Origin of the sequence: Mesorhizobium sp. B2-4-13, assembly GCF_006658535.1 — a bacterium.
Lineage (GTDB): Bacteria > Pseudomonadota > Alphaproteobacteria > Rhizobiales > Rhizobiaceae > Mesorhizobium > Mesorhizobium australicum.
On the sequence record NZ_VFVB01000005.1, the window covers coordinates 55,282 to 110,402 of the forward strand.

58 protein-coding genes and 1 other RNA gene (2 of these 59 only partly in view) are annotated in these 55,121 nt (G+C 63.9%); 19 read left to right on the top strand and 40 right to left on the bottom strand.

From position 1 onward, the window contains the following. From FJ936_RS15415 to FJ936_RS15425, 3 genes are all read left to right on the top strand, one after another. On the top strand, positions 1-935 hold the 3' portion of the coding sequence (locus tag FJ936_RS15415; protein WP_041163650.1) for a MotA/TolQ/ExbB proton channel family protein. Its footprint begins 91 nt before the window's first position; 935 of the gene's 1,026 nt are visible here — the last part of the coding sequence; its start codon lies beyond the left edge, outside the window; it ends in the stop codon at positions 933-935. Between the two features lies 1 nt (position 936). Next, entirely contained in the window at positions 937-1,968 is a 1,032-nt protein-coding gene (locus FJ936_RS15420) for a peptidoglycan -binding protein (protein WP_109664719.1), read from the top strand. Between the two features lie 251 nt (positions 1,969-2,219). Further along, positions 2,220-2,645: a hypothetical protein gene (locus FJ936_RS15425; RefSeq protein WP_140793042.1), complete on the top strand. Its 426-nt coding sequence runs from the start codon at positions 2,220-2,222 to the stop codon at positions 2,643-2,645. 104 nt (positions 2,646-2,749) lie between these two features. On the opposite strand, the gene FJ936_RS15430 is transcribed toward FJ936_RS15425, so the two are convergent. Continuing rightward, positions 2,750-3,103 (bottom strand): DUF1304 domain-containing protein, encoded by a 354-nt coding sequence (locus tag FJ936_RS15430; RefSeq protein ID WP_140793044.1) that lies wholly within the window; start codon positions 3,101-3,103, stop codon positions 2,750-2,752. Between the two features lie 142 nt (positions 3,104-3,245). Here FJ936_RS15430 and FJ936_RS15435 point away from each other — a divergent pair, with 142 nt between their 5' ends. Beyond that, the gene (locus FJ936_RS15435) at positions 3,246-4,730 is read left to right on the top strand and encodes a carboxypeptidase M32 (protein WP_140793046.1); all 1,485 of its coding nucleotides are present in this window, start codon (positions 3,246-3,248) and stop codon (positions 4,728-4,730) included. A 50-nt stretch (positions 4,731-4,780) separates the two neighbouring features. Here the strand turns inward: FJ936_RS15435 and FJ936_RS15440 are convergent, their stop codons facing one another. Further along, on the bottom strand, positions 4,781-6,580 hold the full coding sequence (locus tag FJ936_RS15440) for an ABC transporter transmembrane domain-containing protein (protein WP_141906746.1): 1,800 nt from the start codon (positions 6,578-6,580) through the stop codon (positions 4,781-4,783). A 204-nt stretch (positions 6,581-6,784) separates the two neighbouring features. Between FJ936_RS15440 and rpmE the strand changes: the two genes are divergently transcribed. After that, entirely contained in the window at positions 6,785-7,006 is a 222-nt protein-coding gene (gene rpmE, locus FJ936_RS15445) for a 50S ribosomal protein L31 (RefSeq protein WP_010912060.1), read from the top strand. Positions 7,007-7,087: 81 nt separating this feature from the next. Here the strand turns inward: rpmE and FJ936_RS15450 are convergent, their stop codons facing one another. Then, positions 7,088-7,717: a TetR/AcrR family transcriptional regulator gene (locus FJ936_RS15450; protein ID WP_140616624.1), complete on the bottom strand. Its 630-nt coding sequence runs from the start codon at positions 7,715-7,717 to the stop codon at positions 7,088-7,090. Positions 7,718-7,861: 144 nt separating this feature from the next. On the opposite strand from FJ936_RS15450, the gene FJ936_RS15455 reads away from it, so the two are divergent. Next, complete coding sequence (locus FJ936_RS15455) at positions 7,862-8,338, top strand: DUF1772 domain-containing protein (RefSeq protein ID WP_015315239.1); 477 nt, start codon at positions 7,862-7,864, stop codon at positions 8,336-8,338. Between the two features lie 30 nt (positions 8,339-8,368). Here FJ936_RS15455 and FJ936_RS15460 read toward each other — a convergent pair whose 3' ends face one another. The 3 genes from FJ936_RS15460 to FJ936_RS15470 form a co-directional block, all read right to left on the bottom strand. Next, entirely contained in the window at positions 8,369-8,689 is a 321-nt protein-coding gene (locus tag FJ936_RS15460; protein ID WP_015315238.1) for a SelT/SelW/SelH family protein, read from the bottom strand. 16 nt (positions 8,690-8,705) lie between these two features. After that, positions 8,706-9,455 (bottom strand): YebC/PmpR family DNA-binding transcriptional regulator, encoded by a 750-nt coding sequence (locus FJ936_RS15465; RefSeq protein ID WP_023771706.1) that lies wholly within the window; start codon positions 9,453-9,455, stop codon positions 8,706-8,708. A gap of 232 nt (positions 9,456-9,687) precedes the next feature. Then, complete coding sequence (locus FJ936_RS15470; RefSeq protein ID WP_140616621.1) at positions 9,688-10,011, bottom strand: helix-turn-helix domain-containing protein; 324 nt, start codon at positions 10,009-10,011, stop codon at positions 9,688-9,690. Between the two features lie 51 nt (positions 10,012-10,062). Here FJ936_RS15470 and FJ936_RS15475 point away from each other — a divergent pair, with 51 nt between their 5' ends. The 3 genes from FJ936_RS15475 to FJ936_RS15485 are packed head-to-tail and all read left to right on the top strand — an operon-like array spanning position 10,063 to position 11,416. Continuing rightward, the gene (locus FJ936_RS15475) at positions 10,063-10,545 is read left to right on the top strand and encodes an SRPBCC domain-containing protein (RefSeq protein ID WP_140616620.1); all 483 of its coding nucleotides are present in this window, start codon (positions 10,063-10,065) and stop codon (positions 10,543-10,545) included. Positions 10,546-10,561: 16 nt separating this feature from the next. Further along, positions 10,562-10,924, top strand: coding sequence for a hypothetical protein (locus tag FJ936_RS15480; protein ID WP_140662616.1), 363 nt, complete (start codon positions 10,562-10,564; stop codon positions 10,922-10,924). A gap of 24 nt (positions 10,925-10,948) precedes the next feature. After that, positions 10,949-11,416 (top strand): SRPBCC family protein, encoded by a 468-nt coding sequence (locus tag FJ936_RS15485; protein WP_140793052.1) that lies wholly within the window; start codon positions 10,949-10,951, stop codon positions 11,414-11,416. 21 nt (positions 11,417-11,437) lie between these two features. On the opposite strand, the gene FJ936_RS15490 is transcribed toward FJ936_RS15485, so the two are convergent. From FJ936_RS15490 to ssrS, 4 genes are all read right to left on the bottom strand, one after another. After that, complete coding sequence (locus FJ936_RS15490) at positions 11,438-12,205, bottom strand: TerC family protein (protein ID WP_140712561.1); 768 nt, start codon at positions 12,203-12,205, stop codon at positions 11,438-11,440. 68 nt (positions 12,206-12,273) lie between these two features. Then, the gene (locus tag FJ936_RS15495) at positions 12,274-13,098 is read right to left on the bottom strand and encodes a YmdB family metallophosphoesterase (RefSeq protein WP_015315231.1); all 825 of its coding nucleotides are present in this window, start codon (positions 13,096-13,098) and stop codon (positions 12,274-12,276) included. 63 nt (positions 13,099-13,161) lie between these two features. Further along, a complete protein-coding gene (locus FJ936_RS15500; protein WP_041163649.1) occupies positions 13,162-13,749 on the bottom strand; it encodes a 5-formyltetrahydrofolate cyclo-ligase in 588 nt (195 codons plus the stop codon). Between the two features lie 96 nt (positions 13,750-13,845). After that, positions 13,846-14,001: non-coding RNA, 6S RNA (gene ssrS, locus FJ936_RS15505), on the bottom strand. Positions 14,002-14,137: 136 nt separating this feature from the next. On the opposite strand from ssrS, the gene FJ936_RS15510 reads away from it, so the two are divergent. From FJ936_RS15510 to msrB, 4 genes are all read left to right on the top strand, one after another. Continuing rightward, positions 14,138-14,977 (top strand): MoxR family ATPase, encoded by an 840-nt coding sequence (locus FJ936_RS15510; RefSeq protein WP_140719974.1) that lies wholly within the window; start codon positions 14,138-14,140, stop codon positions 14,975-14,977. Between the two features lie 84 nt (positions 14,978-15,061). Further along, complete coding sequence (locus FJ936_RS15515) at positions 15,062-15,508, top strand: GNAT family N-acetyltransferase (RefSeq protein WP_140793063.1); 447 nt, start codon at positions 15,062-15,064, stop codon at positions 15,506-15,508. Between the two features lie 6 nt (positions 15,509-15,514). Beyond that, positions 15,515-16,705 carry a VWA domain-containing protein gene (locus FJ936_RS15520; RefSeq protein WP_140793054.1) on the top strand — a complete coding sequence of 397 codons (1,191 nt, stop codon included), beginning with the start codon at positions 15,515-15,517 and terminating at the stop codon, positions 16,703-16,705. 103 nt (positions 16,706-16,808) lie between these two features. Further along, positions 16,809-17,213 (top strand): peptide-methionine (R)-S-oxide reductase MsrB, encoded by a 405-nt coding sequence (msrB, locus tag FJ936_RS15525; protein ID WP_140793055.1) that lies wholly within the window; start codon positions 16,809-16,811, stop codon positions 17,211-17,213. A gap of 60 nt (positions 17,214-17,273) precedes the next feature. Here the strand turns inward: msrB and FJ936_RS15530 are convergent, their stop codons facing one another. The 13 genes from FJ936_RS15530 to FJ936_RS15590 all read right to left on the bottom strand — a co-directional run bounded on the left by FJ936_RS15530 (position 17,274) and on the right by FJ936_RS15590 (position 32,165). Then, a complete protein-coding gene (locus tag FJ936_RS15530; RefSeq protein WP_140793057.1) occupies positions 17,274-17,573 on the bottom strand; it encodes a hypothetical protein in 300 nt (99 codons plus the stop codon). Continuing rightward, positions 17,574-18,014, bottom strand: a complete 441-nt coding sequence (locus FJ936_RS15535; RefSeq protein ID WP_140793059.1) for a hypothetical protein — start codon at positions 18,012-18,014, stop codon at positions 17,574-17,576. It abuts the gene before it with no gap. Between the two features lie 49 nt (positions 18,015-18,063). Then, positions 18,064-18,324: a DUF2312 domain-containing protein gene (locus FJ936_RS15540; RefSeq protein ID WP_015315223.1), complete on the bottom strand. Its 261-nt coding sequence runs from the start codon at positions 18,322-18,324 to the stop codon at positions 18,064-18,066. A 159-nt stretch (positions 18,325-18,483) separates the two neighbouring features. Continuing rightward, positions 18,484-21,942, bottom strand: a complete 3,459-nt coding sequence (gene pyc / locus FJ936_RS15545; RefSeq protein ID WP_015315222.1) for a pyruvate carboxylase — start codon at positions 21,940-21,942, stop codon at positions 18,484-18,486. Positions 21,943-22,231: 289 nt separating this feature from the next. Then, positions 22,232-23,350: a branched-chain amino acid ABC transporter substrate-binding protein gene (locus tag FJ936_RS15550; protein WP_015315221.1), complete on the bottom strand. Its 1,119-nt coding sequence runs from the start codon at positions 23,348-23,350 to the stop codon at positions 22,232-22,234. Between the two features lie 137 nt (positions 23,351-23,487). Beyond that, positions 23,488-23,835 (bottom strand): DUF6867 family protein, encoded by a 348-nt coding sequence (locus FJ936_RS15555; protein WP_013892487.1) that lies wholly within the window; start codon positions 23,833-23,835, stop codon positions 23,488-23,490. Positions 23,836-23,851: 16 nt separating this feature from the next. Further along, a complete protein-coding gene (locus tag FJ936_RS15560) occupies positions 23,852-24,580 on the bottom strand; it encodes an ABC transporter ATP-binding protein (protein ID WP_015315220.1) in 729 nt (242 codons plus the stop codon). Next, positions 24,580-26,061 carry an ABC transporter ATP-binding protein gene (locus FJ936_RS15565; RefSeq protein WP_140793061.1) on the bottom strand — a complete coding sequence of 494 codons (1,482 nt, stop codon included), beginning with the start codon at positions 26,059-26,061 and terminating at the stop codon, positions 24,580-24,582. Before FJ936_RS15565 ends, FJ936_RS15560 begins: the two co-directional genes overlap by 1 nt. After that, entirely contained in the window at positions 26,061-27,656 is a 1,596-nt protein-coding gene (gene livM, locus FJ936_RS15570; RefSeq protein WP_140712547.1) for a high-affinity branched-chain amino acid ABC transporter permease LivM, read from the bottom strand. The genes FJ936_RS15565 and livM overlap by 1 nt, the downstream gene beginning before the upstream one ends. Positions 27,657-27,660: 4 nt before the next feature. Continuing rightward, positions 27,661-28,563, bottom strand: a complete 903-nt coding sequence (locus FJ936_RS15575) for a branched-chain amino acid ABC transporter permease (protein ID WP_015315217.1) — start codon at positions 28,561-28,563, stop codon at positions 27,661-27,663. Positions 28,564-28,898: 335 nt separating this feature from the next. Further along, positions 28,899-29,900 carry a 4-hydroxyproline epimerase gene (locus tag FJ936_RS15580; RefSeq protein ID WP_015315216.1) on the bottom strand — a complete coding sequence of 334 codons (1,002 nt, stop codon included), beginning with the start codon at positions 29,898-29,900 and terminating at the stop codon, positions 28,899-28,901. 14 nt (positions 29,901-29,914) lie between these two features. Further along, positions 29,915-31,252, bottom strand: coding sequence for an FAD-dependent oxidoreductase (locus tag FJ936_RS15585; RefSeq protein ID WP_181763140.1), 1,338 nt, complete (start codon positions 31,250-31,252; stop codon positions 29,915-29,917). A gap of 19 nt (positions 31,253-31,271) precedes the next feature. Then, entirely contained in the window at positions 31,272-32,165 is an 894-nt protein-coding gene (locus tag FJ936_RS15590) for a dihydrodipicolinate synthase family protein (RefSeq protein WP_140616609.1), read from the bottom strand. Between the two features lie 111 nt (positions 32,166-32,276). On the opposite strand from FJ936_RS15590, the gene FJ936_RS15595 reads away from it, so the two are divergent. Next, positions 32,277-32,927: a GntR family transcriptional regulator gene (locus FJ936_RS15595; RefSeq protein WP_246680478.1), complete on the top strand. Its 651-nt coding sequence runs from the start codon at positions 32,277-32,279 to the stop codon at positions 32,925-32,927. Between the two features lie 25 nt (positions 32,928-32,952). Here FJ936_RS15595 and FJ936_RS15600 read toward each other — a convergent pair whose 3' ends face one another. Beyond that, entirely contained in the window at positions 32,953-33,258 is a 306-nt protein-coding gene (locus tag FJ936_RS15600; protein WP_015315212.1) for a hypothetical protein, read from the bottom strand. A 236-nt stretch (positions 33,259-33,494) separates the two neighbouring features. After that, on the bottom strand, positions 33,495-34,991 hold the full coding sequence (locus tag FJ936_RS15605) for a CoA-acylating methylmalonate-semialdehyde dehydrogenase (RefSeq protein WP_140790026.1): 1,497 nt from the start codon (positions 34,989-34,991) through the stop codon (positions 33,495-33,497). Between the two features lie 159 nt (positions 34,992-35,150). Between FJ936_RS15605 and FJ936_RS15610 the strand changes: the two genes are divergently transcribed. The 3 genes from FJ936_RS15610 to FJ936_RS15620 all read left to right on the top strand — a co-directional run bounded on the left by FJ936_RS15610 (position 35,151) and on the right by FJ936_RS15620 (position 38,805). Further along, on the top strand, positions 35,151-36,032 hold the full coding sequence (locus tag FJ936_RS15610) for a LysR family transcriptional regulator (protein WP_140790028.1): 882 nt from the start codon (positions 35,151-35,153) through the stop codon (positions 36,030-36,032). A gap of 188 nt (positions 36,033-36,220) precedes the next feature. After that, a complete protein-coding gene (locus FJ936_RS15615; protein WP_015315209.1) occupies positions 36,221-36,664 on the top strand; it encodes a hypothetical protein in 444 nt (147 codons plus the stop codon). Next, positions 36,661-38,805 carry a phosphatidylserine/phosphatidylglycerophosphate/cardiolipin synthase family protein gene (locus FJ936_RS15620; protein ID WP_140790030.1) on the top strand — a complete coding sequence of 715 codons (2,145 nt, stop codon included), beginning with the start codon at positions 36,661-36,663 and terminating at the stop codon, positions 38,803-38,805. The genes FJ936_RS15615 and FJ936_RS15620 overlap by 4 nt, the downstream gene beginning before the upstream one ends. 60 nt (positions 38,806-38,865) lie before the next feature. Here FJ936_RS15620 and FJ936_RS15625 read toward each other — a convergent pair whose 3' ends face one another. From FJ936_RS15625 to rsfS, 10 genes are all read right to left on the bottom strand, one after another. Beyond that, on the bottom strand, positions 38,866-40,122 hold the full coding sequence (locus FJ936_RS15625; RefSeq protein WP_140790111.1) for a D-amino acid dehydrogenase: 1,257 nt from the start codon (positions 40,120-40,122) through the stop codon (positions 38,866-38,868). Between the two features lie 123 nt (positions 40,123-40,245). Beyond that, a complete protein-coding gene (locus FJ936_RS15630) occupies positions 40,246-40,788 on the bottom strand; it encodes a nucleoside-diphosphate kinase (protein WP_140790032.1) in 543 nt (180 codons plus the stop codon). Positions 40,789-40,802: 14 nt separating this feature from the next. After that, positions 40,803-41,225 carry a nucleoside diphosphate kinase regulator gene (rnk, locus tag FJ936_RS15635; RefSeq protein ID WP_140790034.1) on the bottom strand — a complete coding sequence of 141 codons (423 nt, stop codon included), beginning with the start codon at positions 41,223-41,225 and terminating at the stop codon, positions 40,803-40,805. 275 nt (positions 41,226-41,500) lie between these two features. Further along, on the bottom strand, positions 41,501-42,640 hold the full coding sequence (gene alr, locus FJ936_RS15640) for an alanine racemase (RefSeq protein WP_140790036.1): 1,140 nt from the start codon (positions 42,638-42,640) through the stop codon (positions 41,501-41,503). Positions 42,641-42,738: 98 nt separating this feature from the next. Continuing rightward, the gene (locus FJ936_RS15645; RefSeq protein WP_140662582.1) at positions 42,739-43,260 is read right to left on the bottom strand and encodes an RNA pyrophosphohydrolase; all 522 of its coding nucleotides are present in this window, start codon (positions 43,258-43,260) and stop codon (positions 42,739-42,741) included. A gap of 36 nt (positions 43,261-43,296) precedes the next feature. Next, positions 43,297-44,478 carry a divergent polysaccharide deacetylase family protein gene (locus FJ936_RS15650; RefSeq protein WP_140790038.1) on the bottom strand — a complete coding sequence of 394 codons (1,182 nt, stop codon included), beginning with the start codon at positions 44,476-44,478 and terminating at the stop codon, positions 43,297-43,299. A 182-nt stretch (positions 44,479-44,660) separates the two neighbouring features. Continuing rightward, the gene (locus FJ936_RS15655) at positions 44,661-45,992 is read right to left on the bottom strand and encodes a S41 family peptidase (RefSeq protein WP_015315201.1); all 1,332 of its coding nucleotides are present in this window, start codon (positions 45,990-45,992) and stop codon (positions 44,661-44,663) included. A 1-nt stretch (position 45,993) separates the two neighbouring features. Beyond that, entirely contained in the window at positions 45,994-47,343 is a 1,350-nt protein-coding gene (locus FJ936_RS15660) for a murein hydrolase activator EnvC (RefSeq protein ID WP_140790040.1), read from the bottom strand. A gap of 157 nt (positions 47,344-47,500) precedes the next feature. Further along, a complete protein-coding gene (gene rlmH, locus FJ936_RS15665; RefSeq protein WP_140616598.1) occupies positions 47,501-47,983 on the bottom strand; it encodes a 23S rRNA (pseudouridine(1915)-N(3))-methyltransferase RlmH in 483 nt (160 codons plus the stop codon). 28 nt (positions 47,984-48,011) lie between these two features. Then, positions 48,012-48,389, bottom strand: a complete 378-nt coding sequence (gene rsfS / locus FJ936_RS15670) for a ribosome silencing factor (protein ID WP_015315198.1) — start codon at positions 48,387-48,389, stop codon at positions 48,012-48,014. 242 nt (positions 48,390-48,631) lie between these two features. On the opposite strand from rsfS, the gene FJ936_RS15675 reads away from it, so the two are divergent. Further along, positions 48,632-49,483, top strand: coding sequence for a mechanosensitive ion channel domain-containing protein (locus tag FJ936_RS15675; RefSeq protein WP_140790042.1), 852 nt, complete (start codon positions 48,632-48,634; stop codon positions 49,481-49,483). Here the strand turns inward: FJ936_RS15675 and FJ936_RS15680 are convergent, their stop codons facing one another. The 5 genes from FJ936_RS15680 to obgE form a co-directional block, all read right to left on the bottom strand. Beyond that, positions 49,484-50,782: an MFS transporter gene (locus FJ936_RS15680; protein ID WP_140616596.1), complete on the bottom strand. Its 1,299-nt coding sequence runs from the start codon at positions 50,780-50,782 to the stop codon at positions 49,484-49,486. It lies immediately after the preceding gene. A 71-nt stretch (positions 50,783-50,853) separates the two neighbouring features. Beyond that, positions 50,854-51,486 carry a nicotinate-nucleotide adenylyltransferase gene (locus FJ936_RS15685; protein ID WP_246680479.1) on the bottom strand — a complete coding sequence of 211 codons (633 nt, stop codon included), beginning with the start codon at positions 51,484-51,486 and terminating at the stop codon, positions 50,854-50,856. A gap of 27 nt (positions 51,487-51,513) precedes the next feature. Beyond that, the gene (locus FJ936_RS15690) at positions 51,514-52,800 is read right to left on the bottom strand and encodes a glutamate-5-semialdehyde dehydrogenase (RefSeq protein ID WP_140790044.1); all 1,287 of its coding nucleotides are present in this window, start codon (positions 52,798-52,800) and stop codon (positions 51,514-51,516) included. Between the two features lie 3 nt (positions 52,801-52,803). Continuing rightward, a complete protein-coding gene (gene proB / locus FJ936_RS15695) occupies positions 52,804-53,940 on the bottom strand; it encodes a glutamate 5-kinase (protein ID WP_140790046.1) in 1,137 nt (378 codons plus the stop codon). A 4-nt stretch (positions 53,941-53,944) separates the two neighbouring features. Continuing rightward, positions 53,945-54,976 carry a GTPase ObgE gene (gene obgE / locus FJ936_RS15700; RefSeq protein WP_140712517.1) on the bottom strand — a complete coding sequence of 344 codons (1,032 nt, stop codon included), beginning with the start codon at positions 54,974-54,976 and terminating at the stop codon, positions 53,945-53,947. Between the two features lie 132 nt (positions 54,977-55,108). Here obgE and FJ936_RS15705 point away from each other — a divergent pair, with 132 nt between their 5' ends. After that, on the top strand, positions 55,109-55,121 hold the 5' end (the start) of the coding sequence (locus FJ936_RS15705) for an endonuclease/exonuclease/phosphatase family protein (RefSeq protein ID WP_140790048.1). Its footprint extends 857 nt past the window's final position; only the first 13 of its 870 coding nucleotides appear in the window; the start codon lies at positions 55,109-55,111; the stop codon falls past the right edge of the window.

The following is a 55,121-nucleotide window of genomic DNA, read 5'->3' on the forward strand; positions in this document are numbered from 1 at the left end:
TGACCATGGTCATCTTCCTGGCCATCGTCGCTTTCATCGCCGCCATCCTGACCCGCCAGGTCACCACCGCTTTCGTCACCAACCCCGGCCTCAACGGCCTGATCGTCGGCGTGCTCGTCGTCGGTATCCTGCTGGCCTTCACGCAGGTCGGGCGGCTGTTTCGCGAGGTCCGCTGGGTCAACTCTTTCCGGGCCGGCTCCGAAACCACCGAACCGGTGCTGCTGGCGCCGATGAAGGCGATGATCGGCCGTTCCTCGTCCATGGCCTTTTCGACCTCATCGATGCGCACAATGCTCGATTCCATCGCCACCCGCCTCGACGAAAGCCGCGACACCTCGCGCTACCTTGTGGGCCTTTTGGTGTTCCTCGGCCTGCTTGGCACTTTCTGGGGTCTGCTGAATACGATCGGCTCGATCCGCGAGACCATCGAATCGCTGGATCCCGGCACGGGTGACGCCGCCGCGGTGCTCGATTCGCTGAAACAGGGCTTGTCGGCGCCGCTGGCCGGCATGGGCACCGCCTTCTCGTCCTCGCTGTTCGGCCTGTCCGGCTCGCTCGTGCTCGGCTTCCTCGACTTGCAGGCCGGCCGCGCCCAGACACGTTTCTACACCGAGCTCGAGAACTGGCTGTCCTCGGTCACGGATCTGTCGTCCGACATCGTCGTTTCCGACCCGGCCAAGGCCGACTCTTCCGACGAGATCCGCGTCCTCTCGGAGCGGCTGCGCAGCATGCAGGAAAATGGCGGCGGCTCCAACCCGCGCGTCGCCACCGCCATGGCCAATCTCGCCGATGGCATTTCCGGCTTGGTCAAGAACATGCGCTCCGAACAGCAGATCATGCGCGACTGGGTCGAAGCCCAGTCGGACGAACAAAAGGCGATGCGCAACACGCTGGAAAAGATCGCCGACGCGCTGAAGAAGCCCGGGGTGCACTAGCATGGCGCTTGCCAGGGGCCGGCGTACCGATCGCCGCATCGACTATTGGCCGGGCTTCGTCGACGCGCTTTCGACGCTGTTGCTCGCCATCATGTTCCTGCTCACCGTCTTCGTGTTGGCGCAGTTCCTGCTCGGGCGCGAAATCTCCGGCAAGGATACGGCGCTGTCGCGCCTCAATTCGCAGATCAACGAACTGACCCAGCTTCTGGCGCTGGAGCGCTCGACGGCACAGGACAAGGACGATTCGCTGGCCAACCTGCAAGCGTCGCTGTCGGCGGCGGAGGCGGAGAAGAGCCGGCTCGAACAGTTGCTGGCGCAAGGTGCGGGTGCCGGCGACGCCGCCAACCAGCGAGCCGCGGCGCTGGGCGGCGAACTGGACAGCCAGCGCCAGATCAGCCAGCAGGCGCTGAGCCAGGTCGAGATCCTCAACCAGCAGATCGCGGCATTGCGCAAGCAGATCGGCGCGCTCGAGGATGCCCTCAACGTCTCCGAAACGCGCGACCGCGATTCCAACACCAAGATCGCCGATCTCGGCCGTCGCCTGAACGTGGCGCTGGCGCAGCGTGTGCAGGAGCTGAACCGCTACCGCTCCGATTTCTTCGGACGTCTGCGCGAAATCCTGGCCGATCGCGAGAACATCCGCATCGTCGGCGACCGCTTCGTGTTCCAGTCGGAGGTTCTGTTCCCGACCGGATCCGAAGTGATCAACGATGCCGGCAAGGTCGAGATGAAGAAGCTCGCCGACGCCATCATCGAACTGCAGAAAGAGATCCCGCCGGAGATCAACTGGGTGCTGCGCGTGGACGGCCACACCGACAACAAGCCGCTGTCCGGCACCGGCCGTTATCGCGACAATTGGGAACTGTCGACGGCGCGCTCGACCTCGGTGGTCAAGTTCCTGATCGAAAATGGCGTGCCGGCCAACCGGCTCGTCGCCGCCGGCTTCGGGGAATTCCAGCCGCTCGATCCCGCCGACACCGAAGAGGCGCGCAACAAGAACCGCCGCATTGAACTGAAGCTCACCGAACGTTGATCCATCATCACGCGAACTCACGCGAAATTGTTCGCCGGCTCAACTCTAGGGCGCAGGCATCCGCCGGCAAGGCCTGAAAAGATTATCTTTTTTTAATTACACTTCGCGCCGAAGCGCTCCTAGCTTGCTGCGCAGGGCCGAGAACCGCCGGCGATGCCTCCCATCGCGACGCGACGGGACTGGACGACCCAAAATGGTCGGGAGGCGAGGCGGCGCGGCCGCTCTCCCTTCCCAGCAGGAGGAAGCGCACCATGCGCTCATCAGCATCTCTCAAGACTGCAACGCTTGCCGCAATTCTCATTGCCGTCCCGCTTGCCGGCGCCTATGCCGCGGGCCACCACAAGGGTGCTCTCGATGCGACCGCCCCCACCGACATGGCAGGCCCCCGTGTCGAGGCGCTCGTTCAGCAGGTCCAGGGTGTTCATCAGGGCATCGTCGACGCCAGGCAAGCCAACCACATCACCCCGGCCGTCGCGGAGCGCCTGGAAATGCGCACCGCCCGCATCAGTCAGGTCGCCGAGAGAATAGCCGCGTCGGATCACGGCAGGATCCCGGCCGCGCAATACCATGACCTGCTGCGCCGGCTCGACAATGTGGATCAACGTCTGATGGTCGACACCGGCAGCGGTTTCCTGATGGGTGATGGTGCCGACGGCGGGAACTATCCGAACGGCTGAGGGCTATTCCGGCCTGCAAACGTCCTGGAGGAAGGGACCCATTGACGCCTTCGGGACCCCAATCCCGCTGGCGTCCTTTTTCTTTCCTTACCAGCCCATCTTGCCTACCAACCGAGCCAGACCGCGACCAGGGCGACCACCGCCGGCACGGTCTGGATGTACAGGATCTTGCGGCCGACCGTCGCCGCGCCATAGAGACCGGCAATGGCCACGCACAACAGGAAGAAGACCTTGACCTGGAAACCGGCGGCGCCGAGGTAAAGCCCCCAGATCAGGCCGGCGGCGAGAAAGCCGTTATAGAGACCCTGATTGGCGGCGAGCACTTTGGAGGCGCCGGCGAATTCCGGCGTCAGGCGGAATGTCTTGTGCCCGCGCGGCGTGTCCCAAAGCACCATCTCGAGATAGACGATGTAGACATGGATCAAGGCCACCAGCCCGACCAGGATGTTGCCGATCATTCTGCTCCCCCTTCATCCGTCGCCGGCAGCATTTCATGCCCAACCTCGCTTGCGCAAGCTGCATCTGCCGGATGGCATCCGAGGGTTGCCAATGCTTTTGCGTTGGTGTCTTTTCGCCCCGTCCTCAACCACGGAAGCCGCCATGTCCTTTCACAAACTCGACGATCTCGGCCACAAGCTCGAAGCGCTTGAGCATGCGCTGGCCATCCTCGGCGCCGATGAGGCGACCCACATGGCCGTCGGTGGTGGCGAGAAGCGCGCCGAGGCGATGGCGGCCCTTGCCGGCATGTATCACACCAGGGCGACCGCGCCGGAAATATCGGACTGGATCGCCGCGGCCGAAGGCGAGGCATTGGACGATGAGCAGCGGGCGGCTCTCGCCGAGCTGCGGCGGCAATACACCAACCTGACCTGCCTGCCGGTCGAATTCGTCGAGCGCCAGACGACGGCGCGCATGCGCTGCGAGCAATTGTGGCGCGCCCTGCGCGCCAAGAACGATTGGGCGGGTTTTCAGCCGGCGCTTGAAGGCGTGGTGGCGCTGGTGCGCGACGAGGCCGCCCTGCGCTCCGACGTGCTCGGCCTTGCCCCCTATGACGCGCTGATGGAACAATACGATCCCGGCAATCGCACGGCCGACATCACGCCCGTCTTCGCCGACCTCAAGGCCTTCCTCAAGGGCTTCGTGCCGGAGGCGCTGGCGATCCAGGAAGCGCGGCTGCGCAAGCATCCGCTGAAGCCGCTTTCGGGTACCTATGCCATCGACCGGCAGCGCGAACTCGGCCTTGCCATGATGGCGGCGGTCGGCTTCGACCTGACGCACGGCTCACTGTCGGTGTCGCACCATCCGTTCTGCGGCGGCGTGCCCAGCGACGTGCGCATCACCACGCGCTACAAGACCTCGGATTTCCTGTCGGCGCTGATGGGCGTGCTGCACGAGACCGGTCATGCGCTCTACGAACAGAACCTGCCCAAGGCGTGGGCTCACTGGCCGCTCGGCAAGGCCCGCGGCATGGCAGTGCATGAAAGCCAGAGCCTGTTCGTCGAAAAGCAGATCGGCCGCAATCCTGCCTTCTGGCGCTGGGCGCTGCCGGTGGTGGAGAAGCATCTCGGCGAAGCCTGGTCGCTCGACGATATCCTGCCGCATGTGCATCGTGTCGAACGTGGCCTGATCCGCGTCGACGCCGACGAGGTGACCTATCCCTTGCACGTCATCCTTCGCTACGAACTGGAGCAGGAGCTTGTTTCGGCCAGCCTCGAAGTGGCTGATTTGCCCGAAGCCTGGGATGCCAGGATGCGCGACTATCTTGGTCTCTCGACCATCGACAACCCCGCCGACGGGCCGATGCAGGACGTCCATTGGCCGGGTGCCGCCTTCGGTTATTTCCCGTCCTATACGCTGGGCGCGATGATGGCGGCGCAGCAATGGGCCGCGCTGACGCGCGAGCATCCTTCAGCCGACGAAGATCTTGCAAAGGGGAATTTCGAGGCGATCAACGATTGGCGCCGCGAGAAAATCTGGTCGCAGGGGTCGCGCTGGTCGACGCCGGACCTGCTTGAGCGCGCCACCGGCGAGAAGCTCAACGCCACGTACTTCGTCAACCATTTGAGGCAGCGCTACGGCGGCTGAGATGCCGCCTGGGACGACAATTGTCCTTACGCCGAGGCGAACTGAACCTACTACTCCGCCGCGCCCCTGAAGGCGCTGGCGCCGGTCTCGAACTGCAGCTTGGCGAGCCTGGCATAGATGCCGCCCTTGGCGACCAGGCTCTGATGCGTGCCTTCCTCGACGATGCGGCCGCCATCCATCACCAGGATCCTGTTGGCCTTCAGCACCGTCGCCAGCCGGTGGGCGATGACGATGGTGGTGCGCCCCCGCATCAGCCGCTCGAGCGCGGTCTGCACCAGTGTCTCGCTTTCGGCGTCGAGGGCCGAGGTGGCCTCGTCGAGCAGCAGGATCGGCGCGTCGCGCAGGATGGCACGTGCAATCGCCACACGCTGGCGCTGGCCGCCGGACAGCGTCACGCCACGCTCGCCGACCTGGCTGTCATAGCCGTTCTCGAGCCTAAGGATAAACTCGTCGGCCAGTGCGTCCTTGGCCGCGGCCTCGATCTCGGCCTCGCTGGCGCCTGGCCGGCCGAAGCCGATATTGTCGCGCGCGCTCGCCGCGAAGATGGTGACGTCCTGCGGCACGATGGCGATGCGCTGCCTGACCGAAACGGGATCGGCCTCGCGCACATCGACGCCATCGATCAGGATCTTGCCGGTTTCCGGATCGTAGAAGCGCAGGATCAGCGAGAACACCGTGCTCTTGCCGGCACCCGAGGGGCCGACGATGGCGACCGTCTCGCCGGGCATGACTTGAAAACTCAGGCCGTGGACGGCGGCGCGATCGGGCCTCGCCGGATAGGAGAAGGACACATTCTCGAAGACGATCGCGCCCTTGGCAACCGCCGGCAGCGGCTTCGGATCGGCCGGCGCCTGGATCGCCGGCGTCTCGGCCAGAATCTCGGTCAGCCGTTCGGCGGCACCTGCGGCTTGCGCGAGTTCGCCCCAGACTTCCGACAGCGCGCCGAGCGCGCCGGCGGCGAACACCGAATAGAGGAGGAATTGGCCAAGCGTGCCAGGCGATATCGTGCCGTCGAGCACGTCGCGCGAGCCGAACCACAGCACCGCCACGACCGAGGAGAAAATGGTGAAGATGGCAAAGAAGGTGAGGAAGGAGCGCGCGAAGATCGAAGCGCGCGCTGCCTCGAAGGCCGCTTCCACCGCGCCCGAGAATCGTCCGGTGACCAGTCTCTCATTGGTGAAGGCCTGCAGCGTGCGCACCGCGCCGATCTGCTCGCTGGCATAGGCCGTCGCGTCGGCAAGCGTGTCCTGGGCCTGCCTTGACTTGCGCCGCACCGAGCGGCCGAAGGCGACCAGCGGCAGCACGATCACGGGGATCGCCCCGATGACCAGGCCGGAGAGTTTCGGGCTGGTGACGACCATCATGCCCACCGCGCCGAGGCCGAGGATGACATTGCGCAGCGCCACCGAAGCGGTGGCGCCTACCGCCGACTTGACCTGCGTGGTGTCGGCGGCGAGCCGTGACACGATTTCCCCCGACTGGGCGGTGTCGAAGAAGGCAGGCGACAGCGTCGTCACATGGGCAAAGACATCGCGCCTGATGTCGGCGACGACGCGCTCGCCGAGCGTGATGACGAAATAGTAACGGCCGGCCGACGCCGCGGCCAGCACGGCGGCCATCGCCACGAGGGCGCCGAAATATTCAGCGATGAAGGTGGTGCTGGCCGACGAGAAACCGTGGTCGATCATGCGCCGGACGGCCAGCGGCAGTGCCAATGTCGTTGCCGCGGCGATGGCCAGTGAAATAAGGGCGCCGATGACCAGCGTGCGATATCCGGCGATATACGGAAACAGGCGCCTGAGCGGCTTGAGCGAGCGTCGGCGCTCGTCTGCGCTGCTTGATTGCGCCATCTCGGTGTTCCTCTAGCCACTTCAGCCTATGCGCCTCAATATGCGCTTGCCGCGGCCTTGTGATTCAATTCCGGCTGATGTATAGGCACGCCGACCGTTTTAGAAGCCGTGGCTCCTCAATAGCTGCGGCTTCGAGTTTTAAAAAGAGGCGCATCGACGCAGGCTTATGCCCGTCCGCCGCGCCGGCAAGCCAGGAACAGAGCCATGAAGAGCGCAATCCATCCCGACTACCACACCATCAAGGTCGTCATGACCGACGGCACCGAATACACGACCCGTTCGACCTGGGGCAAGGAAGGCGATACGATGAACCTCGATATCGACCCGACCACCCACCCGGCCTGGACCGGCGGCCAGCAGACCCTGCTCGACCGCGGCGGCCGCCTGTCGAAGTTCAAGAAGCGTTTCGAAGGTTTCGGCCTCTAAGGCGAAGAGCTTTTTCGCGGATCAAGAGCCCGCCCTTGTGGCGGGTTTTTTGTTGCTTGGCCGAAGGCTGGGTCTTCGGCCCTATTCGGCCAGCAATTCCCTGAGTGCCATGCGCTTGTAGGCCGCGACCAGCCTGTCGCCCTCCTGCCTGTCGACCGAGATCGCCAGCCGCATGGCCGCCTCGCCCATCTGCCACACCAAGAATGCCGTCGTGTCGAGCGCCACCGGATCGGCATCGGGCCGCAGGCGCTTGAGTACCGCGATCAGAAATTCCGCGTTCGCGCGGCTGTCGGCGAGTTCGAGCTGGCGCAGCGCCTTGTCGGCCTGCGTGCCCGACCAGATGTCGCGCATCACCGGCTCGGCCAGGAACAGCTCGTAGTAAATATCGACCAGCTCCGAGAAAGCCTGCCGCAGGCCTTTGGCGTCGCTGACATCCCTGAGTGCCGCCGAGATACAAGCCTGGCTTTCCGCTGTGTAGCGTTCGGCCAGCGCCCAGACGATCGCCCTCTTGTCCGGAAAGAACTGGTAGAGCGAGCCGATCGACACCCCAGCCCGCTCCGCCACCTCGCCCATGCGCATTGCGTCGCTGCCTTGTTCGGCAATCAGCGCCGAGGCGGCGGCCAGCATGCGCTCGACCCGCTCGCGGCTGCGCTGCTGGCTTGGCGCCCGGCGCGGCGAACCGATCCGCTCATTGGTTTGCGTGCCTTCCATGACCGTCTCCAACAAACGCGCCCGGCAAAATCGCCGGGAACGACTTGACTTACAAAATACGAGGGTTTATCACGTTTTGCAAATGTGAGGTATGCTCACATTTTAGAGAGCAAACCGCCGCAACCGGCGTCTGGAGCAACTGAGATGATCAAGCTTCTTCCAACCCTCACCTTCATTGCCGCGATCGGCGCGGGCGTCGTCGGTGGCGTATTCTTCGCCTTTTCCAACTTCGTCATGGCGGCCCTTGCCCGGCTGCCCGTCCCAGCGGGCATCGCCGCGATGAATTCGATCAATGTCACGGTGATCACCCCGACCTTCATGACAGCGCTGTTTGGCACCGGCCTCATCTGCCTCGTTCTCATTGCCGCCGCTCTCTTGGGCTGGAGCCAGTCCGGCTCGTACTGGTTACTGGCCGGCGCGGTGATCTATCTGGTCGGCAACCCTATCGTGACCATGGTCTTCAACGTGCCGCTCAACGATGCTCTCGCCGCCGTCGACCCGGCCAGCAGCAACGGCGCTGCCGTGTGGGCGAACCATCTGAGCCAATGGGTGATGTGGAACCACGTCCGCACCGTCACCGCCATCGTGGCGATGGCGTGCTTTATCTTCGCATTGCTCTGAAGAGGTCTAACGAGACGCAAAAAACTCCGCTCAGGCGAGGTCTTTCTGCGTGTCACCCTTGTGGCCTTTGCGGTCGGCGTGACCGAGATCCCGATCCGGATCGATCACGTCGCGGACCAGCTGCTTGAGTTTGGCCGCGTCAGGGAAGCCGCCGTCGCGCTTGCGGTCCCAGACCAGCACATCGTTACAGGAGATGGTGAAGATGCCGCCGGTGCCCGGCACCAGCGTCACCTCGCCGAGATCGGTACCGAAGGTGGACAGCAGCTCCTGCGCCATCCAGCCGGCACGCAGCAGCCACTGGCATTGCGTGCAGTAGGTAATGCGGATGGCCGGCAACTGAGCTTTGCTCATATCGGACGACCTTCGCTCACGCCGCGCTGAGCTTCGCCATCGTCTCGTCGTCGACTTCGAAGTTGGCGTAGACGCTTTGCACGTCGTCATCATCCTCGAGCGTGGCAACCAGCTTCATCAGCGACTGCGCCCGCTCTTCGTCGACGGGGACATTGTTCTGCGGCTTCCAGATCGCCTTGACCGATTCGGCCTCGCCGAGCGAGGTTTCAAGCGCCTTGGACACCTCGCCGAGAGTCTCGAAGGCGCAATAGATCGTGTGGCCTTCCTCGTCCGATTCGACATCGTCGGCGCCGGCTTCGATCGCCGCATCCATGATCTTGTCGGCGCTGCCGGCCGAGGCCGGATAGTAGATTTCGCCGGCGCGGTCCCACATGAACGACACCGATCCGGTTTCGCCGAGCGCGCCGCCGGCCTTGGTGAAGGCGGCGCGCACATTGGACGCCGAACGGTTGCGGTTGTCGGTCAGCGCCTCGACGATCACGGCGACGCCACCAGGCCCATACCCTTCGTAGCGCACCGCTTCGTAGTTTTCGGCGTCGCCCATCGAGGCCTTGTTGATGGCGCGCTGGATGTTGTCCTTGGGCATCGACACCGCCTTGGCGTTCTGGATCGCCAGGCGCAGGCGCGGGTTCATCGATGGGTCCGGCGTTCCGCTCTTGGCGGCGACGGTGATTTCGCGCGCCAGCTTGGAAAACATTTTCGACCGCACCGCGTCCTGACGGCCCTTGCGGTGCATGATGTTCTTGAACTGTGAATGGCCAGCCATGGCACCCCTGTCGTGTTCGGCTAGAGCGTCTTGCCGCGAGATGCGTCATCTCGCCTTTGCAAAAGGCTCGAATTCAATTTCAGAGCGTCCCGATGCGTCCGGGTGAACGTACGGCGCCCTGTGTCGGAATGGCCGGCTTATAGATAAATCGGCTCAATTCGTCCAGCCGCGCCGCGTTGCCGGGCACTCGGCATGCGGCGGCCCGGCAAGCAGGCTTTGCCCGGCCTTTGTCCTACCCTTCCAGATCGGACTTCAGCCGGTCGATGATGCTGAGCGCATGGCCGGCATACTGGCTGATCCAGCGGTCGTGTATCTGCTTGATCGGCAACGCATTGAGATGGTTCCAGCGCTCGCGTCCGTCGCGGCGCGCGACGATCAGGTCCGCCTCCTCCAGCACCTTGAGATGCAGCATGACCGTGCAGCGGTCGATATCGGGAAAGGCTTCGCACAGCATGCCGGTGGTCTTTGGCTCGTCTTTCAACCGATCCAGCATTTCGCGCCGGCGCGGATGCGCCAGCGCCTTGAAAACATTGTCGTCCTGCGATCGGCTTGACATGTTATATTTTTATAACATAACGTTGGCTCGTTCAAGCAAGGAGCTGTGGATATGTCTCTTGGATTCAGCGTTTCAGGGCGCATCGGCAAACCGGTCGCCGAAGTCTTCGACGCGGTCGTCAACCCGAAGAAGCTGAGCGGCTATTTCACCACCATCGGCGGTGCCAGCGCGCCATTGGTGGCCGGTTCGGGTGTCGTTTGGTGGGGCAAGGTGCCGGTCGAGGTCGACGAAGTGGTCAAGGACAGCCGCATCGTGCTGCGCTGGGATGCCACCGACGCCGACGGCAAGCCCGCCTACAAAACCCGCATCGAGATGAATTTCGAGCCGCTCGACGATGGCGGCACCTTCGTCACCATCGCCGAGAGCGGCTGGCAGGAAGGCGCGGTCGGCCTGAAGAAGTCCTACCTGAATTGCGAGGGCTGGTCGCAGATGCTGGCCTGCATGAAGGCCTATGTCGAATACGGCATCAATCTGCGCGACGGCTATTACCGCAGCGAGATGAAGGGCGAACCCGCCAGCGAAAACAACATCTGAAAAACGGAGCCCAGTCATGACCGCGAAGATCACCGGCGGCATCAACATCGCCATGAAGGTGCCATCGCACCAGTACGAAGCGACGATCGCCTTCTACCGCGATGTCGTCGGCCTCAAGCCGTTCACAGCCAAGGCGCCGGCCATCGGTTTCGAGTTCGGTCCCAACAGGCTTTGGATCGACGAGGCGCCGACGATGAGCCAGGCCGAGATCTGGCTGGAGCTTTTCACGCGGGATTTTCCGGACGCCGCGGATCATCTGGCCAAGGCGGGAATTGTGCGTTGCGATGCCGTCGAGCCCTTGGACGCGGGTTTCCGAGGTGGTTGGATCACCAATCCGGCCAACATCATCCATATGGTGCGCGAACCCGACGCCTGGTGAGGGCGTGTTCGAAAGGAGATCGCCATGGAAATCCGTGAGACACCGACGGCCGAAGCCGCCATGCTGATCCGGCGGCCGGTCGCTGAGGTTTTCGAAGCCGTCGTCGATCCGGCGATCACGACCAAATTCTGGTTCACCCATGGCAGCGGCCGGCTTGATGGCGGCAAACCGGTTCAGTGGGAGTGGCGCATGTATGGGGTCTCGACGACCGTCGAGGTCAGCGAGATCGTCAGGCACAAGAAGATCGTCATGACGTGGAGCGATCCGCCGACCGCGGTGGTCTGGACCTTCACCGAAATGCCTGGCGAAGCGACATTCCTCGAGGTCCACAATTTCGGCTTTGCCGGCAATGGCGACGAGCAGGTGAAACAAGCGGTCGGCTCAACCGACGGCTTTGCGCTTGTGCTCGCCGGCGCCAAGGCCTGGCTGGAACAGGGCCTGACGCTCGGCTTGATGGGTGACCGCCATCCGAAGGGTGTTCCGGGGCACTAGGCTCGCCCCAGCCGACTAGTATCAGTGGCCGTCGCCGGTTTTCGCTTTCTTGCGCCGCCGCGCCAGCATGTTGAGCCCCTCGACCAGCGCCGAAAAACCCATCGCCGCATAGATGTAGCCCTTGGGCACATGATAGCCCATGCCGTCGGCGATCAGCGTCATGCCGATCATCAGCAGGAAGCCCAGCGCCAGCATGACGATGCTGGGGTTCTTGGCGATGAAGTCCGCCAGCGGTCCGGCCGCCAGCATCATCACGGTCACGGCCGCGATGACCGCGATATACATGATGGCGATCTCGTCGGTCATGCCGACGGCGGTGATGATGGAATCGATGGAGAAGACGAGGTCGAGCAGCAGGATCTGGAAGATCGCGCCGGCAAGCGAGATCTTGAGCGTTTCGCCCAGCATCGTGTCCTGATGGTCGTCGGGATCGACCGTGTGGTGGATCTCCTTGGTCGCCTTCCACACCAGGAACAGACCGCCGGCGATCAGGATCAGGTCGCGCCAGGAGAAGCCGTGGCCGAACGCCGTGAAGACCGGCGTCGTCAGTTGGACGATGACGGAAATGGTGGCGAGCAGCACTAGGCGCATGACCAGCGCCGCCGAGATGCCAAGACGCCGCGCGCGAGCTCTCTGCTCCACGGGCAGCTTGTTGGTGAGGATCGAGATGAAGATCAGGTTGTCGATGCCGAGCACGATCTCGAGCACCACCAGCGTCAGCAGCGCGACCCAGGCGGTCGGGTCGGAAACGAATTGAAAATGCGGCGCCAGGAATTCGATAAGCTGCATGGAGGTCGTCCCCTACGATCTAGAGCAGTGTCGCCGGCAATTAGGTACTGCGACCCCCTATATCAATGTCACGCCCAGAAGGACGGAGCCGTTTCTTCCAGCCTTGGCCCGCGACGAAACGGCGCGATCTTCTCGGTCAGCCCCGTGCGGTCGGAAATATCGACGCCGACGCCGCACAACGTCGCCGGTCCCGTCGCTGCCTCGAAACGCCCTTTCGGCACTTTCGACAGGAACCGGTTGAGCGGTTCTTCCTTGTCCATGCCGAGCGAGGAATCATAGTCACCGCACATGCCGGCATCCGACAGGTACCCGGTGCCGCCATTGAGGATCTGGTGGTCGGCGGTGGGCTGGTGCGTGTGGGTGCCGACGACGAGACTGGCGCGGCCATCGACAAAATGCGCGAAGCACATTTTTTCCGAGGTTGCCTCGGCATGGAAGTCGATCACCACCGCATCCGCCTGCTCGCCGAGCGGACAGGCGGCAAGCTCGCGTTCGCCGGCCTGGAAGGGATCATCGAGTTCCGGGTGCATGAACACCCGGCCCATAATGTTGGCGACCAGCACGCGCGCGCCGTTTTTGGCGATGTAGACACCGGAGCCGCGCCCGGGCGTGCCTTTGGGGAAATTGGAAGGCCGCAGGAACCGCTGCTCGCGCGGCGCGAAGGCCAGAGCGTCGCGCTGGTCCCAAACATGGTTGCCGGTGGTCACGACATCGCAGCCCGCCGCGATCGTCTCACGCAAGATCTCTTCGGTGATGCCGAAGCCGCCGGCCGCGTTCTCGCCGTTGACGATGACGAAATCGAGCTTGAAGTCGGAGATCAGGCCAGGCAGTTGTTCCCATACCGCGGTGCGGCCCGTCTTGCCGACCATGTCCCCGAGGAAAAGAAGTCGCATCTATGCCTGATCCCGAAAAGTTGCATGACTTTTCGGCAAAGATCATGCGTTTCAAAGAACTATCTACAATTTTGGCGCAAAGCGGCGCAACCCGCTCTCGGTGAGTATTTCCGGGATGACCACGTCATGGGGTTCGTCTGGAACTTGCGAAACTTCTTGGCAGTCGAAGGCTATGCCGATCAGCCGGGGCGCGAGCCCCTTGTCGACGAGCTTCGCGATCGCCCGGTCGTAATAGCCGGCGCCATATCCGATGCGGTGACCGCGCGCGTCGAAGGCGGCGAGCGGCACCAGCACGACCGAAGGATCGAGAACTTCGGCCTCGGCATGCGGCCCGACCGTGCCAAAGCCCATGTCGACCATCGGCGCGCCGCGAACCAGTTCGCGAAAGACGATGGTGGTCTTGTCGAGAATGGCAGGCAGGCAGAGCCGTGCGCCCTTCTCTCGCAAGGCGAACATCAGCGGCCTGACATCGACCTCCGAGCGCATCGGCCAGAAACCGGAGACGATCTGACCGGGCCCGATCTCCAGATGGTCGCGCGCCGTCTCCGCCATTTCGAGCGCAGCCTCCACCCGCCAGAATGCATCGAGACCGTCGCGGCGGGCGAGTGCCTCGAGACGCAGCTTTTTCTTCAAGTCTTTGGGAGAGGTCATGCGGCCAAGGTAGAAAAGGTCAGAGCTGTGCGGGGTCTCAAGTGCGACGTTTTCCACCGCATCATCCACCAAGATGCGTGGATACGTTGCGACAAGTGACGATCCACACAACCGGTGGAGAGAGCGATCCCGGGAACCTACAAAGTAGGTGGGCGCCGTGTGAGAAAACCCACGGGTCTTCCCAGGGACAGCTCCCTAAGGATCGTTAAGGCCCCGGGGAAAATGTTCTCCTGCCGGGAAGCACAGACCGTCCTGCCCAATATAGGCCGCTGGTGGCTCAAGCGCCAGTGACGCAGGCAGTCACGGCGGCTTTATTCGCCATCCGGCGCAACCCTTGCACAGCCGCGGCGGCGTCCTTACGGTCGCGACGACCAACCAAGGAGCAAAAATGCGTTTCGAAGGCACGGCGGCCTATGTCGCCGACAAGGATCTGATGGTGGCGGTCAACGCGGCGATCGCGCTGGAGCGGCCCTTGCTGGTCAAGGGCGAGCCCGGCACCGGCAAGACGGAACTCGCCCGCCAGGTGGCGGCGGCACTCGGCCTCGACCTGATCGAGTGGCACGTCAAATCGACGACGCGGGCGCAGCAAGGCCTCTACGAATACGATGCGGTGTCGCGGCTGCGCGACAGCCAGCTCGGCGATGTCAGGTTCAACGACATCAAGAACTACATCAAGCGAGGCAAGCTTTGGGAGGCATTCGCGGCCGACAAGAAGGTCGTGCTTCTGATCGATGAGATCGACAAGGCCGACATCGAATTCCCCAACGACCTGCTGCAGGAGCTCGATCGGATGGAGTTCTTCGTCTACGAGACCGGCGAGACCATCCGCGCCGCCGTTCGCCCGATCGTCATCATCACCTCCAACAACGAGAAGGAGTTGCCGGACGCTTTCCTGCGCCGCTGCTTCTTCCACTACATCCGCTTTCCCGACGTCGACACGCTGCACAGAATCGTCGACGTGCACTATCCCGGCATCAAGCAGAACCTGGTGCGCGCGGCTCTCACCCAGTTCTATGAAATCCGCGACGTGCCAGGCTTGAAGAAAAAGCCATCAACCTCCGAGGCGCTCGACTGGATCCGCCTGCTGGTCGCCGACGACATCGCGCCGGAGGATTTGCGCGCCGACCCCAAGAACGCATTGCCCAAACTGCATGGCGCCCTGTTGAAGAACGAGCAGGACGTGCATCTGTTCGAGCGGCTGGCCTTCATGGCGAGAAGACAGCAATAGGGCAGCGCTTTCCCCGGCTGTGGACCGTTGCCGCTGGCCGAAGAGAAGGTCAGCTTCGGCCAGAACCCTTCGGAGGAGAAAAGAATGTCTGAGATCGTTGTCCGCCCGCTCGCGCAATCCGACCACGTCGACTGGCACCGCCTGTGGACCGATTATCTGACCTTCTACGAAACCAAGCTGCCGGAAGAGGTCTATGCCATCACCTGGAAGCGGTTATTCACCGAAGGCGAGTTCGAGCCGAAGGGTTTTATCGCCACATCGGGCGGCAAGGCCGTCGGCCTCACCCATTATCTGTACCACCGCTCCGGCTGGTCGGAGAAAAACAACTGCTACCTGCAGGATCTGTTCGCCGACCCGGATGTGCGCGGAAAGGGCATCGGCGCGGCCCTCATTGAGGCGGTGAAGCACGAGGCCGGCAAAATCGGCGTGAAGAACGTCTACTGGATGACGCACGAAACCAATGCCACCGCCCGCAAGCTCTACGACCATGTCGCGCGCAGGACGGGCTTTATCGAGTATGATTTGTTGTAACCGGCCATGTTCATCCCCTTCTTCCTCGAGCTGAAGGCAGCGCGCGTTCCCGTCTCGCTCAGGGAATACCTCTCTCTGCTGGAGGGGCTGGACGCCGGGCTGGTCGATTACGACGTCGAGGGTTTTTATTATCTCGCCCGTGCCGCTTTGGTGAAGGACGAGCGCCATATCGACCGCTTCGACCAGGTCTTCGCGCATGTCTTCAAGGGCGTCGAGGCACTGGGCGGGCCGGATGCGGTCGACGTCGCCAATATTCCCGAGGAATGGCTGCGCCGGCTCGCCGAAAAGCACCTGACCGAGGAAGAGAAAAAACTGGTCGAGGCGCTGGGCGGTTTCGACAGGCTGATGGAGACGCTGAGGCAGCGGCTCGAGGAACAAAAGGGCCGCCACCAGGGCGGTTCGAAATGGATCGGCACCGGCGGCACCTCCCCCTTCGGCGCCTATGGCTACAACCCCGAAGGCGTGCGCATCGGCCAGAACGAAAGCCGCAACCGTCGCGCGGTGAAAGTCTGGGACAAGCGCGAGTTCCGGAATTTCGACGATGCCGTCGAACTCGGCACCCGCAACATCAAGATCGCGCTAAAGCGCCTGCGCCGCTGGGTGCGCGACGGCGCAGAGGAAGAATTCGACCTGCCCGGTACCATCCACGCCACCGCCGAGCACGGCTATCTCGACGTCCAGACACGGCCCGAGCGCCGCAACGCGGTAAAGCTCCTGATGTTCTTCGATGTCGGCGGCTCGATGGACGATCATATCAAAAGCGTCGAGGAGCTATTTTCGGCCGCCCGCGCCGAATTCCGACAGCTCGAATATTTCTATTTCCACAACTGCCTCTACGAAGGCGTGTGGAAGGACAATCGCCGCCGCCATGCCGAGACGATTTCGACCTTCGACCTCATCCACAAATATGGCCCCGACTATAAGGTCATCGTCGTCGGCGATGCCTCGATGAGCCCATACGAGATCGCCCACCCAGGCGGCTCGGTGGAACACTGGAACCCCGAGGCCGGAGCCGTCTGGCTCGGCCGGCTGCTGCGGCAATGGCCGAACGCGGTGTGGCTTAACCCCGAGAACGAGAAGAACTGGGGCTTTACCCATTCGATCGCGATAATCCGTGACATCTTCGACGGCCGCATGTTCCCGTTGACTCTGGCCGGACTGGAAGGCGCCACGAGGCAATTGTCGCGCAAACATTGAGATATCCGGAGCGGTCGGACTGGGCAGGTCTGTAACAAACCCCTATCTTGTTGCGAATATCCGGTTGCAACCAAGAACGAGCCGCCAAGGCTGAGGAGATCAAATGGACACCCACACTTACCCCGTCACCCGCACCGACGCCGAATGGCGCGCCCGGCTGACGCCGGAGCAATACGCCGTCATGCGCAACCATGGCACCGAGCGGCCGGGAAGCTGTGCCCTGCTCTACGAGAAGCGTGCCGGTACTTTTTCCTGCGTCGGCTGCGACCAGCCGCTGTTCCAATCCACGCTGAAATTCGAGAGCGGCACCGGCTGGCCGAGCTTCAACGATCCCGTGCCGGGCTCGGTCGAGAACACCGTCGACCGCAGCTACGGCATGGTCCGCACCGAATGCCATTGCGCCCGTTGCGGCAGCCACCTCGGCCATGTTTTCGAGGATGGCCCGCCGCCGACCGGCCTGCGCTACTGCATCAATGGCGTAGCGCTGAAATTCGAGCCGGCCGCCTGAACAAGGCGTCATGCTTGCCAAGGGCGGCTCCGGCCGCCCTTTTTCGTACGGGCAGCTTCGTCAGACGACGATCGTGGCGATCAGCCAGAGTGCTGATCCCAGCATGAAGAGCGAAGCCTTGGCACCACCGGCCTTGTCAGCCGTGCGCCAGACCGCCAAAGCCAGGAAGATGCTGTAGGGCACCGGTGCGAAATGCACCGCCAGGACGAGGCCGAGCGGCATCTTCAGCCCAAGCAGGATCAGCGCCGCGGCAGACGACCCAATATTGATCGCGGTTCCGACAAGCATCATGTCGCGCCAGAACAGCCGGTCGATCGGCACCTCGCCAAGCCAACGCGAGCGGAAGAAATCCGCGATCACTTACCCCTGCCTCAGCACTTCGGTCACGGCGCACTCGACCCGCGAGCATTCCGTCACCAGCCAGTCGGTCATGGCAGGCCAGTTGTCCTCGGCAAAGCAGTTGACGCGCCACATCGAATTGATGCCAAGGCCTTCGCAGCTTTGTTCCGGCCTGAGCTTCAGCCTGTCTTCGATCGCCGGCCGGAACGGCCCCAGCCGCGACCAGCTTTGCGTGGCGCCGAACTTCTCGTTGCGGCCGAAGAAGACGCCGACATGGTTCTGCGCCGGCGCGACATACATGGAAAGCACCAGAGCGAAATCGGGCAGTCCACGCTGCCAGAACCAGGGCCCGCGCCGCGCCAGCCGGGCTCTTTCTTCCGGATGCCGTTCGGCAAACAGCGACCAGAAGCCGCGATGGCGGAATTCCGAGGCGCGGCGGCCGCCGAAGTCGAATTCGCTCATGGTTCGAACCGTATCACCGGCAACCGCGTCGGGCACCGGCCGGTTAGCCTTACACCATGCCGAGGGCGGCCATGTACAGATCGAGGATGGCGTCCTCCTCCTGGCGCTCGGCCTGGTCCTTCTTGCGCAGACGGATGATGGTGCGGATTGCCTTGGTGTCGAAGCCGGTGCCCTTGGCTTCGGCGAAGACTTCCTTGATGTCGTCGGAGATCGTCTTCTTTTCTTCCTCGAGCCGCTCGATGCGCTCGATCAAGGCACGCAGCTGGCCGGCGGCAACAGTCTGGCTGGTCTCGGTGATATCGTCGGCCATGTTTTCTCCAAATCGGTTCCGCGCCGCGACTCGGGGAACGTGCCGCGACGAATTTCAGCGGTTCGATGCCCGACCGGAGCCGGCGGGTCAAGCCGTTATCGAACAGCTCGCCAAGGCCTGCCGTCATGAGCCGACAGCCTGCCCGTTCCTTGCGAGCTCTCAGTTGAAGGCGATCAGGAGATCCTTCGCATCGATCTGATCGCCGGCCTTCACCAGCACCTCGGCGACCGTCCCGTCGCGCTCGGCGTGCAGCGCCGTCTCCATCTTCATCGCTTCGATGGAGAGCAGCACGTCGCCGGCCTTGACCGCCTGGCCGGCGGCGACCGAAAGTGCGGAGACCACACCCGGCATCGGCGCCCCGACATGCGCCTCGTTGCCGGGCTCCGCCTTGCGACGCGCCTTGGCCGCCGACGCGCCATGCGCGCGATCGGGCACCTTCACGCGCCGCGGCTGGCCGTTGAGCTCGAAGAACACCGTGACCATGCCCTTGTCGTCGACATCGCCGAACGCCTGGCAGCGCACGACCAAGGTCTTGCCCCTTTCGATATCGACGAAAATCTCGTCTTCCGATTTCATGCCGTAGAAATAGGTCGGCGTCGGCAGAACGCTGACCGGGCCGTAGGTCTCCTGCGCGGCGACGAAGTCGGAAAACACCTTCGGATACATCAGCCACGAGGCAAACTCGTATTCCGACAGCTTGCGCTCGAGCTTGTCCTCGATCTCCTTGCGGCTCTTCTCGAGGTCGGCCGGCTTGAGCAACGAGCCGGGCCGCGCCGTGATCGGCTTGTCGCCCTTGAGTGCCTTCTTCTGCAACGCCTGCGGCCAGCCGCCAGGGGATTGGCCAAGATCGCCGCGCAGCATCGAAACCACCGAGTCCGGGAAGGCGATGTCGCGGGCCGGGTTCTCGACATCGGCAACGGTCAGGTCCTGGCTCACCATCATCAGCGCCATGTCGCCCACGACCTTGGAGGACGGCGTCACCTTGACGATGTCGCCGAACATCAGGTTGACGTCGTGATAGGTCTGCGCCACCTCGTGCCAGCGTGTCTCCAGCCCCAGCGAACGCGCCTGTTCCTTCAAATTGGTGAACTGCCCCCCCGGCATTTCGTGCAGGTAGACCTCGGAAGCCGGGCCTTTCAGGTCGCTCTCGAAAGCAGCGTACTGATTGCGAACGGCTTCCCAGTAGAACGAGATCTTTCGGATCCATTGCGGGTCGAGGCCTGGATCGCGCTCGGTGCCTTTCAGCGCTTCGACGATTGAACCCAGGCACGGCTGCGAGGTGTTGCCGGAGAAGGCGTCCATCGCCGCGTCGATGGCGTCGACACCGCTTTCCACGGCCGCCAGCACGGTTGCCGCCGACAGACCCGATGTGTCGTGGGTGTGAAAATGGATCGGCAGGTCGGTCGCCTCGCGCAGCGCCTTGAACAGCACGCGGGCAGCGCTCGGCTTCAATAGGCCGGCCATGTCCTTGACGGCGATGATATGGGCGCCGGCGGCCTGCAATTCCCTGGCGAGCCCGACATAGTATTTCAGGTCGTACTTGGCCCTCGCCGGATCGAGGATGTCGCCGGTATAGCACATCGCCGCTTCGATCAGCTTGCCCTCGGCGCCGACCGCGTCCATGGCGACGCGCATGTTCTCGACCCAGTTCAGGCAGTCGAAGACGCGGAACAGGTCGACGCCGCCCGACGCCGCCTGCTTGACGAAATGCTGCACGACATTGTCGGGATAATTGGTATAGCCGACGCCGTTGGCGCCGCGCAGCAGCATCTGCAGCAACAGGTTGGGGGCGGCTTCCCGCACCAGCGACAGCCGCTCCCATGGATCCTCGGTGAGGAAGCGCATGGCGACGTCGAAAGTGGCCCCACCCCAGCATTCGAGCGACAGCAACTGCGGCAAGGCGCGCGCATAGGTGCCGGCGATGCCGGCAATGTCATGCGTGCGCACACGGGTGGCGAGCAGCGACTGGTGGCCGTCGCGCATCGTCGTGTCGGTGACCAGCACTTCCTTCTGCTCGCGCATCCAGGCGGCGAACTTTTCCGGCCCGAGCACGTCGAGCTTCTGCTTGCTGCCGCTCGGCACATTGCCGTTGAGATAGGGCACCACGGGCGGAGCCGCGTCGGCCTTTGGCGTCGGTCGGCCGCGCGTTTCGGGATGGCCGTTGACGCTGACGTCGGCCAGGTAATTGAGCAGCTTGGTGGCGCGGTCCTGGCGCTTGACCTGCTGGAACAGCTCCGGCGTCGTGTCGATGAACCTGGTCGTATAGGAATTGTCGGCGAAGCTCGGGTGATTGATGATCGCTTCGAGGAAGGTGAGGTTGGTGGCGACGCCGCGGATGCGGAACTCGCGCAGAGCGCGGTTCATGCGGGCGATCGTCTCGGCCGGCGTCGGCGCCCAGGCCGTGACCTTCTCCAGCAGCGGATCGTAGAAGCGGGTGATGACCGCGCCGGAATAGGCCGTGCCGCCATCGAGGCGGATGCCGAAGCCGGTGGCGCCGCGATAGGCGGTGATGCGGCCGTAGTCCGGAATGAAATTGTGTTCGGGATCTTCCGTGGTGATGCGGCACTGCAAGGCATGGCCGTTCAGCCGGATATCCCTCTGCGCCGGCACACCCGATTCCGGCGTGCCGATGGCGAAACCGTCGAGGATGTGGATCTGCGCCTTCACGATGTCGATGCCGGTCACCATCTCGGTGACGGTGTGCTCGACCTGGATGCGCGGATTGACCTCGATGAAGTAGAACTTGCCGGTATCCGCGTCCTGCAGGAATTCGACCGTGCCAGCGCCGATATAGCTGGTCTCGCGCGCGATCTTCAGCGCATAGCCGCAAAGCTCCTGGCGCAGGTCCTCGCTAAGGTAGGGCGCCGGCGCGCGCTCGACGACCTTCTGGTTGCGGCGCTGGATCGAGCAGTCGCGCTCGAACAGGTGGACTGCATTGCCGTGTGTGTCGCCAAGCACCTGCACCTCGACGTGGCGGGCGCGCTCGATCAGCTTTTCGAGATAGACCTCGTCCTTTCCGAAGGCGGCCTTCGCCTCGCGCTTGCCTTCCATGACCTCGCGGGCGAGGTCGGCCTCGGAGCGAATGGCGCGCATGCCGCGGCCACCGCCACCCCACGAGGCTTTCAGCATGACCGGATAACCGACCGTCTTCGCGAGTTCCTTGACCGCCTCCATATCGTCCGGCAACGGATCGGTCGCCGGCACCACGGGCACGCCGACCTCGATGGCTAGATTGCGCGCGGCAACCTTGTTGCCCAGCCGGCGCATCGTGTCGGGCTTGGGACCGATGAACGTGATGCCTGCTTGCGCGCAGGCCTCGGCGAATTCCGGGCTTTCCGACAGCAGCCCGTAGCCGGGGTGGATGGCATCGGCGCCTGAAAGCCTGGCGACGCGGATCACCTCCTCGATCGACAGATAGCTCTCGATCGGACCCATGTCCTTGCCGAGATGCGGGCCGCGCCCGACCTGGTAGCTCTCATCGGCCTTGAAGCGGTGCAGCGAGTATTTGTCTTCCTCGGCCCAGATCGCCACGGTTTTGAGGCCCAGCTCGTTGGCCGCGCGAAAGACGCGGATGGCGATTTCTGACCGGTTGGCGACGAGGATCTTCGTGATGGCCAAGGACTGGGCTCCAGCAGCGGAAGGAACGGGAAATCGGGGCAATGATTAGCGCGAAAATGCTGCAGTGCAAACAAAATCGGTGCTGATTTAAACCGATTTAGATCGATTGTCCGGCCAACACTCGCATGCATCGGTTCGAACGGACGGAACAATGGCGACAATTTCGATCCTGGATGCGATCTTCCTGGTTAAGGAAGGCTCGCCGTGACGTAACCCCGCTGCCGCCGCGCATCAAAAGAAAATGCCCGGCGCGAGGCGCCGGGCATCGTTGGTTTCGGATCCGAATGAATTACGACTTCGGGAACCAGGAATACTTCCCGTCGTCCTTCTTCTTCCATTCGTACATGATGTAGCCTGGCAGCTTCGGATCGCCCTTGGCGTCATAGGCGAGATCGCCCAGAACGGTCGGGAACGGGCCGCTTTCATGCATCGCCTTGGCGACGGCCTGCGGATCGTTCGTCTTGGCGGCAGCGGCCGCCTCGGCGACCACCTGCACGGCGGCATAGGCGTAGAGCGTGTAGGCTTCCGGCTCGAAACCCTGCGCGCGGAACTTCTCGACGAGTTCCTTATTGGCCGGGATCAGGCGCGGGTCGGGGCCGAACGTGTTGAGGGTGCCGGCGACAGCGTCGCCCGCGATGGCGGCGAGTTCGTCCGTCACGATGCCGTCACCCGACATCATCGGGGCCTTGAGGCCCTGGTCCGCCGATTGACGGATGATCAGACCGGCTTCGGTATGCAGGCCACCCCAGTAGATCAGGGTGACGCCGGCTTCCTTCATCTTGGCGATCAGCGCCGAGAAGTCCTTGTCGCCGACATTGACGCCTTCATACATCACTTCCTTGATGCCGGCGGCGTTCATCGCCTTCTTGGTTTCGTCCGCGAGGCCCTGGCCATAAGGGGTCTTGTCATGGATCACGGCGACTTTGGCATCCTTGAAGTTCGCGGCGATATAGGCGCCAGCGATGCTGCCCTGCTGGTCGTCGCGTCCGCAGGTACGGAACACATTCCACAAGCCGCGCTCGGTAAACTTCGGGTTGGTTGCGGCCGGCGTGATTTCGACGATGTTGTTTTCGGCGTACACTTCGGAGGCCGGGATCGACACGCCCGAGTTGAAGTGGCCGATCACGAACTTGACGCCGTCGCCGACGAACTTGTTGGCGACCGAGATGCCCTGCTTCGGATCGGAGACATCGTCGCCGACTTCGAGCTTGATCTGCTCGCCATTGATGCCGCCCTTGGCATTGATCTCGGCGACCGCCGCTTCGGCGCCCTTCTGCAGCTGTGCGCCGAAGGCCGCGTTCGGACCGGTGATCGGCCCGGCGACGGCGAACATTACATCAGCCCACGCGTTGCCGCCGAACGCGACGAGCGCGGTCAGGGCCACGGCGGACAAAAGTGACTTTTTCATTTAAACGCTCCCATTAACGGAGTGGGCGTGGATGAAGCTTTCATGCGATGCCCACCCTTATCGCAGAAAGCATAGTTTGCCGATTTTCAGGCACTTGTCACGCCGATTCATCCCCGACGCGGCGTTAATGATGAACGTCAACCTTTCGGTTTCCAGCTCAAGATTGAAGCTCTTTCGTAGAGCCAGTTATACTGTGTGACCATCTGGTTGGTTCGTGTGTATTGATAGCCGACGAAGCCCAGTATCATCAGCACGATGGTGTCAACGATATAGTAATGCAGCGAGAACATCGTGCCGTCGAACAGCGCGTGATGGATGAAGCGGATTCCAATGCCGAGCCCGAGCAGATAGGCAAACAGCTGGATGAAGCTGCGCCATGTCTGGGCACTGGCTTTGCCGGTCATCCAGGCCGCCCATCCGCCGAGCAGGCAGGTGACGAAGAAGAACTGCCAGATCGACGGTTCCTCGTAGAGAATGCCTTGCATGGGAAGTCTCCTGAACTCAGTGATGTCCGCCTTCGAGATAGGCGGCGCGCACTTCCGGATTGGCGAGCAGCTCCTTGCCGGTGCCGCTCATCGTCACATTGCCGTTGACCATGACATAGCCGCGCGTGGCGAGCTTGAGTGCGCCGAACGCGTTCTGCTCGACCAGGAATACGGTCAGCCCTTGGGTGCGGTTCAACTCACGAATGGCATCGAAGATCTGCTTGACGATCAGCGGCGCCAGGCCCAGCGACGGCTCGTCGAGCAGAAGCAGTTTCGGCCGCGCCATCAGTGCGCGTCCGATCGACAGCATCTGCTGTTCGCCGCCCGACAGCGTACCGCCACGCTGGGCGATGCGCTCCTTCAGCCTGGGGAACAGCGTGAACACCTTCTCGACGTCCTCGCCATAATATTTGAGGTTGTCGAGGCTGGCGCCCATTTGCAGGTTTTCCATCACCGTCATGCGCGGAAAGATGCGCCGGCCCTCCGGTGACTGGGCAATGCGCATGCGCGCGATTTCGTGTGTCGGCAACTGGGTGATATCGGTCCCGTTGAAGGTGATGGTGCCCGTGCGGGCGCGTGGAGCCCCGAAGATGGTCATCATCAGCGTCGACTTGCCGGCGCCGTTGGCGCCGATCAGCGCCACGATCTCACCTTGCTTGACACTGACATTGACGCCGTTCAGCGCACGGATGTTGCCGTAATAAGTCTCTACGCCCTTGATATCGAGCAGCGTTGTCGTGGCCATCACTTGCCCCCTCCACGCTTGCCCTGCACGGGCTTGGCTGTGCTCGCCTTGGCTTTGCCGGACACATGACTGGTCGCCACCTTGCCTGCATCGACGCGGCGCGAGAATTCCGTATCCTTGCCTTGGCCGAGCAGCTTGGCCTGCTTGACCCACTCCTCGCGCGCGATGCGTCCGTCAAAGGCCAGGTAGGCCTCGACCGCCTCGACGTCTGCCTTCTTCCAGGCGCCGATCTGGTCGAAGTGGAAGATGCCGTGTTCGTTGAGCTTCTTCTCGTTGACCGTGCCAATGCCCTTGATGCGGGTCAGATTGTCGGCCTTGCCGCCACGGGGGGCAGCGAGGCGGTTCGAAACGCCTTCGGCCTTCGCGGCAGGCGCCTTGGCGGCCGTTTTCCGTGGTTCCGCTTTCTTCGCGGCGGGCTTGGCCGGCGCCGGTGTCGGGGCAACAGGCCTGCTTGCCACGCTGGCGCCGCGGGCATCGACCTGCGCTGCCTTCGAGGCGCCTTTCGACACGGTTACGCGTTCGCCTTGGCTATGGCCGACGGTGTCGCTCACCGGCCCGGCCAGATACGATGACGATGTCCCCGGGCCATGCGCGGAATCGGGGCCGATGTCGAGCTGTTCGATGACGTCCTCGTCGCCGACTTCGGTAAGTACGGTCTCGACCTCCTCGTCGTCGACGCCAAGATAGGCAGCGATGACGCGCGGGTCGGTGCGCACCGACTGCGGATTGCCGTCGGAGATCTTGCGGCCATATTCCAGCACCACGACATGGTCGGAGATCTGCATGACCACCGACATGTCGTGCTCGATCAGGAGGATCGAGGTGCCTGTCGTGTGCTTGATCCCCATCAGCAGTTCGTTGAGAGCCGCCGATTCCTTCGGGTTGAGACCGGCCGCCGGTTCGTCGAGGCACAGAAGCTCGGGACCGGTGCACATGGCGCGCGCGATCTCGAGCCGCCGCTGTGCGCCGTAGGGCAAGTCGCCGGCCGGATCGTCGGCGCGATCGACGAGATCGGCCTTTTCCAGCCAGTGCTTGGCAAGCTCCACCGATTCGGCCGAGGCCTTGCGGTAGCCGCTGAAGCCGAACAGGCCCAGGATCGTATACCCGGAGGCCTTCATCAGCTTGTTGTGCTGGGCGACGAGCAGGTTCTCCAGCAGCGTCATGCCCGAGAACAGGCGGATGTTCTGGAAGGTGCGCGCCACCTTGGCGCGCGCCGGGATCTCATGGTTGGGCAGCCGTTCCAGCAGGTAGCTGGAGCCATCGGCCCGGTTGAGCGTGATCATGCCTTCCGACGGCTTGTAGAAGCCGGTGATGCAATTGAACACGGTGGTCTTGCCAGCGCCGTTGGGGCCGATCAGCGCGGTGATTTCGCCGCGCCTGGCAGTGAAGGACAGGTCGCCGATGGCGACCAGGCCGCCGAACTTCATCGACAGATGATCGACCTGCAGGATGGCGTCGTTCATTTGTGCGTTCGCATTCATCAGCCGTGACCCTCCTTGGTGAAGGAGCTTGAGACAGCCCTTCGCTCCTTGAGGAAGGCTGTCGGTTCACGACTGCCGACAAAGCCCCGTGGCTTCCACAGCATGACGATGACCATGGCCATGCCGAACAGAAGCATGCGGTAGAGTTCGGGGGTGAAATCTTGCCCGAAGACCTGTTTGAGGAAGTCGAGCTCGCGCAGCGCCTCGGTGCCGCCGATCATCACCATCGCGGCGACGGCGATGCCGACCAGCGACCCCATGCCGCCAAGGACGACGATGGCCAGGATGATGGCCGATTCCAGGAAGACGAAGGATTCCGGGCTGACGAAGCCTTGCCGCGCGGCGAAGAATGCCCCGGCAAAACCGCCGAACATGGCACCGGTGGCAAAGGCCGTCAGCTTGGTCGTGGTGGTGTTGATGCCGAGCGAGCGGCAGGCGATCTCGTCCTCGCGCAGCGCTTCCCAGGCACGCCCGACGGGCATGCGCCTCAGCCTGATGGTGACGAAGGCGGTGAGCATGCAAAGCGCCAGGATCAGGTAATAGAGGAAGATCTTGTAGTAGGCGCTCGAGGTCGCGAGGTGCAGGACCTTGGCGATGTAGTTGGGGTCCGAGACGTTGAAGGTCATCAAGCCGAAAAAGGTGACTTTCGGGATGCCGGAGATACCGGCCGAACCGTTGGTCACATCGCGCCAGTTGATCAGCACCAGGCGGATGATCTCCCCGAAGGCAAGGGTGACGATCGCCAGGTAATCGCCGCGCAGGCGCAGCACCGGAAAGCCGAGCAGCACGCCCCAGAACGCGGCCATGGCGCCGGCCGCCGGAAGCAGTATCCAGAACGACAGGCCGTAGGTTGTGCCAAGCAGCGCATAGGCGTAGGCCCCGACGGCGTAGAAGGCGACGTAGCCCAGATCGAGCAGGCCGGCGAGGCCGACGACGATGTTCAGCCCCCAGGCCAGCATCACGTAGATCAGGATCTGGATGCCGAAATTGTCGACCCATTTCAGCGAGCCCTGCAATCCGGTGGCGACCGACCACGACATCAGCGACAGCACGACGATGACAAGGATCGGATAGAGCACCAGCGCGGCAATGCCGAGCTTGGTGAAGTTGGCGTGGATGAAGCCGCGGTAATAGTAGATCACACAGGCCAGCGCATAGATGATTGCGAGCGCGCGCAGGAACTGCAGATAGCCGGCCGCCTCTGCTCCTATCCATCCGGGAAGCGAGCCGTTGAACACGAACAGCAGCACCACCGCGATGATCGCCACGATAAACGCCGGCAACAGGAAGAAGCGCGACGCCGCACTGGCCGGCAACAGGCCGGTGGCGACATCGGCGATCTTCTGGTTGGCCATGAAGGGTTGACCATAGGCGACATAAAGGAAACGGCCGATAGCCGTGGCGATCACCACGGAGGCCAAGAGGCCCCAGCGCTTCACCAGGACCAGTTCATTGGAGATGTTCTGGTCTGTCTTGAGGCCGATGAACAGCACGAACAGGCCAAGCGAGATGGCGCCGGCATAGAAGCCCTCGCGCAGCGCGCGCTGCATGGGGCTGGCGACAGTGTCGCGCTCTGGAGATACGGTCACGGCCATGGTCTCAGACCTTTTCGACTTCTGGCCGGCCCAATATGCCGGAAGGCAGGAAGATCAGCACGATTGCCAGGATCGAGAACGCGGCGACGTCCTTGTAGTCGATCGAGAAATAGGCCGACCACATGCTCTCGATGAAGCCGATCAGGAGGCCGCCCAGCACCGCACCTGGCAATGAGCCGATGCCGCCAAGAACCGCCGCCGTGAATGCTTTGACCCCGGGGGTAAAGCCGTCCGAGAAGGCGATGACGCCGTAGTACATCAGGAACAGCGTGCCGGCGACAGCGGCAAGAGCGGCGCCCATGATGAACGTGATCGAGATGGTGCGGTCGACGTCGATGCCCAGCAGTGCGGCCATCTTGCGGTCCTGCTCGCAGGCGCGTTGCGCCCGGCCAAGCGAGGTCTTGTTGACCAGGTACCAGAACAACGCCAACAGCAAAGCCGTGACGATGACGATGATGATCTGCTTCAGCGAAACGCTGACGCCGTTGATGTTGTAAACTTGGCTGACCATCGGCGGGATCGGCTTGTTGCGCGGGCCTTGCGTCACCTGGACGAAGTTCGACAGCGCGATCGACATGCCGATGGCGGTGATCAGCGGCGCCAGCCGGAACGAACCGCGCAGCGGCCGGTAGGCCACTTTCTCGATCGTCCAGTTGTAGAGGCTGGTGAGCAGCATCGCCACGATCATCATGACCAGCAGCGCGATGACCACGGGCACCGAATAAAACAGCGCGCCGAGGATGAGGAAGACGATCAGCGCCGTGAAAGCGCCCACCATGAAGATGTCGCCATGGGCGAAATTGATCATGCCGATGATGCCGTAGACCATCGTGTAGCCGATCGCGATCAGCCCATAGATCGATCCCAGCGTCAGCCCATTGATAAGCTGCTGGACAAAGTACTGCATGTGTACATGGCTCCCCTGGAATGTCGCCCATGCAGACGCATTCCTTTTCGTATTTCCCCTAGTCGTAAAGTTTCGAGCCCGGATTGCAACGTGATTTTTTTGACCGCTCCGCGTGTTTGCAAGTCACGTCTTCCCGATCGCCCGTTTTTCGCACCCAGCCCCTGGACTATCGCGGACCCTATCATTGGCATAACGCAATGTCTTTGACGATTGAGCCGCATCATGCGCTCCGTTTCGAAGAAATCACCGTCAAAATTAGGTGATGAGGGGAATCGTTGCGTTCCTGACACGGTTCGTTTTTTCGTCACACTTCTTTCCGCAGGGTCAGGATTCTCCTACTTGACCACGAAACCATGCGCGAACGGATCGCGGTCGTCGATGAAGATCGTGTTCAGTCCAGTCATGCGGGCCCAGCCGCCGATCGAAGGGATGATGGCCGGCTTGCCGGCGACGGTGACGTCCTTTTCAACCTTGCCCTTGAACAGCGAGCCGATGATCGATTCATGGACGAACGCATCCCCCGCCTTGAGCTTGCCCTTGGCATGGAGTTGCGCCATGCGCGCCGAGGTGCCGGTGCCGCATGGAGAGCGGTCGATCGCCTTGTCGCCGTAGAAGACGGCATTGCGGGCATCGGCTCCCTCGACCGTCGGCTTGCCGGTCCACAGCATGTGCGACAACCCGGTGATCCCGGGATTCTCCGGATGCACGAAGGAATACTTCTCGTTGAGCCGCTGCCGCACCACTGGGCTCCAGGCGATGAGGTCGCCGGCGGAATAGTCGGCCATATCGCGATAGTTCGCCTGCGGCTCCACGATGGCGTAGAAATTGCCGCCATAGGCGACATCGACGGTGATCTCGCCGAGCCCCGGACATTCTACCGCCAGTCCTTCGGCATAAAGGAAGGACGGCACGTTGGTGATGCGCACCTCCTCGACATACTCGCCGACCTGCTTGTATTCCGCGATGACCAGGCCGGCGGGCGTGTCGAGCCGCAGCACACCCGGCGTCTTCGGCTTGATCAGCCCATGTTCGATCGCCATCGTCACCGTGCCGATGGTGCCGTGACCGCACATCGGCAGGCAGCCGGACGTCTCGATGAACAGGATGGCGATGTCGCAATCCTCACGGGTCGGCGGGTAGAGGATCGAGCCGGACATCACGTCATGGCCGCGCGGTTCGAACATCAGGCCGGTGCGGATCCAGTCGTATTCGGCCAGGAAATGCGCCCGTCGCTCCATCATGGTCGAGCCCTGCAGCAGCGGGCCGCCGCCGGCGACCAGCCGCACCGGGTTGCCGCAAGTGTGGCCGTCGATGCAGAAGAAGGATTTCTTGGCCATGTCGCTCCTCGAGATCAAAACCGTTGTGGACTGAAGGGGGCCAGATCAACGGATGAAGTCTGCCCCAGAACGAATTCCCTGATCAACCGCCCGGTTGCCGCGGCCTGCGTCAGGCCGAGATGGCCGTGGCCGAAGGCGTAGATCACGGACTGGCTTCGCGCCGCCTTGCCGATGACGGGCACCGAATCCGGCAGGGAGGGCCGGAACCCCATCCATTCGCGCCCGCCCGAGGGATCGAGCCCCGGCAGGAATTCCCGCGCCTTCCGCAAGAGCGCTTTCGACCTGTTGAAATTGGGCGGCCGCTCGATGCCGCCGAGTTCCACGGCACCGCCGACACGCAGGCCGGTTTCGAGCGGGGTGATGACGAAGCCATGGCCGGAAAAGATCAACTGTCGCCTCACGTCGAAGGCGCTCGTCGGCAGCGTCGTGTTGTAGCCGCGTTCGGTCTCCAGCGGAATGCGATCGCCGAGTTGCCGCGTCAGCAGATGCGACCAGGCGCCCGCCGCGATGACAAGGCGCCTGGCTTGCCTGCTCGTGCCGTCGGCCAGCGTCAGCGTCACGGCATCCTGATCCGCCGCGACGCGGTCGATGCGGGCCATCTCGAAGCGGGCGCCCTTGGACTGCGCGTACGCCCACACCGCCTTGCCGAGCAGTTTTGGATCGGCGACGGTCTTCCATCCAGGCACGAAAGTGCCTTTGACGAAGCGCGGTGACAACCCCGGCTGCAGGTCCGCCAGGCTCTCGCCCTCGACATGGCGGAAGCCGATGCCGAAGCGCTCGCGCGCCGCCCAGCCCGACAGCGCGGCGCGGAACTCGGCCTCGCCTTCGTAAAGTTCGAGCGAACCGTCCTCGCGCAGCATCGGCCGGGTGCCGGAACGATCGAGCAGATCCATCCATTCGGCCTCGGCAAGCTTCATCATGCCGGCCTGCGCGGTCAGGCTCGCCTCGTATTTCCCAGGCGCGCCGGCGCGCCAGAACCGGATCAGCCAGGGCAGCAGCTTCGGCAGGTAGGCGGGCGGAATGCTGAGCGGGCCGAGTGGATCGGCGAGCCATTTTGGCAGCTGCCGGATCATGCCCTTGTGCGCCAGCGGCAGCACGTCGGAGAAGGCAAAGGCGGCCGCGTTGCCGGAGCTCGTCTCCTCGCAGATGCCCGTGCGGTCGAAGAGCGTGACGTCCAGTCCCGCCTCGGCAAGGAAGGCAGCCGCGCAAATGCCGATGATGCCGCCACCGACGATGGCGATGTCTCTCCCTTCTCCCCGTTCACGGGGAGAAGGTGCCCGCAGGGCGGATGAGGAGCGCCGCCCCTTATCTGTCGATTTGGACTTTCCTTGCACCTGGGCGCTGCCTCTCATCTGGCTGTCGCCACCCTCTTTAGAACTGCGGCAGTGTCGGCCGCGCCGCCAGCGCATCCTTGATGATCTTCTCGACAGCCTTGCGGCGTTCGCCCGACAGCGGCATGCGCGGCATGCGCACGCGGTCATTGGTGTTGATTGCGAACACTTCGGCAAGCTTGATGTTCTGCACCAGATAGGTCGAGACATCGAGGTCGAGCAGCGGCCGGAACCAGCGGTAGATGGCGAGCGCCTCTTCGCGGCGCCCCTGCTTCATCAGCTGGTAGATGGCGACGGTCTCGCGCGGGAAAGCGGTGACCAGACCGGCCACCCAGCCGATGGCACCCACGGACAGCGCCTCGAAGGCCAGATTGTCAACGCCGGTGAACAGGTCGTAGCGGCTGCCCAGGCGGTTGATGATCTCGGTCGAGCGACGGATGTCGTCGGAGGATTCCTTGATGGCGACGAAGCGCTTGTCCGACGCCAGCTCCTCCATCTGGTCGACGCTGACATCGACGCGGTAGGCGAGCCGGTTGGAATAGATCATGACCGGCAAGTCGCCGGCTTCCGCCACCGCGCGCAGCGCCGCCACCGTCTCTTCCGCGTTGGTGTGGTAGATCGGGCTCGGCACCACCATCAGGCCATCGGCGCCTTCGTTGGCGGCGCGCTTGGCGATACTGGCGGCCTCGCGGGTGCCGGCCTCGTTGACCGTCAGCAGCACCGGCTTCTTGCCAGCGATCTTCTGCGCGGTCTTCAGCACCTCGATCTTCTCGTCAGGCGACAGCATCGGTCCCTCGCCCAGCGAGCCGCAGACGATGATGCCATCACAGCCGGCATCCATTTGCAGGCCGAAGCAGCGCTCCATCTCGGCGTGATCGAGCCGGTCGTCGGCGGTGAATTTGGTCGTGACGGCGGGGAAAACTCCGGTCCACATAGCTATCTCTCCATCTGATATATCAGCCGTATATCTGTTAGGAAAGCTGCTGTCAATGCGGAATCTGTTATGATATATTCTAGATATATCAGGAGAGAGCCTTTGATATCCATGGAAGCAAGCATCGTGTCGGAGCCCGCGGCGACCAAGGCCTATCGCGTCCTCGAAAACATGATCGTCACGCTCGAACTGGCCCCGGCGAATTTTGTCACCGAGGGGTCCCTGATCGAGCGGCTGGCGCTCGGCCGCACGCCGGTGCGCGAGGCGATCCAGCGGCTGGCCTGGGAGGGATTGCTGGACGTCAGGCCCCGCGCCGGCATCGCGATCGCGCCACTGCACGCCGGCGACTGGCTGCGCGTGCTCGACGCAAGGCGCGGCGTCGAGGTGGTGCTCGCCCGTTCGGCCGCACGCTTCGTCACCCGCGAGGCCGCCGACCTGTTCCACGAGGCGGCGCTCGCCATGCAGAAAGCAGTGATATCAGGCAATGTGCTCGCCTTCATCCAGGCCGACAAGGCGCTCGACGAGGCGCTGGCGCTGGCCGCCGACAACCCGTTCGCCGCCCGGCTGGCCGCCCCCCTGCAGACCCACAGCCGCCGCTTCTGGTTCCGCTACAAGGCCGACACCGGGCTGGCGGAGTCCGCCGAGCACCATGTTGCATTGATCCGCTCGATCCTGGACGGCGATGAGGAAGGCGCCGCCAAGGACGCCAAGAAACTGATGGCACTGCTGCGCGGCCATGCCGAGGTCGCCGCCACGCGCTAGTTGCAAGAGCGCGAAGGCAAATCGCTCAGGCGCCCGGCAAGGCCGCCTTGAGTGTCGGGCTGTCCCAGCCTTCGCCAACCGACAGGATACAACTCTGGCCTTTCGTATCGGAAGCCAAGACCGTCCAGCTGCCTTGTTCCGAAACGAAGACCTCGAGGACCACATTGGGGTTGATCAGGCCGCGCCCGGCTTCGCTTTCGTGGAAGTTCTCGCCGAGCGCTTTCACGATATCGGCGCGTGGCGCGCATTGCCCAGCTGCATTTGCCTGAGCAGCGCACGAGCACATCGCCATCGCCGCAACGAACATTGTCGCCGTAAGACGTCGTGTCATTTGACACCTCCTTGCGCCGGACGATGCAATGCCACCGGCCCGCCGTCGGCGCCCTGGTTGTCTGCCGCGCCTCCTCCACGGCAGGATTGCAGCCCTAAGTCGCGCAATCCCCCACCGGTTCCATCACATTAGCGTTTGCAAAAACAAAAGGCCTAAGTCCGGGGACTTAGGCCTCAGGTTCAATCGATCTTCTCATCCGCCCTGCAGCGAGGAAGACCAGATAAAAAAGCGTCCGGTCAATTCATCGTCGGGATAACGAACTCGGCGCCGTCCTTGATGCCGGACGGCCAGCGCGAGGTAACCGTCTTGGTCTTGGTGTAGAAGCGGAACGCGTCCGGGCCATGCTGGTTGAGGTCGCCGAAGGAAGACGCCTTCCAGCCGCCGAAAGTGTAATAGGCGATCGGCACCGGGATCGGTACGTTGACGCCGACCATGCCGACTTGGACACGGCTGGCGAAGTCGCGCGCGGCGTCGCCATCGCGGGTGAAGATGGCGACGCCATTGCCCATCTCATGATCGTTGGCGAGTTTGATGGCGTTCTCATAGGTCGGCGCGCGCACCACCGAGAGCACCGGCCCAAAGATCTCTTCCTTGTAGATGCGCATATCGGCCGTGACATTGTCGAAAAGGCAACCGCCCATATAGTAGCCGTCCTCATAGCCCTGCATCTTGAAGCCGCGGCCATCGACGACAAGCTTGGCGCCTTCCTTGACACCGGTGTCGACGTAGCCCTTGACGCGCTCCAGCGCCTGGGCGGTAACCAGCGGGCCGAAATCCGCTGCCGAATCCGTCGAGGGACCGACCTTCAGGCTTTCGACGCGCGGGATCAGCTTTTCCATCAGCCGGTTGGCGGTGTCGTTGCCGACCGGAACAGCCACCGAGATAGCCATGCAGCGCTCGCCGGCCGAGCCGTAGCCGGCGCCGATCAGTGCGTCGACGGTCTGGTCCATGTCGGCGTCGGGCATGATGATCATGTGGTTCTTGGCGCCGCCGAAGCACTGGACGCGCTTGCCGGCCGCCGTGCCGCGCGAATAGATGTAGTGCGCGATCGGCGTCGAGCCGACAAAACCGATGGCCTTGATGTCGGGATCGTCGAGGATGGCGTCGACGACATCCTTGTCGCCGTTGACGACATTGAGGATGCCGGCCGGCAGACCGGCCTCGATGAACAGTTCGGCAATGCGCATCGGCACACCCGGATCACGCTCCGAAGGCTTCAGGATGAAGGCGTTGCCGCAGGCGATCGCCGGCGCGATCTTCCACAGCGGGATCATCGCCGGGAAATTAAACGGCGTGATGCCGGCGACGACGCCGAGCGGCTGGCGCATCGAATAGACATCGATGCCGGGGCCTGCACCGTCGGTGAACTCGCCCTTCATCATGTGCGGAGCGCCGATGCAGACCTCGACCACTTCCAGGCCGCGCTGGATGTCGCCCTTGGCGTCGGCGATGGTCTTGCCATGTTCGCGCGCAAGGATCTCGGCCAGTTCGTCATAGTCGCGGGCGACCAGTTCGAGGAACTTCATCAGCACGCGCACGCGGCGCTGCGGATTGGTCGCGGCCCATCTGGGCTGTGCGGCCTTGGCGTTCTCGACCGCCGCGCGCAATTCCGCCTGCGAGGCCAGCGCCACCGTGCCGCGCACCGTGCCGTCCATCGGCTGCATGACGTCCTGCTTGCGGCCGCTGGTGCCGGCGACACGCTTGCCGCCGATGAAATGACCGTAGTCGATCATGATTTCTCTCCCTGGGTTGTGATGTCGCATTGTCCGCCTTTGGCCGGCCGATGGCAACGCGAGGGAGAACGCAACCGTTGTGCATAAAATAGATATCGATTGACGCGTGAGCATCAATTCTCGCAAATACTCGCCCGAGATCTCCATCAGGGGAACGCCATGAACTGGGATGACGTCCGCATCTTTCTCGCCGTGGCGCGGGCCGGCCAGATCCTTGGCGCCGCCAGGCGGTTGGAGCTGAACCACGCCACGGTCTCGCGCCGCATCGCGGCCCTTGAAGACGCGTTACGCACGAAACTCTTCCGCCGGCTGACCACCGGCAGCGAACTGACCCCGCCCGGCGAGCGCTTCCTCGACATCGCCGAGCGCATGGAGGGCGACATGATCGCCGCCCGCTCGACCATATCGGGCGAAGGCGACGACGTGTCCGGAACCGTGCGCATCGGCGCGCCTGACGGCTTCGGCGTCGCTTTCCTGGCCAAGCGGCTGGGCGAACTCACCGCCCAGCACCGCGAACTCACCATCCAGCTCGTCCCGGTGCCGCGCTCCTTCTCCCTGTCGCGACGCGAGGCCGACATTGCCATAACCGTCGAGCGGCCGACCGAAGGCCGGCTGGTGGCGGGAAAACTGGTCGACTACTCGCTCGGGCTGTTTGCCTCCCGCGGCTATGTCGACGCGCATGGCCTGCCCAAAACCGCCGCCGAGCTTGGCCAGCACACCCTCATCGGCTATGTGCCTGACCTGATCGTCAGCCCGTCGCTCGACTACGCCGCCGAATTCAGCGCCGATTGGCGGACCAGCTTTGCCATCTCCTCCGCACTCGGCCAGGCCGAAGCCGTGCGCTCGGGCGCCGGCATCGGCATCCTGCACACCTTCGTCGCCCGCTCGATGCCGGAGTTGGTGGCTGTCGATGTGGTCGCGCCCATCCGCCGCGCCTACTGGCTGGTCTATCACGAATCGGTGAGGCCGCTGCGCCGCGTCCAGATCGTCGCCGGCTTCATCACCAAGGCGGTGGAACGGGAGCGGGGGTTGTTTACCTGATTTCGCCCAGATGCCTGCGGGTTTCGCGCCCTTCAGGCAGGGTGCCGAGATCACAATAACGCGGGCCTGGATCACGCACGCCGCCTTTTCCTTGCCACAAAACCGACCAGTGTGGCATCAGGCGTGCGGTCGCCGGCCATGGGACAGGTCGGGTGGGGAAATCTTTCAGAAAGCTGGCGCGGATAGACATGCGAGCCGTTCTTGCCATCCTGCCGCTGCTGTTCGTCTCCGCATGCGCCAACCCATGGACAAAAGTTCCGGAAGCCGAATTGCCGAAACCGATCCGCTACGCCATGGCGCGTCCCTCGCCTTTCGTCATCGGCAATTACTGCGGTCCCGGCACCCGCACCGGCGATCTGTCGGCCCGGCCTGTCGATCGCCTCGACGCCGTTTGCCGAACCCATGATGCCTGCTACATCGCCCGCCGCAACCATTGCGACTGCGACGGCGCCCTTGTCGCCTCGGCGAGGGCGATCCGCGATGACATGACGGCGCCCCGCAAGATGCGCGGCGAGGCGGACCTGCTAATCGCCACCTTCGCCATCCCTGTCTGCAAGGTTTTCCCGCAAGGTTTCATGCCGCCCCGCGACCCGGCGCAGTTGAGCGTCATGAAGGCCGGGGCGACGGGGTGAACATCCGCACGGCCATCCTCGCCCTGTTCGGGCTGGCCGCCCTTGCCGGCTGCGGTGCGGGCCGCAATGCCTGCGAACTATCGGCCGGGCAGGAGGCTTGCGCACGGCCCTCGCTGTCGGCTGGCACGCCCGGGTCGCGGGTCGCGGCTGAGCAGTTCTTCGGCAATGACGGCGGCAGCGACTATGAAAGACGGTTCCTGGCACTGCTCGCCCACAACCAGCTCGGCGCCATGGACCGTGCCAACGGCACCGGCCCCTTCGGGCGCAACCGCCTCGATGTCCAGAACCGCGATTTCCAGGCGACCTATTCGACGATCCAGCACCTGGCCGGACCGGTCGCCAACGCTCATCTGCCGCCGGTCGGTGGGGGCAGCGGTGACGGTCATTTCGACGGCCGCTGGCGGGTGTCGCGGCAGACGCTCTATATCGATGCGGCGGCGCGGCCCTCGGCCCCCGGGATTTTCGATTTCTCCGGCTTGCAGGCACGCAGCACCGAGATCGTCGTGCGCCAGGCGGGCAAACAGCCGGCCGACATCGAAGGCAGTTGCGACGGCGCAGTGGCGCTCCGCGCTGGCGGAGCCTCACGCACCATCGCCGCCGGCGCGGCATTCCACTTTCACCTCTCCGGCGAGGACGACACGGTCAGCCTGTTCCCGGGCGACGGCCTGAACCGGTGCACGGCGAGGATCCGCTCCAGCCTTGCGCCCACCGGTACACCGCTCACCATCCGGCGTGAAGAAACCGCGGATCCGGCGCTTGCCAGCTTGGACAGCCGCTACCAGCGCTGCCCAGTCCCCGGCGATGCAGGCCTCGATGCGCTCGAGCGCGCCTTCTATGCCAGCCGCTGGCTGTCGCAGACCTGCGCCATGCCGATCGGCGAGCCCAGGCTGCTGCGCAAGTCGCGCGACGGCTTCAACGCCAAGGTCGAGGCGCTGATGGGCGCGCCGCTGACCGATGCGGCAATAGACAGGGGCGATCCGGAACTGCCGCTCGATTTCTCGAAGGCGCCAAGGCTGAAGCTGATCTATCTGTCCTCGCTGGAATTCAAGGCCGACTTTTCCGGGCGCGTCATCGAACGGCTGATCCGCCATCATGCAGCGCTTGGCACCAAGGTGCGCATCATGGTCACCGACGTGCTGGAGCGCGAAAAGGACGACGCCATGCTGCACCGGCTGGCCGCCGAATTCCCCAATGTGGAGCTGCAGGAATATCGCTGGCGGGCGGACCACGGCGCGCCGATCGACGAGCAGATTTCACAACTGCACAAGGTCCATCATGTCAAGATGCTGGCCACGCTGGCGCAGGACCCCGCGCGCTCGCGCGTCATCATCGGCGGCCGCAACATCCATGACGGTTTCCTGTTCCACCAGCCGATCGATCTGTCGCGCTATCCGGACCTCGAGCAATACGGCAAGACCGACGGGTTTTCGCTGAATTACTACTCGAACTGGAGCGACTTCGACATCGAGTTCGCCGACCGGGCGACGGTCGAGACGCTCGCCGCGCAGCTGTCGACGATATGGCTGCGCGACGCCGACACCAACTTGGCGCGCCCCTTCTCCATCCCGGTCCGCGGAGATGGCCCCCGGGGCAATGCCCGGCATTTCATCTCGATGCCCTATGAGGATAACCATGCGCTGGAGGCCTATTTCGTCGAACTGGTCGATGCCGCCCGGCACCATATCCAGATCGTCAACCCCTACCTCAATCTGACGCCGAGCCTCGCCAAAGCTTTTGACCGGGCGCTCGCCCGCGGCGTCAGGATCGATATCGTCGGCCGCATCGACCTCAAGGGCGATATCGGGGGCAGGTTTCTCACCGCGCTCAACAAGCTGTTCGTCGAGAAATATGGCGACCGTATCGATATCCGCGAGTTCAAGGCGCCTGACGTGGTGCTGCATTCCAAAATCATGATGATCGATGAAAGGCTGGTTGCCATCTCCTCGGTCAACCTCAACAACCGCAGCTTCTTCCACGATTCGGAGAACGGCATGATGGTGCTCGACCGCGCCTTCTATGCCAGGATGAAGCCGGTCTATGACGACTATCTCGCCCACTCGAACCCGGTCGCCACCAATGTGACGATCCCGTGGGCCTACCGGCTGCTGTTCGACGAGGCGTGGGTCAGGCAGGCGTTCTGATATCGCCCCGGTTCCGGGGCAACGATATAAGCAAAGAACAAAGCGCGAGACGCGCGGCGGCTATTTCAGGTAACGCTCCTGGGCCAAGGCACGCACGTCGATGTCGGGCACCCGGTTGGAGATGATGTCGGCCAGCACTTTGGCCGAGCCGCAGGCCATGGTCCAGCCGAGCGTGCCGTGGCCGGTGTTGAGATAGAGGTTGGACAACTCCGTGCGGCCGATCAGCGGCGGTCCGTCCGGCGTCATCGGCCGCAGCCCGCACCAGAACGTCGCATCGCGCATCGCGCCGGCTCCCGGAAACAGGTCGCCGACCGAGTGTTCGAGCGTGCGCCGACGCGATTCATGCAGCCTGAGGTCGAAGCCGGAAATCTCGGCCGTGCCGCCGACGCGGACGCGATCGCCGAGCCGGGTGATCGCGACCTTGTAGGTTTCGTCCATCACCGTCGACACCGGTGCGGCGGCGGCGTCCTTGATCGGCACCGTGATCGAATAGCCCTTGACCGGATAGACCGGGATCGGTCGCTTCATCCGGCGCATGAAACCAGCCGAATAGCTGCCCAGCGCCATCACATAGGCGTCGGCGGTCAGCCAGCCCTTGCTGGTGCTCATATTGTTGACGCGGTTGCGGCTGCGGATGACGCGCCATATCGTCGTGTCGTATTCGAACTTCACGCCGCGCGCCACGCAGAGCTCAGCCAGCCTGTCGGTGAACATCTTGCAGTCGCCGGTCTCGTCGCCCGGCAGTCTCAGGCCGCCGACAAATTTTTCGCGCACCCCGGCCAGCGCCGGTTCCGCCGCGATGCAGCCGCTGGGATCAAGGACTTCATAGGGCACGCCATATTTTTTCAGCACCTCGACATCGCCTGATGTGCCGTCGAGCTGCTTTTGCGTCCGGAACAGCTGCAGCGTGCCCTGCGTCCGCTCGTCATAGGCGATGCCGGTCGCCTCGCGCAGCGCCTTCAGCGTGTCGCGGCTGTATTCCGCCAGCGGCACCATGCGCGATTTGTTGATCGCGTAGCGCTCGGCGGTGCAGTTGCGCAGCATCTTGACCAGCCACGTCCACATATGCGGATCGAAGGCCGGCCGCACCACCAGCGGACCATGCTTCATCAAGAGCCACTTGATCGCCTTGAGCGGGATGCCGGGGCCGGCCCAAGGCGAGGCATAGCCGGGCGAAATCTCGCCGGCATTGGCAAAGCTGGTTTCCAGCCCCGGCCCTTTCTGGCGGTCGATCACCGTCACCTCGTGGCCGGCCTCGGCGAGATAATAGGCCGTGGTCACCCCGATCACGCCACTGCCCAGCACCATGATTTTCATCATTCACTCCTTGCCGCGCCGAGCGTCCTCAGGACGCCCGTGGACGCAGCCGTATTTTTCGATTTGCGCATGATCCCGAGCGAAAATCGATGCCGATCTTCGAGACCACGCGCTGTTGCCCATTCACGCCGCCGAGGGACCGGGGTCGTCGTCTTCTGTCTGCCGCATTCCGGCCGTCTCGCCAAGAGGCCTCCAATCGGCTGCGGCACTGTAGACGAGCCTGAGCCCGTGCGGTCGCTGCGCGTCAGCCTGGTGTTTCTGCCTGACCGTGCGCCGGGCAGCCTCCGGCTGGTAAAGCACGGCCCGGATCAGGATCGACTCCCGCCGGCCGTCGGCGTGTTCGACCATTGCCGTCTGGCCTTGCGCCATGCCAAGCATGCAGAGCCCGCGCCTCGTTGCGACCGACAGGCTGGAGCCGACCGGCCCGCGCACCTCGTGCTGCACCAGGGTTCGCGTCTCTGCGGGACCGGTATCGACGCCGAACACTACCCTGCTGTTCAGCGTGACGATGTCGGGGCCGACCGAATCGATCGGCACGACATCGGCGCGTGAAAGCTTGTGTTCGAGCATGCGCACGATCGGATCCGCGAATGCCCGCCGGCGCTCCAGCATGACTTCGAGAACGGCAAAGTCCTTCGTCGTCAGGCAGCAATTCGTGCTCGTCATCACCGCCTCCGCCTTCAAGCTCGTTGCGGGCCGGAAGCCGGCGTATCGACGGCTTCGACGGTCACGGACAGTTCCCGACCACCACGACCGTTCCAGCAAACCGCCTGCCCAACGCTCGCGCCGATGAGCGCGGTTCCCATCGGCGTCAGCACCGAGATCCGATTCTCGGCTATGTCGGCCTCACCCGGGTAGACCAGCATGATGCGCTGGATGTCCCCGCTTTCGCCGCGCACCATAACCGTCGAGCCCATTCGCACCACACCGGCCGGCAGCGCCGCCGCGTTCGTGACGACGGCCCGGTCCATTTCCGAAAGCAGCTCCTCGGCCGTCTCGGGCGCGCGATCGAGCAACGCCCTCGCCAGGCCGGTCAGCCTGTCATGGTCGGCTTCGCTGATCAGAATATGGCTGTTTGGACGCAGTTCTTTTGCATGTTGCATGGCAAACCTCATGGATCGGCGCATCGAACGGATGCGCGCCTGCCGCCGCACTGGCGGCGGCGTGATGAAAGGCCGGCAGCCGCGAAGGGCTGTTCGGCTTGATGGCGATTGTGGATGTATGGATGCCCCGGTACGGACGGACGCCGGAAGGCGGCCGCGCCGGGGCTACGATCCCGCGATCGGGCAGACCCTGAACAAGGTTGTGCTATAAGCGAGGTTGCTCATTCGCCAAACCTTGCCGACAGGCGTCCGCTTGTCAAGCGCGGCCAAACCGCTCAGCCGCCGACATAGCGCCGGTGAAACCGCGTTCCGAAGCTGGCCAGGATTTCGTAGCCGATGGTGCCGGCATGGCCGGCGGCATCGTCGACGCTCTGTGAAGGGCCGAGCAGTTCGACGAGATCCCCTTCGCGGAGCCTGCCGGGCGGCAGGGCCGAGATGTCGAGAATGATCGAATCCATCGACACGCGTCCGAGGAAGGGCAGGCGCGCGCCCTCGAACCAGGCGGCCGACGCGGACCGGCGCAGCCAGCCATCCGCGTAGCCGAACGAGATCGTCGCCAGGCTGAGCGGCCATTCCGCATGGTAGGTGTGGCCATAGCCGATGCCAGTGCCTTTTTCGACGCTGCGCGTCTGCGCCACCTTGGCCTGCAGCCGCACCACGGGCAGCATCGGGTTGGGTTCGGCAGGCGTCGGATTGATGCCGTAGAGCGCGGCGCCAGGGCGGGCGAGATCATAATGGTAGGAGGGTCCCAGAAAAATGCCGGAGGAATTGGCGAGCGAGGCGGGTGCCCCGGGCAGCATGGCACGCAACCGCTCGAAGGCCCGCCGCTGCTGTTCGTTGGCGGGATGGCGCGGCTCGTCGGCGCAGGCCAGGTGGCTCACTACATACCTGATGGCGATGCCATCGAACGCGGCGGTGTCGCCGGCCATGGCCTCGACTTCGGGCGGCGCCATGCCAAGTCGCGACATGCCGCTGTCGACCTGGATCGCGGCCGGAAGTCTTTGGCCAACGCGATGTGCCGCCGCGCGCCAGGCTCTCAACTGTGCGCCACTGTTGATGACCGCGCAGAGACCATACGCGACCGCTTCCCCCTCGGAGCCTGGCGGCAGACCGTTCAGCACATAGATCGCGGGTCCGGCCCCGATCGCCTTGCGGAGCGCGATTCCTTCGTCCAGCAGAGCGACGAAGAAGATGTCGCAGCCTTCTTTCATCAGCGCCGATGCCACTTGGCTCGCACCCAGACCGTAGCCGTCGGCCTTGACCACGCCCGCGCAGCGCACGCCGCCCAGCCGCGCCTTCAGTCGCCGGTAATTTTCACGGATCGCGCCAAGATCGATGGTGAGGATGGCCCCGGCAGCAGCCTCGCTCGGGGCGTCGGCTTCCTCGGGCAGTGATCTTTTGGGGGCGTCGTACATGGCGGCCCTTCTTGTGACGGACAGACATCAAATCAATAAGGCGGTCGAACCGGCGCGGCAACCGCGGGCGTTTGAACCGCGGCCGGAGCCCGGTCCAGCTATGGCACAAGGTGACGGAACGCGCCCACCACCTCTTCATAGACCTTGCGCTTGAACGGCACGATCAGGTCGGGCAGGTCTTGCATCGGCCGCCATGACCATTTGTCGAATTCGGCTGTGTGGCCGCCCGGCGGCGGATTGATCTGGATCTCGCTGGCATCGCCGTGGAAGCGGAAGGCGTACCATTTCTGCGTCTGGCCGCGATACCGCCCCTTGAAGGCGATACCGACCAGATGGTCCGGCAGGTCATAGTTGATCCAGTCCGGCGCTTCTGCCAACAGCGAGACGCTGCGCATGCCGGTCTCCTCGTAGAGCTCGCGCTCGGCGGCCTGCAACGGCTCCTCGCCCTTGTCGATGCCGCCTTGCGGCATCTGCCAGAGCTGCGTCGTGCCGGCGAACTCGCTGTCGGGTTCGGCAATGCGATGCCCGACCCAGACCAGCCCCTCGCCATTGAGGATCATCAGCCCGACACAGGGTCGGTAGGGCAGCGTTTCGCGGTCGACTTTTTTCGTCTGCGGCATCACTCAGTCTCTCCAGTCGCCTTCCGAAGGCCTTGGCTAACCCTTTTGCGGATCGACGGCCACCGCTGAAATCGGCACGATCTCGATGCCGCGCTTCTTGGCCTCGGCCACCCATGACGAGACCGTGTCGACCGTCAGGTCGAAAGCCGAGCCGATGCCGACGGCCGTGCCTTTGGCACGCGCGGTCGCTTCGAGACTGTCGAGCTTCTTCAGGATGGCGCCGCGATCCTGCACCGCGTCGATCGCCGTGTCACCGGCGACAAAAGGCACGCCGTCCCTCAGCGCCATGTCCGGCGCCAGGCTGCGCGCCGACGAGCCGTCGTCGATATAGGCGAGGCCCCTTTTGCCAAGTTCGGCCATGAACGGCTCCATCGCCGCGGAGTCGGCGGAAAACCGCGCGCCCATATAGTTCATGACACCGGTATAGTTCGTCGTCCGCGACAGCGCCCAGTGCAGGTTCTTCAGGTTTTCTTCCGCGCTCGCCGCCACCGTCAGCGTGTTGCGGCCGGGGTTGACCTTGGGATAGTCGAACGGCTCGAGCGGCACCTGCATGACGACCTCGTGGCCGCTCTGCCTTGCAGCCTGCATCCAGCGGCCGATGCTGTTGCCCTGTGGCGCGAAGGCCAGCGTCACTTCCGCCGGCAGCTTGGCGATCGCCGCCTGGGTACCAGTCTGTGAAACCGCGAGCCCGCCGATGATGATCGCCACACGCGCGCCACGCGTGCCGGACCATGGCCGCGCATAGACGTCGAACGGTCGCCTTCCGTCGGCGGAGCGCATCGGCAAGGGCCCGGTTTCACTGGTTTCGATCAGCGCCTTGTCGGGAATATGCGCGATCTTGAGGTTCTGGCCGACGGTCGATGGATCGCGAATGACGATTGCCGCCTTTGGCGGGCCATCGCCTTCTTCGGTCTGCACATGAATGATCTGCGGACCGCCCGTCTTGGCCGGCATCTCCACCTTTGGCGTCGCCGCCGGGGCCAATGCGGGAGGCGACGCGGCGGGCTCGGCCGCCGCAGTCGCTTTCGGCGTCGAGACGGCGACTTCCTGCGGCTTTCGAAACGGCTTTTCCCTGAACGCGATCGCGGCCGAGACGCCGACCACGGCAAGCACGATCGCGCTCGCCGCGATCACACCGACGCTGATCTTGCCGGCGCCGCGAGGCGCTCGGACGGCCTGTCCAAGCGGGCGTTCGATGTCCTTGCCGATATCAGCCAAGCCCTGTCCCCGATGCAAGGTTCCGAAGGCGACCTCCTTCGGCAACACATGCACGAATTCATCAATCCTGGCGCCTGGGCGCCATATCTGGAGGCCTGGTCCTGCCCCCCGAATCAAACTGCCGGAACCTTTCGGTCCCGGCAGCATCGCATTGCTTCGTTCAACCGGCCAGACCGGTTGCCTTACTGGTTGAGCACGGCCTTTTCCGGATTGGGCGGGAAGGCCGGATCGGTCTTCTGGCCGCGCAGCAGCTGCTCGGCATAGATGAGCTGCAGGTCGTCCTTCGGATCCGGCGGCACATAGGCCGCGGAACCCGAGCCGGTCTTGCTCTCGTCGGCGCCCTTGATATGGCCCTTGAGATCGGATTCGCCGCGCGTCAGGTCCCTGCCCTGCAGTTCGGGCGGCAGGGGCTGGTCGACCTTGATGTCGGGCGTGATGCCCTTGCCCTGGATCGATTTGCCCGATGGCGTGTAATAGAGCGCCGTCGTCAGCCTGAGCGCGCCATTCTCGCCGAGCGGGATGATGGTCTGGACCGAGCCCTTGCCGAAGGACTGCGTGCCGACCACCGTGACGCGGCGCAGGTCCTGCAGCGCGCCGGCGACGATTTCCGAAGCGCTGGCCGAGCCGCCATTGACGAGCACGATCATCGGCTTGCCGTTGATATCGTCGGTCTGCTTGGGCTTGGCGTCGAAGCGGGTGACGTCCTTTGGATCGCGTCCGCGCGTCGAGACGATCTCGCCGCGCTTGAGGAAGGCGTCCGACACGCTCACCGCCTGGTCGAGCAGGCCACCCGGATTGAGGCGCAGGTCGAGCACATAGCCCTTCAGCTTGTCGTCCGGCACCTGCTTCTTGATGGTCTCGATAGCGTTCTCGAGGTCGTCATAGGTCTTTTCGGTAAAGGAGGTGATCTTCATGTAGCCGATATCGTTCTCGACCCGGAACTTGACCGCCTTGACCTTGATGATGTCGCGCACCACCGTCAGCTCGATCGGCTTGTCGGCGCCCTGGCGCAGGATGGTCAGCTTGATCGGCGTGTTGACCAGGCCTCGCATCTTGTCGACCGCGTCGTTGAGCGTCAGGCCGCGAACCTCCTCGCCGTCGATCTTGGCGATATAGTCACCGGCCAGCACGCCAGCCTTGGCGGCCGGCGTGTCGTCGATCGGCGTGATCACCTTGACCAGGTCGTTCTCCATGGTGACCTCGATGCCGAGCCCGCCGAACTCGCCCTTGGTCTGCACGCGCATGTCCTGCGCCTGTTCGGCGTTCATGTAGGAGGAGTGCGGGTCGAGCGAGGAAAGCATGCCGTTAATGGCGTTCTCGACCAGCGACTTGTCGTCGGGCGGGGTCACATACTGCGCCCGCACCCGCTCGAAGATGTCGCCGAAGATCGCCAGTTGCTTGTAGGTCTCCGATCCCGCAGCGTTCGCCGCCGAGCCGGGTGCGCCATAGACAAGGCTCATGGCGGACGCGCCCATCAGCGCACCGGCAAACAGAAGCGACAGTTTCCGCATCATTTCACGTCCTTCCAGAAAAACGGTCCGCCCACCATGGGGCCGGATCGACGGGTTTTCCATCCTTGCGGAACTCGACATAGAGCTCCGGCGTGGCATTTCCATTCTTCGAAACCGAGGTGCTTGCCACCCGGGCTTCTCCCATCGCGCCGACCGGCTCTCCTGCAAGCACCGACTGGCCAGTCGCGACGCTGATTCTGCTCATCCCAGCCAAGACGACATGATAACCGTCGCCGGCATTGAGGATCAAGAGTTGACCGTAGGAGCGAAACGGCCCCGCATAAAGCACATTCCCATCCGCCGGCGCGGTAACGATGGCTCCCGATTGTGTCGCAACCATGTCCCCAAGCATCAAGGCGCCGTTACCGTCGTCGGCGCCAAACCTGAGTTTGATGCGGCCGGTGACCGGCAGGGCGACCTGTCCTTGCAGTGCCGAGAAAGGCGCCGCGGCGGTCAACCTGTTGCCTTCGGGAACCGGCAGCGATGCTGTCTGATCGCCACCGGGGTCGGTGCCGCCGGCCTGGCCAGCGGCGGCTGCCTTTGCGGCATCCGCCGCCTTGCGGTTCTTGTCTGCCTGCGCTTCGAGCGAGGCGATCAGATCCTTCAGGCTGCTGGCTCTGGCCGCCAATTGCTCGGAACGCTGCTGTTCGGCCGCCATCTGCGCCTTGGTGTCGGTCTCGAGCTTCTGCTTGGCTTCGAGCAGCATGCCGAGCCGCTTCTTCTCCGCCGTCTGATCGCCGACCGCCGCCGTCAGCCGCGCCCGTTCGGCCTCGATCGAAGCCGTCACCCGGGTCTGCTCCTTGAGATCGGCCAGCAGGCTGTCGGTCTGCTGGCGCAATTCAGGCACCACGGCGCCGAGCAGGATGGCGCTGCGCACCGACGACAGCGCATCTTCCGGCTTGACCAGGATCGCCGGGGGCGGGTTGAGCCCCATGCGCTGCAGGGCGCCCAGCACTTCGGCCAGCACGTCGCGCCGCGCCGCCAGCGAAGTACGGATCTTCTGTTGCTGGCCCTTCAGCCCTTCCAGCTTGGCGCCGATGTCCTCGATGTCCTGGCCGAGCTTCTGCTCGGTCATCGCCGACTGGATGAGTGCCGCGGTGATCGAGGCGTGGTCCTTCTTGACCGTTGCGATATCGGCGGCGAGCTTGGCCAGCCGTTCGGACGACAGCGTTATTTCCTTCGAAACCTGCTCGTATTCGGCACGGCTCTGGTCCGGATCGGGCGCCATGTCGAGCGTGTTTTCGGCCCGCACAGCATGCAGCGACAGAAGCACCGCCGCCGCGGCGATACCGCAGCGCACGCGCCAGGAGCCCCCCGTCGATGGGCCCGTCGTCGATTTCCAGCCTTCAGACATTCGCGATCGATTCTATCCGCGCCTTCGTTAACGAATCATCAACCATGTTAGCGCCTGTCGCCCAAAGGGTTCGCAATAACGCAATGCAACGGAAAAACAGGCCCACGTCGAATCTTGCGCGGCATTTGGGGCCAAATTCGGTGCGATCCGGCGGCTTTCAGGACCTGTGGTAGGGATGACCCGACAGGATCGTCGCCACCCTGTAGAGTTGTTCACCCAGCATCACCCGCACCAGCTGATGCGGCCAGGTGAGCGCCCCGAACGACATCACCAGCTCGGCCTGGCCGCGCAGCGACGGATCGTGGCCGTCGGCGCCACCAATGGCGAGGACCAGCGCCTTGCGTCCGCCGTCGCGCAACTGTCCCAGACGGCCGGCGAAATCCTGTGAAGACAGGCTCTTGCCTCGCTCGTCGAGCAGGATGAGGGCCGTGCCTGGCTGCAGCTGTGCCTGCAGCCGCGAACCTTCGTCGCGCTGGCGCTCGGCGGCGCTCTGCGCGCGGCCCTCGACGATCTCGGTGATTCCGGCGAATTCGAGCCCCACGCCGGGTCCGCTCTTGGCGAACCGCTCGAAATAGCGGTCGGCCAACTCCCGCTCGGGGCCGGCTTTCATTCGGCCCACGGCATGAACTGAAATCTTCATCCTCGCCTCTATAAGCCCCGCGAAGGGCTTAGTGGAGGGTCTCTTCCTCGAGATCCGGCGCCTGCCACATCTTTTCGAGATTGTAGAATTCGCGGACTTCGGGGCGGAAGACATGGACGATGATATCGCCAGAATCGATCAGGACCCAGTCGGCGCCTGACAGTCCCTCGACGCGCGCGGTGCCCAGACCGGCATCCTTGAGCGCCTTGAGGAGATGGTCGGCGACAGCCGCGACATGACGGTGCGATCGGCCCGACGCAACGACCATGTAGTCGCCGAGGCTCGATTTCCCCTGAATGTCGATTGAGACAATATTTTCGGCCTTGGAGTCTTCCAGACTGGCAAGGACTGTCTTGATGGCACGGGACACGGCGTCGTCTACGCTGATCCTGGCCGGCGAAGGCACGATGTCGGCCTTCTTCCGCAGTGCTGTTCTCAGTGTATTTCCTTTCGCAGCAAGAACAACCAAATCACCCCTTAAAGCAGGTGACACCACTTAGATAGGCAGAGTTCCGTTGCAGTTTCAAGACGGAGCCCCGATGGACGCGAACTCGCCGAGTGGAATGTTGTTCCACGGGTGACGCAAAAACATCGGAACCCAGGCCTTCCACAGCGGTTACCGGCTGACCGACCAACCGGAATCCCGCCATGCCGATCGACCCGCAAGACACCCTTCTCACCGTCCAGACCGGCCTCGCGCAGCTGAGTACGCTGATCGTCTCCTATTCCTTTTCCGCCATCGGCGCCGTCATCCTCCTGGTGGTCGGCTACATCGTTGCCAACCTTGCCGAGCGCTCGATCTCGGCTGGCCTCGGCCATATCCATGGTTTCGACGCGACGCTGCGGCATTTCTTTTCAAAGATCGGGCGCTACGCCATTCTGATCCTCGTCGTCATCATGGTGCTCGGCCAGTTCGGCGTGCAGACTGCATCGATCATCGCCGCGATCGGCGCCATCGGCCTCGCCATCGGTCTCGCCCTGCAAGGCACGCTGCAGAACATCGCCGCAGGCATCATGCTGCTCGCGTTGCGGCCATTCCGCATTGGCGAATCCGTTGAGGTCGGTTCCATTGCCGGTTCGGTCGAGGAAATCGGCCTTTTCGCCACCAAGCTCAGGACCGCCGACGGCATCTACATATTGGCGCCGAATTCGACGCTGTGGAATCAGCCGGTGCGCAATTTCACCCGCAACGGCGTGCGCCGCACCGACATCACGCTCAGCATCGGCTCCAGGAACGACATAGACGGCGCCCAGAAGACATTGCTTGCCATTGCCGGTGCCGAGAAGCGCATCCGCCGCGAACCGGCGCCGATCGCCTTCGTGGCCGGGCTCGGCGATACGACCGTTTCGCTCACCTTGCGCTACTGGACCGCGGCGGCGGACCATTTCGCCACCCAGATCGACATGACGAAACGCGCCAAGCAGGCCTTCGACAGCGAGGGCATCTCGATCCCGCAGCCGCCTCCGGAGGCACCGCCAGCCGAGGCCCGCAAGCAGTAATCAGTCGCCCCTGTGGCGGACCACTTCGTCCGGCGCGAAGGCGAGTTCGACCGGCAAGGGTGCTTGCGCCGACATCGGCGCGAAACTGCCCGTGGCGGCCGCCGGAACGCGGCCCGCCGCGATCACCCGCCACAGCACGAAAAGGCAGAATACCGAGGCGATGACGATGCCGACATAGATGAAGGTTGCCGTGCCGAAGACGGCGGAAAGCGCCGTGACAATGCCGGGCACGATGAAGCCCGCGAGCGACCAGGCAAACAGCATCGAGCTCGACAGCGCCAGCAGTTCATCCTTCCTGGCGCGGTCGGCGGCATGCGCGCTGGAGAGCGCGTAGATGGATTCCGCCGCCCCGTCCCAGATCAGGTAGATCACCACCAGCGCCATCAGCGCACCGCCGTCGAAGGCGATGGCGAGCACGCTCGCAACCACCGCCAGCGCCGCGGCGCCGGCAAGCACGTAGCGCCGATCAGTACGGTCGGAGAGCCAGCCGAGCGGTATCTGCAGGATCAGCGTGCCGACCGGCATTGCCGACAGCAGCAGCGCGACATCGGCCTGGCTGTAGCCCTTGGCCGTCGCGTGGATGGGCGCGAAGCCGGAAATGATCATCGACAGGCCGCCGACCGCCAGCATGCCGGCGACGCCGACCGGCGAAATCCGCCAGGCTTGGCGCAGAGCCACCGAAGCCGCCTGCGGCGCCGGCGGCTGGGCAAGGCGTGTCATGCCGACAGGCAGGATCGACAGAGCGGTAAAGGCGATGCCGATCAGCGACGCGGCGGCCGTGTGGATGTCGATCACGGCAAGCGTCGCATAGCCGACCCCAAGACCGGCAATGTAGGCGACATAGAACACGGCCATCACCCGGCCCCGTACCGCGTTCGGCAGCGCGTCGTTGAGCCAGCTTTGCGCGACGATGAACAGGCCGCATATGGCAAAGCCGTAAAGCGCGCGCGCCACGATCCACAGCAGCGGGTGCGGTCCGGCGCCGATGGCGGCATTGGACAGCGCGATCAGCGCCGACAGCACCATGAAGGCGCGGGCGTGGCCGACCCGGCGCACCAGCGGACCGGTCAGGATACAGCCGGCGAGGCCGCCGGCCGACAGGCCGGTGACGATCAGCCCTGCCCAGACCGGATCGAACCCTTCGACGCCGAGCCGGACGGGGATATAGGCGAACATCAGCCCGTTGCCGATGGCAATCAGCGCCATCGACACGATGACACTGGCAATCGCGATCAGCGGCGCAGGCGTGCTGCCCTGGTCGGGATCGATCGTGGGATGGGTTTTCTTGTGAATCGCCATGGCTGGTCAGCATCGCCCATGGGTCAGGCGGACGCCGCTGTAAAAACGACATGGCCGGACGGACGAGACGCTCAACCCTTCGCCATCTTCCGGATCGCGCTCGACGACAGCAAGGAACGCGGACCGTGGATGAAGGTCCAGGCCGGCGCCTTCATCCGCGCAAGCCTTGGCGCGTCGCCTTCGTCGATGCGGGCGTAATCGAAGGTCTTGGCGACAACCGACGACAGAAAGGACAGTGTCGCGCCGGGTCGGTCGATGACCGCGATCGGAAAGGTCATGACGATCTCGCGCCAGCGCTGCCAGCGATGGAAGTCCCGCAGGGAATCGGCGCCCATGATCCAGACGAAGTCGACGCCGGGATTGCGCGCCTTGACCAGCGCCAGCGTGTCGGCGGTGTAGCGCACATTGTGTGCCGCCTCGAAGGCGGTGACCTTGATCTTCGGGTTCTTGGCGATCTTCTCGGAAAGCACGATGCGCTCGCCCAGCGGCGCCAGTTCGCGCGTGCTCTTCAGCGGATTGCCTGGGGTCACCATCCACCAAAGCTGGTCCAGCGCCAGACGCCGCAAAGCGATTTCGGCGACCAATGCGTGGCCGGCATGCGGCGGGTTGAACGAACCGCCAAACAGTCCGACGGCCAGCCCCTTCTCGGCATGCGGCATCTTCAGATAGCTGGAGGGTGTCGCCGGTTCGGAAGAGGCCAGCATCGCTTCAGGCTCTGGCGATCAAAAGCTTCAAGGCCTCACCTGTCCCGACCCGCGCACGCGATATTTGAACGAGGTCAACTGCTCGACGCCGACCGGCCCGCGCGCGTGCATCTTACCGGTGGCGATGCCGATCTCGGCACCCATGCCGAACTCGCCGCCATCGGCGAACTGCGTCGAGGCGTTGTGCAGCAGGATCGCCGAATCGATCTCGTTGAAGAACCGTTCGACCGCCTTCGCGTCCTCGGCGACGATCGCCTCGGTGTGATGCGAGGAGAAGGTTTCGATGTGCTCGATCGCACCAGCGATCCCGTCGACCAGCTTCACCGCGATGATCGCATCGAGATATTCGGTCACCCAGTCGGCGTCGGTCGCCGGCTTGGCGTCGAAGAACATTTTCATCACTTCTTGATCGGCATGGATCTCGCAGCCGGCGGCGCGCAGCGCGTCGAGGATCGGCACCAGATGGGTGGCCGCGACAGCACGGTCGACCAGCAGCGTTTCGGCGGCACCGCAGACGCCGGTGCGCCGCATCTTGGCGTTGACGGCGATCCGCACCGCCATGTCGAGCTCGGCGGAGCGGTCGATATAGAGATGGCAGATGCCTTCGAGATGGGCGAAGACCGGCACCCGCGCCTCGCTCTGCACCCGCCCGACCAGGCTTTTGCCGCCGCGCGGAATGATGACGTCGAGATTGCCGCCAAGCCCCTTGAGCATCTCGCCGACCGCGGCGCGGTCGGTGGTCGGCACCAGCTGGATGGCATCCCCGGGCAGACCGGCCGCCTTCAGTCCCTCGACCAGGCAGGCATGGATCGCCGAGGAGGAATTGAGTGAATCCGAGCCGCCGCGCAAGATGACCGGATTGCCGGCCTTGAGGCAGAGAGCGCCGGCATCCGCCGTCACGTTCGGCCGGCTTTCATAGATGACGCCGACGACACCGAGCGGCGTACGTACGCGCTCTATGCGCAGACCGTTCGGCCGCTCCCACGCGGCGATGACATCACCGACCGGATCGGGCAGGGCAGCGATTTCGCGAATACCGTCCGCCATGGCGCGGATGCGTGCCGGATCGAGCTTCAGCCGATCCATGAAAGAGCCGGAAAGTCCGGATTCGTGGCCATTCGAGACATCGATGGCGTTGGCGTCGAGAATGTCCCGCTCGCGGGAAATGATCGCGTCGGCCATGGCGCCAAGCGCGGCGTTCTTGGCGCCGGCGGTGGCGATGGCCAGCGGTCGGGCGGCAGCGCGGGCGCGCCGCCCGATATCGGCCATCAGCGCCACGGTGTCGTCCCCGGATTTTTCATGCAGCTTCAGCATGGCTCATCCTTCGCTTATGTCGCTTCCGGCGTGACTTACGACAAGATCGTCGCGGTGGATCATCGCCGAACGCGCCTCGTAACCGAGCACGGTCTCGATCTCGGCCGTCTTCAGGCCTGCGATCCTTACGGCATCGGCGGCATCGTAGGCAACCAGCCCGCGCGCGATCTCGCGGCCTTCGGGCGACAGGATCGCCACCGTGTCGCCGCGGGAGAAATTGCCGCTGACCAGCTTGACGCCGGCCGGCAGCAGCGACTTGCCCGAAATGAGCGCGCCGACGGCGCCGGCATCGACGGTCAGCCGCCCGGCCGGTTCGAGCTGGCCGGCGATCCAGGTCTTGTAGCCTTTCACGGGATTGGCGCTGGGCTTGAAGAACGTCGCGCGCTCGCCGCGCTCGATCGCCATCAGCGGCGACAGCCTTGTGCCGGAGGTGATGATCATCGCCGTGCCCGCCGCATTGGCGATCTTGCCCGCGTCGAGCTTGGTACGCATGCCGCCGCGCGACAGCTCGGACGCGGCGGCTCCCGCCATCGCTTCGATGTCTGGTGTGATGCGGTCGACCACCGGAATGAACTTCGCACCGGGGTCCAACGCTGGCGGCGCGGTGTAGAGCCCGTCAATGTCGGAGAGCAGCACCAGCAGGTCCGCGCCCATCATGGTGGCGACGCGGGCCGCCAGCCGGTCATTGTCGCCATAGCGGATTTCGGAGGTCGCCACCGTGTCGTTCTCGTTGATGACCGGCACCGCCTTCATCTTGAGCAGCGTCGATATGGTGGCCCGCGCGTTGAGATAACGCCGGCGCTCCTCGGTATCGCCGAGCGTCAAAAGGATCTGGCCCGATTTCAAGGCACCCTTGCCGAGCGCGTCAGACCATGCGCCGGCGAGCGCGATCTGGCCGACGGCGGCGGCGGCCTGGCTCTCCTCGAGCTTCAGGGCGCGCTTGCCAAGGCCAAGGATGGTGCGGCCGAGCGCGATGGCGCCCGACGACACGACGAGGATTTCGGCTCCTCCCTGGGCAAGCACCGCGATGTCGTCGGCGAGCGAGGCCAGCCAGTCGCGCTTCAGGCCGCTCGTGCGGTCGACGAGCAATGCCGAGCCGATCTTGACGGTGATGCGCCGGTATTTCCTGAGCGGCTGCATGACTTTACTTTTCCCAGCGCGTCTCGACCGGCGCGGCGATCCGCGCGCGCGCCTCCGCGATGACAGCCATCAACGCGCGCTGCACCGCCTCGACGCCCTCGCCGGTGACCGCCGACAGCAGCATCGGCGCGCGGCCGGCGGCACGCTTCAGCGAGGCGACCTTCTTCTTGCGCGCGTCTGCGTCGAGCGTATCGACCTGGCTCAGCGCCAGGATCTCGGCCTTGTCGGTCAAGCCGTGGCCATAGGCCTCGAGCTCGGCCCGCACGGTCTTGTAGGCCTTGCCCGGGTTCTCCTCCTGCGCGGAGACCAGGTGCAGCAGCACGCGCGTGCGCTCGACATGGCCGAGGAAGCGGTCGCCGATGCCGACGCCCTCATGGGCACCTTCGATCAGACCTGGAATATCGGCGATGACGAATTCGCGCGCATCGATGCGGGCGACACCGAGGCCCGGATGCAGGGTCGTGAACGGATAGTCGGCGATCTTCGGCTTGGCCGCGGTGACGGCGGCCAGGAATGTCGACTTGCCGGCATTGGGCAGCCCGACCAGCCCGGCGTCGGCGATCAGCTTCAGCCTGAGCCAGATGTTGAGTTCTTCGCCGGGAAGGCCGGGATTGGCGCGTCGCGGCGCCTGGTTGGTCGAGGTCTTGAAATGCTGGTTGCCGAAGCCGCCATTGCCGCCCTTGGCAAGGAGGAAGCGCTGGCCGACGACGGTGAGGTCGCAAATCAGCGTCTCATTGTCCTCTTCGAAGACCTGCGTTCCGGCCGGCACCTTCAGCGTGACATCGGCGCCCTTGGCGCCGGTCATGTTGCGGCCCATGCCGTGGACGCCGGTCTTGGCCTTGAAGTGCTGCTGATAGCGATAGTCGATCAGCGTGTTCAGCCCGTCGACCGCTTCCAGCCAGACATCGCCGCCGCGGCCGCCATCGCCGCCATCCGGGCCACCGAACTCGATGAACTTCTCGCGCCGAAACGACACCGAACCGGCGCCCCCGTCACCGGAGCGGACATAGACCTTGGCTTGATCGAGAAATTTCATGGGACTGCAGTTTCTTTTATTGGCCTTGCGGCATTGCTCTAAACCTTGGGCCTTGCTCTAAACCAAGGCGCGGCGAAGGGCGAGGCCGTTTTGTGACGATGGCCGCGCGGGGTTGGCCGGAGAGACGTCGGAATGAAGCTTGTAA

Coding starts and splice junctions, on each gene's coding strand:
- FJ936_RS15420 (WP_109664719.1), top strand. CDS start 937: ATGGCGCTTGCCAGGGGCCGGCGTACCGATCGCCGCATCGACTATTGG.
- FJ936_RS15425 (WP_140793042.1), top strand. CDS start 2,220: ATGCGCTCATCAGCATCTCTCAAGACTGCAACGCTTGCCGCAATTCTC.
- FJ936_RS15430 (WP_140793044.1), bottom strand. CDS start 3,103: ATGATCGGCAACATCCTGGTCGGGCTGGTGGCCTTGATCCATGTCTAC.
- FJ936_RS15435 (WP_140793046.1), top strand. CDS start 3,246: ATGTCCTTTCACAAACTCGACGATCTCGGCCACAAGCTCGAAGCGCTT.
- FJ936_RS15440 (WP_141906746.1), bottom strand. CDS start 6,580: ATGGCGCAATCAAGCAGCGCAGACGAGCGCCGACGCTCGCTCAAGCCG.
- rpmE (WP_010912060.1), top strand. CDS start 6,785: ATGAAGAGCGCAATCCATCCCGACTACCACACCATCAAGGTCGTCATG.
- FJ936_RS15450 (WP_140616624.1), bottom strand. CDS start 7,717: ATGGAAGGCACGCAAACCAATGAGCGGATCGGTTCGCCGCGCCGGGCG.
- FJ936_RS15455 (WP_015315239.1), top strand. CDS start 7,862: ATGATCAAGCTTCTTCCAACCCTCACCTTCATTGCCGCGATCGGCGCG.
- FJ936_RS15460 (WP_015315238.1), bottom strand. CDS start 8,689: ATGAGCAAAGCTCAGTTGCCGGCCATCCGCATTACCTACTGCACGCAA.
- FJ936_RS15465 (WP_023771706.1), bottom strand. CDS start 9,455: ATGGCTGGCCATTCACAGTTCAAGAACATCATGCACCGCAAGGGCCGT.
- FJ936_RS15470 (WP_140616621.1), bottom strand. CDS start 10,011: ATGTCAAGCCGATCGCAGGACGACAATGTTTTCAAGGCGCTGGCGCAT.
- FJ936_RS15475 (WP_140616620.1), top strand. CDS start 10,063: ATGTCTCTTGGATTCAGCGTTTCAGGGCGCATCGGCAAACCGGTCGCC.
- FJ936_RS15480 (WP_140662616.1), top strand. CDS start 10,562: ATGACCGCGAAGATCACCGGCGGCATCAACATCGCCATGAAGGTGCCA.
- FJ936_RS15485 (WP_140793052.1), top strand. CDS start 10,949: ATGGAAATCCGTGAGACACCGACGGCCGAAGCCGCCATGCTGATCCGG.
- FJ936_RS15490 (WP_140712561.1), bottom strand. CDS start 12,205: ATGCAGCTTATCGAATTCCTGGCGCCGCATTTTCAATTCGTTTCCGAC.
- FJ936_RS15495 (WP_015315231.1), bottom strand. CDS start 13,098: ATGCGACTTCTTTTCCTCGGGGACATGGTCGGCAAGACGGGCCGCACC.
- FJ936_RS15500 (WP_041163649.1), bottom strand. CDS start 13,749: ATGACCTCTCCCAAAGACTTGAAGAAAAAGCTGCGTCTCGAGGCACTC.
- FJ936_RS15510 (WP_140719974.1), top strand. CDS start 14,138: ATGCGTTTCGAAGGCACGGCGGCCTATGTCGCCGACAAGGATCTGATG.
- FJ936_RS15515 (WP_140793063.1), top strand. CDS start 15,062: ATGTCTGAGATCGTTGTCCGCCCGCTCGCGCAATCCGACCACGTCGAC.
- FJ936_RS15520 (WP_140793054.1), top strand. CDS start 15,515: ATGTTCATCCCCTTCTTCCTCGAGCTGAAGGCAGCGCGCGTTCCCGTC.
- msrB (WP_140793055.1), top strand. CDS start 16,809: ATGGACACCCACACTTACCCCGTCACCCGCACCGACGCCGAATGGCGC.
- FJ936_RS15535 (WP_140793059.1), bottom strand. CDS start 18,014: ATGAGCGAATTCGACTTCGGCGGCCGCCGCGCCTCGGAATTCCGCCAT.
- FJ936_RS15540 (WP_015315223.1), bottom strand. CDS start 18,324: ATGGCCGACGATATCACCGAGACCAGCCAGACTGTTGCCGCCGGCCAG.
- FJ936_RS15550 (WP_015315221.1), bottom strand. CDS start 23,350: ATGAAAAAGTCACTTTTGTCCGCCGTGGCCCTGACCGCGCTCGTCGCG.
- FJ936_RS15555 (WP_013892487.1), bottom strand. CDS start 23,835: ATGCAAGGCATTCTCTACGAGGAACCGTCGATCTGGCAGTTCTTCTTC.
- FJ936_RS15560 (WP_015315220.1), bottom strand. CDS start 24,580: ATGGCCACGACAACGCTGCTCGATATCAAGGGCGTAGAGACTTATTAC.
- FJ936_RS15565 (WP_140793061.1), bottom strand. CDS start 26,061: ATGAATGCGAACGCACAAATGAACGACGCCATCCTGCAGGTCGATCAT.
- livM (WP_140712547.1), bottom strand. CDS start 27,656: ATGGCCGTGACCGTATCTCCAGAGCGCGACACTGTCGCCAGCCCCATG.
- FJ936_RS15575 (WP_015315217.1), bottom strand. CDS start 28,563: ATGCAGTACTTTGTCCAGCAGCTTATCAATGGGCTGACGCTGGGATCG.
- FJ936_RS15580 (WP_015315216.1), bottom strand. CDS start 29,900: ATGGCCAAGAAATCCTTCTTCTGCATCGACGGCCACACTTGCGGCAAC.
- FJ936_RS15585 (WP_181763140.1), bottom strand. CDS start 31,252: ATGAGAGGCAGCGCCCAGGTGCAAGGAAAGTCCAAATCGACAGATAAG.
- FJ936_RS15590 (WP_140616609.1), bottom strand. CDS start 32,165: ATGTGGACCGGAGTTTTCCCCGCCGTCACGACCAAATTCACCGCCGAC.
- FJ936_RS15595 (WP_246680478.1), top strand. CDS start 32,277: ATGGAAGCAAGCATCGTGTCGGAGCCCGCGGCGACCAAGGCCTATCGC.
- FJ936_RS15600 (WP_015315212.1), bottom strand. CDS start 33,258: ATGACACGACGTCTTACGGCGACAATGTTCGTTGCGGCGATGGCGATG.
- FJ936_RS15605 (WP_140790026.1), bottom strand. CDS start 34,991: ATGATCGACTACGGTCATTTCATCGGCGGCAAGCGTGTCGCCGGCACC.
- FJ936_RS15610 (WP_140790028.1), top strand. CDS start 35,151: ATGAACTGGGATGACGTCCGCATCTTTCTCGCCGTGGCGCGGGCCGGC.
- FJ936_RS15615 (WP_015315209.1), top strand. CDS start 36,221: ATGCGAGCCGTTCTTGCCATCCTGCCGCTGCTGTTCGTCTCCGCATGC.
- FJ936_RS15625 (WP_140790111.1), bottom strand. CDS start 40,122: ATGAAAATCATGGTGCTGGGCAGTGGCGTGATCGGGGTGACCACGGCC.
- FJ936_RS15630 (WP_140790032.1), bottom strand. CDS start 40,788: ATGACGAGCACGAATTGCTGCCTGACGACGAAGGACTTTGCCGTTCTC.
- rnk (WP_140790034.1), bottom strand. CDS start 41,225: ATGCAACATGCAAAAGAACTGCGTCCAAACAGCCATATTCTGATCAGC.
- alr (WP_140790036.1), bottom strand. CDS start 42,640: ATGTACGACGCCCCCAAAAGATCACTGCCCGAGGAAGCCGACGCCCCG.
- FJ936_RS15645 (WP_140662582.1), bottom strand. CDS start 43,260: ATGCCGCAGACGAAAAAAGTCGACCGCGAAACGCTGCCCTACCGACCC.
- FJ936_RS15655 (WP_015315201.1), bottom strand. CDS start 45,992: ATGATGCGGAAACTGTCGCTTCTGTTTGCCGGTGCGCTGATGGGCGCG.
- FJ936_RS15660 (WP_140790040.1), bottom strand. CDS start 47,343: ATGTCTGAAGGCTGGAAATCGACGACGGGCCCATCGACGGGGGGCTCC.
- rlmH (WP_140616598.1), bottom strand. CDS start 47,983: ATGAAGATTTCAGTTCATGCCGTGGGCCGAATGAAAGCCGGCCCCGAG.
- FJ936_RS15675 (WP_140790042.1), top strand. CDS start 48,632: ATGCCGATCGACCCGCAAGACACCCTTCTCACCGTCCAGACCGGCCTC.
- FJ936_RS15680 (WP_140616596.1), bottom strand. CDS start 50,782: ATGGCGATTCACAAGAAAACCCATCCCACGATCGATCCCGACCAGGGC.
- FJ936_RS15685 (WP_246680479.1), bottom strand. CDS start 51,486: ATGCTGGCCTCTTCCGAACCGGCGACACCCTCCAGCTATCTGAAGATG.
- FJ936_RS15690 (WP_140790044.1), bottom strand. CDS start 52,800: ATGCTGAAGCTGCATGAAAAATCCGGGGACGACACCGTGGCGCTGATG.
- proB (WP_140790046.1), bottom strand. CDS start 53,940: ATGCAGCCGCTCAGGAAATACCGGCGCATCACCGTCAAGATCGGCTCG.
- obgE (WP_140712517.1), bottom strand. CDS start 54,976: ATGAAATTTCTCGATCAAGCCAAGGTCTATGTCCGCTCCGGTGACGGG.